This window comes from Nocardia sp. NPDC004860, from assembly GCF_040609015.1.
Classification (GTDB): domain Bacteria; phylum Actinomycetota; class Actinomycetes; order Mycobacteriales; family Mycobacteriaceae; genus Nocardia.
Map to the genome: position 1 here is coordinate 1 of NZ_JBEXJI010000039.1, position 55,269 is coordinate 55,269.

Here is a 55,269-nt window from a genome sequence, read left to right on the forward strand (position 1 = left end):
TCCCCCCCTAAAAAATCTTGGCCACATCGTGACGCCCGCTTAATTCGCCCCCTCCACCCCCCCCCCGGGCGCCCAGGACTGCGCCGCGGCGCAGTCCTGCTCGCAGGCGGGCGGCCCGGGGCACCAGCACACCCGGACACTTCCTCGAGCCGACACTGGTCCGTGATCACGCCGCCGCCGTCGCAACAACCGAACACTGTGGACCGGTATTTCCGGCAGTGCTACGACGACCCGGAAACCGTCTCCACCTGGTCGAAGGACGCTCACACCGCCTCGGCGACTCGGCGTGGAATCGCGATGCCGATTACGCGACCTCGATTGCCGAACGCGTCGACGTCGACACGGTATGGGTGAATCAACATGACACGCCTAGCCTTTCGGCTTCGCCGACCCGCAGCGTCAGCTCGTCGCGGGCACTACCGCCATCGAGAAGTTCCTGCGCTGCAGGGTGATCGGTGTGCACATCGATGACGAACCGAGGTGATCCCCTTGCCGCAACTGCCCACCGCTCGGCCCGAGGCCTCGCACCGAAACCACTGACGCCTGGCGGTGACACGGCCCGAGCGACAGAGACGCGGGGCTGCCAGGACTCCGGCTGCGGACACGATCCGACCCCCGATCGTATTGTGTCGTAGGGCTTTTCGCGTCGCGGCTTGCTCAGGCGGCGCCGGCGGTGGGCTGCCCGATGTCGAGGGCGGGTTCGCGGGCGGCGCGCAGGATGAGGTGGAGCAGGGCCACGACGAGGGTTTGATCGAGGGGGCTCCAGGTCAGGGACATGCGGTTGTGGACGAAGCCGACGGAGATGCCGGAGCGGGGGTCGGTCCAGCCGGTGGAGCCGAAGGCCCCGACGTGGCCGTAGCCGCGGGGTGCCCGCGCGGCGGGAAGGCTGTGATAGCCCAGGTGCCAGAACGGGACCAGCAGGCTGTGGTCGAGGCGGTAGGTGCGGATGCGTTCGAGTTCGCGGACGGTCGGGGTGGACAGGTAGGGGCGGCCGTCGACATATCCGTCGCAGGCCAGGGCGCTGTACATTTTCGCCAATGCCGTTGCGGTGCAGACGGCATTGCCGGCGGGGAGGGCGGTGTCGAGGATGGCGGGGTCGTCGCCGCGGAAGATGGATTCCAGGCCGGGCACGTAGATCGAGGAGAGCGGGGCGCGCAGCAGCCGGGGCAGGCGCGGGACGGCGGCGGCGACGGGGGCCGGGATGCTGCGTTCGGCAAGGGTTTTCAGGGAGCCGACGAGATGGGCGGGCCGGGTGCGGGAACCGGCGGGCGGGCGGCCCAGGTGGATGCCGTCGACGCCGAGGGGGTCGGCGACCTCGCTGCGATAGAGCTGGGTCATGTCGCGGCCGGTGAGGGCGCGGGCCAGCCCGCTCATGAGCCAGCCGATGGTGAGGGCGTGGTAGATCGGCGTGCCCAGCAGGTCATCGGGTTTCGCGGCGGCCAGGCGCGCTTCCATGAGTTCGTGGTCGAGGACCTCGCCGGGGGTGGCGGCGGGCAGCGCCGACAGGCCGGCGCGGTGGCTGAGCAGTTCGGTGACGGTGATGCGGGCCTTGCCGTTGGCGGCGAACTCGGGCCAGTATTCGGCGACGGGCGCGGAGTAGTCGAGCAGACCGCGGTCGGCCAGCCGCGCCAGCACGGTCGCCGAGACACCCTTGGACGCGGAGTAGACCATGGCGCCGGTATCGGCGGTCCAGGGGGTGCCGTGGGCGTCGGCGGCGCCGGCCCAGACATCGACGACCGGTTCGCCGTGCTGGTAGACCGCCAGTGCGCCGCCGTTGCCGCGGCGGCCGGCGAAGACGCGGGCGAAAGTCGTGATGGCGGAGTCGAATCGGGGTTCGGCGGTGCCGTGCACCCCGGTGGGCAGTCCGGCAGCGGCGGCGGAGCTGGAGGTCGTCATCGATCCACGGTAGCGGCGCGGCGGCCACCACGACAAGATGTGTCTGGGACAATTTTCCGGCGTGGTGGAGAGTTCGAATGTCGGTGCCGTCTGCCACAGTGACGGTCATGGATCCGGTGACCTTCCCCGACGCCGCCGCCTTCGACACCTGGCTCGAAGCCAATCACGCACGCCCGGAAGGGGTTTGGATCCGCATGGCCAAGAAGGGCTCGGGCATCGCCACCCTCACCGAGGACGAGGCGGTCGATGTCGGGCTGTGCTGGGGCTGGATCTCCGGGCAGCGCAAGGCCTTCGACGCCGACTACTACCTGCAGAAGTATGTGCCGCGCCGCCCGCGCAGCCACTGGTCGCAGGTCAATGTCGACAAGGTCGCCCAACTCACCGCCGCCGGGCGCATGCGCGCACCCGGACTCGCCGAGGTCGAAGCGGCCCGCGCAGATGGACGGTGGGCCGCGGCCTACCCCTCGCAGGCGAACTTCACGGTGCCGCCGGATCTGGCTGCCGCGCTGGCCGATCGGCCCCGCGCCCGGCATGCCTTCGACGCCCTGGACCGGACCCGCCAGTATGCGATCGTGCTGGAGTTGCTGCGGGCGAGAACCGCGACAACCCGCGCTTCGCGCCTCGACAAGGCGCTCGACAGCCTCGAATCACACTGAAACCGACCGATTCCGGGTGCCCGGATCATAGCGGGCACCCGGAATCGGTTCGTGCCGGATTCAGTTCAGACGATCGGCCAGCAGCGGCGCGAGGGTGCGCAGCACCTCGAGATAGTCCCCCGCCACGACCTGCGGCGCGACATGGTTCGCACCGGCGCGCACGTGTTCGGCCAGCCGGTCGGCGATCTGGGCGGCGCTGCCGTGCGCGACGACCGCGTCCACGAACCTGTCGCTGCCGGGCTGGGTCAGGTCGGTCTCGTCGAAACCGAAGCGGCGCAGGTTGTTCACGTAGTTGACCAGGCCCAGATAGAACCCGGCCTTCTCGCGGCCGGCGACCCGCGCCCGCGCGCTGTCCTCGTCGAGGACCACCTTGTGCTCGCTGACCAGCAGCTTGTCGGGGCCCAGGATGCCGCGCAGCTCGGCGGTGTGCTCGGGCACGGTCAGATACGGCAGGGCGCCGGCGCTGCGCTCGCGCGCGAGTCCCGCCACCCGCGGGCCCAGCGCGGCCAGTGCGCGTCCCTCCTGCGGGACGCCGCGAGCGTCGAGGATGTCGAGGTAGTTCACCAGGGCGTCATAGGGTTTGGTGTAGGCGCCGGTGTGCTCGGGGTGACCGACGCCGATGCCGAGCAGGAACCGGCCCGGGAATTTCTCCGCGAGCCGCAGGTAGGTGTCCGCGGCCGCCTCGGCGGTGGAGCCCCACACGTTGACGATGCTGGTCGCCACGACGATCGATTCCGATCCGGCGAGCAGTTTCTCGTAACCGTCCCAGTCGGCCGGCGGTGATCCGCCCAGCCAGACCGCGCCGTAGCCGAGCTCTTCGAGTTCACGCACCGCTTCGGGGGTGAACTGCGTGTAGAACTGCCATGCACCGAACTTGCCCAGGTAGTCGAATGCCATATCAGCGGCCAACACATCAAGATCACGACGCATTCCCGTCGGCGCTGTCGAATTCGGCGCGCGCGGCGAGCACCTCGTCCATGTGGCCCTCGGCCCACTGCTGCAGCCGGGTCAGGATCACCAGCAGGCTCTGCCCGAGCGGGGTCAGCGAGTAGTCCACGCGCACCGGCACCTGCGCGGTCATGCGCCGCGCCACCAGGCCGTCGCGTTCGAGGGTCCGCAGGGTCTGGGTGAGCATCTTGTTGCTGACCGCGGCCACGGTCGCGCCGATCTCGCCGTAGCGGCGCGGTCCCGGGCCGAGCGCGGCCAGGACCAGGCAGGTCCACTTGTCGCCGATGGTGCCGAGCATCTGGTTGGTGGGGCAGGCGGCGAGGAAGGCGTTGTACTCGACTTTGGCCTGTTCCCGGCGTTGCGCGGCGGTGGTGGTCGGCATCGTCACTCCCCTTGCGGGCCCGCCCGCGAGCCCGGATCGACAACTGGCTGTGCAGGTACAGCCGACGCGGTGGCGTGCGCATTCCCGCCCGCCGGGACCGGTCCGGGTCGCGATCCGCGCTCTCACCGGTGACCTGGGTACTTTTCGGTGCCTACTGGCCGGGCGCCCGGACACCGACCTACGGTGAATCCACGCCCCGCCCCACCCGGCGCGGCGGCGTTCCACCGGTGGACCTTCATTCCTTCACAGTCACAGGAGCATTCCCATGCGTGCTGTTGCTTTCTCCCGTTTCGGCGGTCCGGAGGTCCTCGACCTGATCGACACCCCCGTACCCGTCCCGGGACCAGGTGAGGTGCTGGTGAAGATCGCTGCCGCCCCGGTCAATCCGGTCGATATCGGGGCGCGGGCCGGGGCGTTCGCCGCGCTGCTGCCCGAGCGCGACCATTACGTGCCCGGCGTCGAATTCTCCGGCTGGATCGAGGCGGCCGGTCCGGGTGTGGCCGATGCCGAGCCAGGTCGGCCGGTGGTCGGGCTGATTCCGTGGCTGGCCACCTTCGACGGCGCCTACACCGAGTACGTGACGATCGCGGCCGAGCTGGTCGCCGCCGCCCCGACCGGCGTCGATCTGACCGCCGCGGCGACCCTGCCGCTCAATGCGATCACCGCGGACCTGGCCGTGGCGGCGGCCCCCGGAGCCCGGGTGCTGGTGACCGGCGCGGCCGGCGGTGTCGGCGGATACGCGGTGCAGTTGGCCGCGGCACGGGGCGCGACGGTGATCGCCGTGGCCGGGCCCGGGGACGACGACCTGGTGACGTCACTGGGTGCGAGCGAATTCGCTACGCGTGGTGAGGATCTGGGGCAGCGGGTGGGCGCGGGCGGCGTCGACGCCGTCATCGATGCCGCGCTGCTGGGTGCGTCACTGCTGCCGCTGGTGCGCGACGGCGGCGCGTTCGTGGCGTTGCTGCCGCCGGTGACCCCGCCCGCCGAGCGCGGGATCACGGTGACGACGGTGCAACAGGCCCCCGACGGCCGCCGCCTGGCCGAACTGGTGGATCTGGTCGAGGCGGGCACGCTCACCCTGCGCGTCGCGGAGACCTTCCCACTGGCCGAGGCCGCCGCCGCGCACGCTCGCTTCGAGAAGGGCGGCCTGCGCGGGCGGCTGGTGCTGCTCCCCTAGGCGGCTTCGGGTCGGCCCTGGGCGCGGAATTGTCCGGGCGCCACCCCGAATTCGCGTTTGAATGCTTTGGCGAACGCGTATTCGGAGGTGTAGCCGGACTTTTCCGCGACCACCCGCAGCAAGGCGTCGGACTCGCGCAGCAGCCGCGCCGCGCAGGTCATGCGCCACCAGGTCAGGTAGGTCAGCGGGCCGGTGCCGAGGGTGGCGGTGAAGCGTTGCGCGAACACCGAGCGCGATACCCCGGCGCGGGCCGCGAGGGACTGCACCGTCCACGGCGCGCCCGGCTCGGCGTGAATGGCCTGCAGGGCGGTGTGCACGGCCGGATCCCGCAATGCCGCAACCCATCCGGTGCCGGCGGGGTGGGCGTCGTGCCAGGCGCGCAGCATGAACAGCAACAGCACCTCCAGCAGCGGCGCGATCGCCCCGGACCCGTCCTGGGTGTCGAGCTCGTGACCGAGCAGATCGATGGCGGCACGCAACGGGCTGTGATGGCCGACGCGGGCGGGCAGATGGATCACCTCGGGCAGTTCCGCCAGCGCCGGGTGCGGGCGCGAGTCGTCGAGAGAATAGGCGCCGCACAGCAATACGGTCTCCGCGCCGGACTCGCCCCCGTCACGTCCGGGTTCGGGACTGTCGGCGATGGCGTGGCCGCGGCTGCGCGGCATGAACGCCACGTCACCGACCTGCAGGTGCACCGGTTCCCGGCCGTCGGGCAGCAGCCAGCACGAACCCTGCAGCACCACATGGAATCCCGCGCTGTTGCCCTGCGCCGGGAAGTGCGTGCGCCAGGGCGCGTGCTTGACGGTCCGGTTGGAGTGCGGGGTGCCCAGCCGCATCGCGGCGACCGCGTCGCTGAGAATGTCCACCACCCAACCGTACCGGGCATTCCACCGTCACCGGACGATCGGATATCGGGACCGGACTTTCGAGCATGGATCGTCCGGATCGTGATCCATAGCGTGAACTGCGAGCCGATAGAGCGGCTCGCACCCTTCACTCGATGGAGTTGTCTCCCATGCGTATTGCCGTGCACGGCGCCAGCGGTTTCACCGGTTCCCTCGTCGTGGCCGAGCTCGTCCGCCGCGACCTCACCCCGGTCCTGGTCGGCCGCGACCCGGACCGCCTGCGCCGCATCGCCGATCAGGCCGCGATTCCGGACGCCGAGATCCACGTCGCCCACCTCGAGGACACCGCCGCCCTCACCGCCGCGTTCGCGAGCACCGACGCGGTGATCAATGCCGCCGGACCCTTCACCCGCTGGGGCGAACCGGTCGTGCGCGCCGCCATCGCCGCCCGCCGCCCCTACCTCGACACCACCGGCGAGCCCGCCTACCTGCACAAGATCCTCACCACCTACGACGAACCCGCGAAACAGGCCGGGGTCACGGTCATTCCGGCCGTCACCGACGACGGCGTGCCCGGTGATCTCATCGCCTCGCTCACCGCTGCCCGCCTCGGGGCGCCGATCACCGAGGTGGTCATCGCCGACCTGCGCCGCCCGGGCGCCGCGTCCCGGGGCACCGCACGCTCGATGGCCGCCATCATGGTCGCCGAGCAGATCGAATATCGCGACGGCAGCTGGCAATCGGTGCAGGAACCGGAATCCACCCTGCTCGAACCGGGCGAGGCCGAGCCAGTGCCCATGAGTACTCTCGCGCTGCCGGGCGTCTACACCATCCCCCGTCATCTCGAGACGCCTCGCGTGCGCGGGGTGATCCGCAGCGAGGTCGGCGAGCTGTTCGCGAGCCTGAATTCCGAAGTCGCCGAAACCCTTCCGGAAGTCCCCGACGCGGCCGCACTCGACGCCGCCCGCTGGTTCATGCTCGCCGAGGTCACCGGCGTGGACGGCCGCCGCGCCCGCGGCTGGGTGACCGGGTTCAACGCCTACGCCTCCACCGCGGTCATCGCCGTCGAGGCCGCACGCCGACTGGTCGCCGACGGCGCTCCCGCCGGAACCCTCGCCCCGGCACAGGCATTCGACGCCGCGAGCTTCCTCGACCACCTCGCCACCACCGGGGTGACCTGGCAGGTCGAGGAGCTCGCCGCCGTCTGAACTCCGTGCCGCACCCGGACGCCGGTGCCCGGCACCGCGATCGATCGGTGCCGGACATCGCACTCAGCGTCCCGCGTCGACCTTCGGGAAGGTGTCGCTGACCAGCGTGAGCAGCGCGTCCGCGAGCAGGTGGTGCACCTGCTCGCGGGTCAGGCTGCCGCGCACGATCCACTCGCGCCCGGCCGCTTTCACCAGCCCGCCGTAACAGCGCACCAGCGCTCGCAATTCGGCCGAGTGCAGCGACTCGCTCAGCCCCATCATCTGCACCATGCGGTCGGCCGCGGCATAGTCGGCCTCGTCGAGGATGCGCTGCACCTCGGGGTCGTCGCCGACGCCCTCGTGCCCGGTGACCTTGACCCAGGTGCTGCCGTGCTCACCGATGGTGTCCAGCAGCCACGAGACGCTGGCGTCCACCCGCTCCCGGGTGGTCCCGGCGGGCACGATCATCTTCTCCGGCCGCGGCAGCGTCACCATCCGCCGCACCACCGCGAGATACAGGTCCCGCTTGTTGCCGAAGTAGTGATTGATCAGCCCGCGCGCCACCCCGGCCCGCTGGGCCAGCTCGGCGGTGGACACGGCCGCGTACGGACGTTCGCCGAACATGTCGATGGCGCAGGACAGGATCTGCGCCCGGCGTTCGTCGGGTTCGAGCCGGCGACGGCGCGATGGCGCGTCCCCCGCGTCCTCGGACGCGGGCGGCTCGATGTCGATATCAGAGTGAGCGGGCAATGAGATCCTTCATCACCTCGTTGGCTCCCGCGAGGATTCGCAGGACCCGAGCGCCGGTGTACAGCTGGGAAATCGGGTATTCGGTCATGTATCCATAGCCGCCGAAGAACTGCAGGCAGCGATCCACCACAGTACCGAGTTGGTCGGTCAACCAGTATTTCGACATGGCCGCGGTGGGGATATCCAGCTCACCACGCAGATGCTTGGTGATGCAGTCGTCGAGGAACACCCGCCCGACCTTGGCGATGGTCGCGCACTCCGCCAGCTCGAAACGGGTGTTCTGCATGGCGAACAGCGGCTTGCCGAACGCCTCGCGGCCCTTGGTGTAGTCGACGGTCAGCTCGACCGCCTTCTCCGTCATCGCCACCGCCATGATCGCGGTGACCAGGCGTTCCTGGGCCAGCATCTGCATCATCTGATAGAAGCCCTGACCCTCGGCCGGGCCCAGCAGGTTCGACACCGGCACCCGCAGGCCGTCGAAGAACAGCTCGGCGGTGTCCTGTCCCTTGCCGCCGATCTTGGACAGGATGCGGCCGCGGGTGAAACCCGGAGTGTCGTCGCCCACTTCGGCGAAGATCAGCGAGACACCGGCCGCGCCCAGGGCGGGGTCGGTCTTGCAGGCGATGATGATGCCGTCGCACAGCCACCCGTTGGAGATGAAGATCTTCGACCCGGTGATGACGTACTCGTCGCCCTCACGCACCGCGCGGGTCTTGATGTTCTGCAGGTCCGAGCCGGTCCCCGGTTCGGTCATGCCGATCGAGAGCACCATCTCACCACTGGCCGCCTTCGGCAGCACCCGCTTCTTGAGTTCCTCGGACCCGAACTCGTGAAGGTAGGGCGCGATGATCGAGGAGTGCACCGACATGCCCAGTGAACCGTCACCGCAGTGCGCCTGGGCCTCGATGATCGCCGCCTCGTGGGCGAAAGTGCCACCGCCACCACCGTATTCGGACGGGATGGCCGCGCACAGCAGGCCCAGTTCACCGGCGCGGTTGTAGAGCGCGCGGTCGGGATGCCCCTGGGCGATGAACTTCTCCTCGTGCGGAATCACCTCCTTCTCGAAGAAGGTGCTCGCCAATCCTCGTACCGCCTCGACCTCGTCGTCGCTCCATGCGGGGCGTGCCATCGTCCGTTCCTCGCTTGCCTGAAAAGGGTGCGCCTGAGCGCCTCGCCCCTCAGCGTGCACGGCTATTGGCGGCGTGTCAACAATGCGTCAACAATCGCCCGACCGGGACTGATTCACCTCGGCCAAGGTCGAGAAGATCGGCGTGTCCCCACTCGCCTCGATCCCCCCGCCCAGGACCATAAGGGCCGCACCCGCGTCCTGGCCCTCATCGACGACATGGACTACATCGAGGAATTCCTCACCGCCCTCACCACTGAGACCCCGGACACGGTGTGGCACGCCCTCATTCAGGTCCGCGACGAGATCCCCGCCCGCCTGCAAACCCGGCTCGCCGAACGCGCCCGCGAACTCGGCCGCGACGACGACGCCGACGACCTCGCACCCCTCGGCACCACAGCCAACTGACCGCACCCCACACCACAACGCCCGGCCCCGCAACGGCCGGGCGTTTCCCATATCCGGCCCTTTGAGAGAATGGCTCGTCCACCACCCCGCGCACGAAGGATCACCGCAGCTTCCGATGGCCGAGCACACCACCCCGGTACCACAGTCCGACGCACCGGCCATCGACCCCGGCGACCTGGCCATCTGCCTGCGCGTCCTCGAACAGGCCGGACAGCTCGACAAGGAACACCCGGACTCCGTCACCGTGCAGCGGGCCGTCGCGCACATGTTCAAGAAGTTCAAGCGCAACAAGCGCATCGCCGCCCGCGACGCCATCTCCGAAGCCGACCGCGAAGTCGTGGCCGCCACCGCCACCGGCTCACCCAACCGCATCGACGACGAAACCGCCGGCATCCCGATCAGCTCCACCACCACCGGAGCCAGCGCCGGAACCCTGCTGCGACCGCGCCCTTGCTACATATGCAAACAGCGCTATACCCGCGTGGACGCCTTCTACCACCAGCTCTGCCCCGATTGCGCCACCAAGAGCCACGCCAAACGCGACGCCCGCACCGACCTCACCGGCAAACGCGCCCTCCTCACCGGCGGCCGCGCCAAGATCGGCATGTACATCGCCCTGCGCCTGCTCCGCGACGGCGCCCACACCACCATCACCACCCGCTTCCCCAACGACGCCATCCGCCGCTTCGCCGCCCAGCCCGATAGCGCCGACTGGCTGCACCGGCTCCGCATCGTCGGCATCGATCTCCGCGACCCCGCACAGGTCGTCGCACTCGCCGATGACATTGCCGCACAGGGTCCACTCGACATCCTCATCAACAACGCCGCACAGACCGTGCGCCGCACCACCGGGGCCTACAGCGCCCTGGTCGAAGCCGAGAACGGGCCCCTGCCCGCGGGGGAACTGCCCGACGTGATCAGCTTCGGCAAGACCATGCAGGCGCACCCCACCGCGCTCACCGCCTCCCTCACACCCGACCTCACCGCGGCCGACATCACCGACCTGGCCCTGGTCGCCGGATCGGCCACGCCGGAACGCATTTCGCAGGGCGTCGCCATCGATGCGGGCGGACTCGTCCCCGACCTCGCCCACACCAACAGCTGGGTCCAGACCGTCGGCGAGGTCGACGCCACCGAACTGCTCGAAGTGCAGCTGTGCAACTCGGTCGCACCGTTCATCCTTATCTCCCGGCTGCGCCCGTCCATGGCCGCGGCGTCGGCCCGGCGCAAGTACGTGGTGAATGTGTCCGCCATGGAAGGCGTTTTCGCACGCGGCTACAAGGGCGCCGGCCACCCGCACACGAACATGGCCAAGGCCGCACTCAACATGCTGACCCGCACCAGCGCGCGCGAGATGTTCGAGGGCGACAAGATCCTGATGACCGCCGTCGACACCGGCTGGATCACCGACGAGCGGCCGCACTACACCAAGATCCGCCTGGCCGAGGAAGGCTTCCACGCACCCCTCGACCTGGTCGACGGCGCGGCCCGCGTGTACGACCCGATCGTCCGCGGCGAAGCCGGCGACGACCTCTACGGATGCTTCCTCAAGGACTACGAACCCTCCAACTGGTAACTCACCCCACTCGGCCTGCCCTGGCCCCTCCCCTCTTGGCTGCTTTTGAGGGTGATGGGGCTGGTTCAGGACTTTTCTAACGTGAGGGTGATTCATGTTTAGATGCGCATATGTCCGTATCGATATGTTCTATCCACTATTCAACGACGCCATGCCGGTTCAGGCCCCCTTTCCCGCCGAAGGAGACTCCCTATCCGTGCTCAGGCCTCTCGGACAGCACCCCGCCCTACCCCAACGTCCCAGCGCAGGACCATAATCGACGCACTCCCCCACTACGAGAACGGACGATCTCATGAGTGGAAAATCCTTGACCACCACGCTGCGGGAGCGACTGCCGTTCCTGCGCTGGTCGGTGATTCGATTCGCTTTGGGCGGGCCGACTTTCATGCGGACCGGGCAGGTGGGCGATGGCCGTGAGGCCGCCGCGCGGGACTACGTACTCACCCATTCCACCGCGGGTGATCCGGAGAGCGTGCTCGCGGCCTACGACGGCTTCGCCCGTACACAGAGCATGCTGGTGAACGTCGGGGACGAGAAAGGGCTGATCCTCGACGCCGCCGTGCAGCGGGCTGCGCCGGAACTGGCGCTCGAGCTGGGCGGTTACTGCGGATACAGCGCGGTCCGGATCGGGCGGGCCCTCTCCCCCGGGGCGCGCCTGGTGTCGGTGGAGCTCAATCCCGACAATGCCGGGATCGCCCGGACCCTGCTGGCACATGCCGGGCTCGCCGATCGGGTGAGCGTGGTGGTGGGCACGATCGGCGACGGCGGGAAGACGGTCGAGCGGCTCGCGAGCGAGTACGGATTCGGTTCCGGCGCACTCGATTTCGTCTTCATCGATCATGACAAGAGCGCGTACCTGCCCGATCTGAAAACCATCCTGGCGGCCGGCTGGCTGCATCCGGGCAGCATCGCGGTCGCCGACAATGTGCGTATCCCGGGCGCCCCGGAGTACCGCCGCTACCTGCACGAGGCCGAGGGCGCGAGCTGGCGGACCATCGAGCACGACACCCATGTCGAATACCAGTCGCTGCTCAAAGATCTTGTCCTGGAATCGGAGTACCTGGGCTGATCACTTCTATCCTGGGGTCATGGGCTACCGGCTGCTGGCCGACGCGACCGCGATCGTGCACTTCCTGTTCGTGGCCTATGTGGTGGTGGGCGGTTTCATCGCCTGGCGCTGGCCGCACACCATCTGGCTGCACCTGCTCGCCTTCGGCTGGGGTTTCAGCACGGTGCTGTTCACCATCGAGTGCCCGCTGACGAATCTGGAGAACTGGGCGCGGCATCGGGCCGGCGAGGCGGGCCTGCCGTCCAGCGGGTTCATCGACTACTACATCACCGGCGTGCTCTATCCGCGCAGCGCCCTGGAGGAGGTGCGGGTGCTCGTGGTGATCTGTGTCGTCGTGTCGTGGGTGGGCCTGTATCTGCTGTCGCGGCACCGGGCCGCTACGCAGCGGTCCTGATCGCGCGAATCGGTGTGGTCAGAGCAGCAGTCAGGGCGAGTGCCGTCGCGATCAGCAAGGCCAGCAGCGATTTCGCCGCGTCGGCCGGGGACCAGCTCGCGACCTCGATGGCCGGTTGCAGGGCGGTGGTGGGCAGGTAGGGCTGCACCGATGGCACGGCCGACACCAGCAGGCAGCCCACGTAGACCACGGCGGTCACCCCGGCGGCAATACTCGCCGAGCCGAACCGCGCCGCCAGGGCCGCGGCGAACACCGCGAACGACACCACCGCGAGGGCTTGCACCGCAAGCGAACCCACGGCCGGACCCAGCGGATAGGACCCGAACAGCGCCCAGCACTCGTACAGTGCGACCGCGGCCCCGATCGAGGCAGCCGCGGTGATCACGGCTGCGGCGACCAGGATCCGGGGCAGATAGAGCCGCACCGGCGAGACCTCGCGACTGAAGTAGTAGATCCCGATCGGATCGGTATTGCGCAGGGCGCATGCCTGCGCGGCCAGGATCATGGCCACCGCCGCGACCAGCAGGCCGGTGTTCTTGACGTACTGCTGCAATCCGTCTCGCCAGTCGGGCACGCGCAGCAGCTGGATCTCCGCGGAGTGCCCGATCAGATCCGGCAGGTACTTCGCCCCGAGCAACGAGACGAATCCGAACAGGACGAACGCGGCTACCAGGGCGACCAGCCGGCGCGTGCGCAGCCACCGGTACCACTCGACCCGGAATACGGTGCGGTTCACGACTTCTCCCCGATGGCAGCGAAGAACGCGTCGGTCAAGGTCGGACGGGTGATGCGGATGTCGTCGAGCAGGCCGCTGTGAGCGGACGCATCCGCCAGGGCCGGACCCCACTGCGGCTGCTCGGCTTCGATGATCCGGCCGTCGGTCATGGCGATCCGCAGGGTCGGCGCGGCGGTGTGCTCATCCAGGAATTCCCCTGTCTCCCCGGCGAAGACGGCCCGCCCGCGATGCAGGACCAGCAGCCGGTCGGCGAGATCCTCGACATCGGCGAGCAGGTGGCTGGAGAACACGACCGTCATCCGAGTGCCCAGATCCCGGATCAGCCCCAGCACGGCGGCGCGGCCTTCGGGATCCAGTGCGCTGGTGGGTTCGTCGAGAATGAGCACCTCGGGCTCGCGGACCAGTGCCGCGGCAATTCCCAAGCGCTGCAACATGCCCCGGGAGAACCCCCCGGCGCGCCGGTGGGCGTGCCGTTCCAGGTCGACGGCCGCGAGCGCCGCGTCTACGGACCACGTGCCGGCGCCGCGGGCCGGTCCGATGGCCATGGACTGTTCGAGGACCTCCCGCGCGGACAGCCAGGGTTCGAAACCCGGTGTGTCCGGGCAGTATCCGAGGGCGTCCAGCCCGACCGGCACCCGCACGGCGCCGCCGGTCACCGATTGCAGGCCCAGCACCGTGCGGATCAGGGTGGTCTTGCCCGCGCCGTTGAGTCCGATCAGCCCTACCACCCCGGGACCGTCCACGGTCCAGCTCACGGTGTCGAGGGCGAGGAAGTCGCCGAAGCGCACCGACACATCGGTGACCTCGAGGTGGGGCTCAGCCACGGACCGTGTCACCGTCCCGGCCGACGATCAGGTAGATGATCCCGCCGAGCGGAATGCTGATCAGGCAGATGATCGCCCACGCCCATTTCGGCAGGTACTTCACCCGTGTGCGGGACAGGTCGTACCAGCAGAAACCGACGAAGCCGAGCCCCACCACGATCAGGGGCACCAGTGCGGCTACCGGAATGTTGGACACCGCGATTCCTCTCTTCAGCGCGAGCGCGTGATTGCTACCAGATGTGCGAACATTATCAATGCCGATAGCAGTGGTGCTAGTGTCCAGCCTGTGGAATCCGTCGAACTTCTGCTGCACCCGGTTCGGCTGCGGATCGTGCAGGCATTCCTCGGCGACCGGACCCTGACCACGAGCGAACTCAATGCCGAACTCGGCGATGTGCCGCCCGGCAGCCTCTACCGGCATGTCGCCAAGCTGGTCTCCGCCGGCGTCCTCGACGTCGTCACCGAGCGCCGTGTACGCGGCACCGTCGAGCGCACCTACCGGCTACGCCTGAGCGCCGCCCAGATCACCCCCGACCAGCTCGACGCCATGAGTCCCGAGGACCACCGCCGCGCCTTCATGGGCTTCATCGCCGGGCTCATGGCCGACTTCGACCGGTACCTCGACGGCGGCGATATCGATTACCTGCGAGACGGAGTCGGCTACCGCATGGCCGGTCTGTGGCTCGACGATGCCGAATTCGCCGACTTCGCCCGCGATCTGGGCCGCGTGCTGGCCCCGCGCCTGGCCAATGGCCCCGCGCCGGGCCGGAGGCGTCGTATCCTGCGCACCATCCTGATCCCCGACTCCCCCACCCCCGGAGGCGAAACCGCTTCGGGCCCGGCATAATCGCGCTGGCCGTCACAGCGAACGAAGGGGAATCAATGGGTGGCACATCGATCGGGTCGATCTTGCGCGAGCGCGTGGTGTATCCGATGCGCACGGCCGTCAGCACCGTGCGCGGACTCGGAAACTTCACGCGCACCGGTCAATTCGGCGATGGCCGTGAGGCCGCCGTACGCGACCACGTTTTCGCGAACGCCGAGCAGGGCGATCCGGACAGTGTGCTGGCGGCCATCGACAAGTTCGCCCGCACCCGGAGCAACCTGGTGAACGTCGGGGACGAGAAGGGCCTGCTGCTGGATGCCGCTGTGCGCAAAGCGAATCCGACGCTGCTGCTCGAACTGGGCACCTATGTCGGCTACAGCGCGGTCCGCACCGCCCGCACCATGCCGGAGGGCGCGCGCCTCATCTCCGTGGAGTTCAGCGCGGCCAATGCGGAGGTGGCCCGCGCCATCATCGCCCATGCCGGGCTGGCGGAGCGGGTGACCGTGGTGGTCGGCACCATCGGCGACGGCGGCGAGACCATCCGGCGGCTCACCGACGAGCACGGAATCACCGAGGGCGCACTCGATTTCGTCTTCGTGGACCACGACAAGTCCGCGTATCTGGCCGACCTGAAGCACATTCTCGCGGCGGGCTGGCTACACCCGGGCAGCATTGTCGTCGCCGACAATATGCGCGTCCCGGGCGCTCCGGACTACCTGCGGTACATGCGTGAGGCCGAGGGCAAGACCTGGCGCACCGTCGAGCACGACACCCACATCGAGTATCAGTCGCTGCTCAAGGACCGGGTACTCGAGTCGGAATACCTGGGCTGAGACGGCTGGAAAACCCGGGCCGAGACTGTTTCTCGGCCCGGGCACGGGTTCAGCGACGCCGCAGCGTCACGGGCAGATCGTCCTTCGGCAGCGGCGTCGCACTCATGTCCAGGGGCATGACGTAGTCCTGCGGCACCTCCCACTCGAAGGTGTGCAGCAGCTGGTGCACGATCGTCTTGATCTCGAGGCCCGCAAAATGCTGTCCGAGGCACTTGTGCGCACCCGCCCCGAACGGGGCCCACGCCACCCGGTGCCGCTTGTGCTCGGCGCGTTCGTCGGAGAAACGCTCGGGATCGAATTCCTCAGGATGCGACCACATATCGGGGCGGCGGTGGTTGACGCTGATCGGGACGACGACGAAGGATCCCTTCGGCACGAAATAGCCGCACACCTCGGTGTCCTCCTGCACCGCGCGCGGGAAGATCTGCACCGGGGTGCACAGCCGGGTGGTCTCCTTGATGATCCAGTCGAGTTCGGTCAGCTCGGCGAGCTCGTCGTAACCGAGTTCGAAGGCCATCTCCAGTGAGCGCGCTCGCGCGCGCTTCTGCCATTCCGGGTATTTGGCCATGTTGTAGACGACCCCGGACAGCGTGGTCGTGGTGGTGTCGTGGGCGGCGGCCAGCAGGAAGATCATGTGGTTCACGATGTCCTGGTCGGTGAACCGGTCACCGTCGTCGCCCGCGGCCTGACACAGCATCGAAAGCAGGTCGGTGCCCGGGTTTTCGCGGGCGGCGACAATGCGGTCGGCGAGGAAGGCCGCCATGGTCTTGCGGGCGCGCATGCCCCGCCACCATCGGTTGCCGGGAATGGCGACGCGCACCATCGCGCCGCCGGCCTGCAGGATGTCCATGGTGGCGCCGCAGATGCGCTCGGCTTCGTCGCGCGGCAGGCGCGCGCCCATGAAGACCTCCAGCACGATGTCCAGGGTGAGCCGCTGCAGGTGCTGATGCATGAGCACCGGATTACCCTCGGCCACACTGCCTTCCGGCAGCTTGCTCAGGTGGCGGTGGGCGATCTCGTGCATGTCCTTCAGATACGACGTGAGGGCGCCGCGACCGAAGGCCTGCTGCATGATCGAGCGGTGGCTGCGGTGCTCGTCGAAATCCAGCCGGACCAGACCTCGGTCGAAGAACGGTCCCTGCAGCGGCGCCCACGCCGGACCGTTGGCGAACACCCGGTCCTTGTTCATCAGGATGCGCTGTGCCGCTTCGGGGCCACCGGCGATGATCCACTTGTCGCCGAACATGTTCAGGACATAGAGCGGGCCGTAGGCCGCCTCGTCCTCGAAGGCGGCCCCGGTGGGGTCGCGCCGCTGCCGTTGCAGCTGGGCGATCCAGTGCGTCGCGGGCCCGCTGATCTGCTTCAGATCACTGCCCTCGGGCGGAGCGGCGACGAATTGTGTTCTGGGCATTGAGAACCCCCTCCTGCTACGAAGACGCAACGGAGGAAGCTACCCGCACGAAGACGGGGTGCTCAACTCGAGCGCCCCGGAACCGCCGCGGCCAGCGCGCGGGTGATCAAATCGCCTATCGCGGGCAGGTTTTCCGGCAGATCCAGATAGAAATGGCCACCCGGGAACGTGGCGAGGTCGAATCCGGCGACGGTGTAGTCGCGCCACTCCCCCGCCTGCGCGGCCGAGGTGGTCGGATCGGCGGAGCTGACCAGCGCGGTGATCGGCGCGCGCAGCGGCGCACCGGGCTCGTGCCGGTAGGTCTCCACCGCGCGGTAGTCGCTGCGGACCGCCGGCAGCACCAACTCGGCCAGACCGGGCTCGTCGCGCAGGATCCGCACCGACGCCGGATCGTTCGACAGGCGTTCCAGATCGGCGATGAGGCCCTCGTCGGGTCCGGCGTGCAGGCTTCCGGTCTCGGCGAAAGCCGGTGCGGGACGGCCGGAGACGAACAGGTGGGTCAGCTCGCGCCCGCCCGCCTCGACCCGGCGGGCGGCCTCGTAGGCGACGGTCGCGCCCATGCTGTGCCCGAAGATGGCCAGGTGCACGTCCCGCGGCCAGGCCAGCAGGTCGGCGGCGGCCCGATCGGCCAGTTCGGTGAGTTCGGGCACCGGCGCGTCGCCGAGGCGGTCCTGGCGGCCGGGGTACTGCACGCCGAACACCGCGGTACCCGAGCCGACGCGCTGGGCCAGCGCGCGGTAGGCGGTGACCGAGCCGCCGCCGGGCGGGAAGCAGACCAGCACGGTTGCGGGGCCGGGAGCGGATTTCAGTTCGCGCAGCCAGGCGGTTCCGGTGAGTTGTTGGGCTGTCATCCGATCGAGTATGCCGTGAGATGTGCCACCGTGGTCGGACCCGGTGCCGGCGATACAGTCGGATGGTGGCTACCTACGACGCGCTGGTCGGTGAGTACGAGGCCGGAATAGGCGTCCCCGGCACACCGCTGCCCACAGTCGATCCGGGTGCGAATCTGGCTGCGACACTGCCGGTCTGGGCGCTGGCGGGCGGTGCGGTGGCGGCCTTCGCCGCGGCGGCGGATCGCTGGCGGACCACCTGCGGCGTGACGCCGCTGGGCGGTACGGTCGACCCGGCCCGGGTCGCCGCGGCCTTCTCGAGCGAGCGGCTGTTCCGGCTCCACGGCGAACCGCCGGACATCTTCGCAGAGTTGTCGGGATTCTTCAGGGCTGCGGACGCATGGGTGCGTACGCACGCCAACTATCCGCATCATCGCGCCCGGCTGCTGGCCGCCGTGGAGTTGCCCGGCACGGCCGGTCGCGAGGATTTCGCCCGGCGCGCAGCGACACTGACGGCGGCGGATATCGAGCAGCGGGCCGGCGAGCACGGTGCGATCGCGGTGCGGGTCCGCCCCGAGCGGGAGTGGGCCGACAGCCCGCAGGGCAAGGCCGCCGCCTCCGGCCCGCTCGTCGCCGTGGCCGAGCGCGGCGATCGGGGTGGATTCGAGTGCCCCACTGCCGCAACACAACTGCTCCCGCTGCGCGGGATCCGGGTGCTCGATCTCACCCGGGTCATCGCCGGACCGGTGGCGACGCGGGCATTGGCCCTGCTCGGAGCCGATGTGCTGCGGATCGACCCGCCCGGGTTGCCGGAGATCGGCTGGCAGTACCTGGACACTTGTCAGGGGAAGCGCTCCACTGTAGTCGATTTGCGTACCGGACTTCCTGTTTTTCGCGAATTGATCAGCAATACAGACATAATCATCTCGGGTTACCGACCAGGCAGCTTGGAACGCCTCGGAGTACGACCCGGGGAAATTCGCCCGGGAATTGTGCACGGCCGAGTTTCGGCCTGGGGCGAACTCGGCCCGTGGGGTGATCGACGCGGTTTCGACAGCATTGTGCAGGCTGCATCCGGAATTTCGCTCATCGAAGGCACACAGAATAATTCGCGGAGCGAATCATCCGTGGGCGCCCTGCCGGCCCAGGCGCTCGATCACGCCAGCGGATACCTGCTCGCCGCGGGCGTACTCGACGCGCTGTGCGCGCGCCGCGGCGACGGCCTCGGCCGCGATGTCCGGGTTGCCCTGGCCCGCACGGCATCCTGGCTGATCACCGCGCCGGGCCGGACGCCCGCCCACGCACCCGCCGCGGCGCCGGATGTCCGATACGCACTCACCCACGACGCGGTGACCACCGCCGGACCCGCGCTGACCGAGTATCCGGACCATCCGTGGCCCGCTCCGGCCCACGGTTCGAGTGCTCCCGAGTGGAAAGCCCGACCGGACGGTTCGTAACGCGCGCGAATGTATACAACGCGCTGCACGCACACCCGCAAGTGCATCAGCGAATTAGGCGAATTGGCTTGCAATACAGCGCTTTCAACACGCCGGACTTATCCCACGTACGGCGTTAATATTTGAGACCCTGAAACCGACATCAAAATTGTCGACCCGTATGTCGACATGCGGATGGAGGACGTCATCGTGGACACACCTACTCCCTTGCTCACCGCCGCCGGCGACGCCGGCGCCACCTCGGTGGGGAGACGGGAATGGGCCGGATTGGCGGTGCTGGCGCTGGCCTGCCTGGTGTACTCGATGGACCTCACCGTCCTGCACCTGGCGGTACCCCAGATCAGCGAGATACTCCGCCCCACGAGCTCCCAATTGCTCTGGATCATCGACGTTTACGGATTCCTGGTCGCCGGGTTGCTGCTCACCATGGGCACCATCGGCGATCGCATCGGCCGGCGGCGACTGCTGATGGTCGGGGCGGCCGCCTTCGCCGTGATCTCGGTGATCGCGGCCTTCGCGCCCTCAGCGCCGGTGCTGATCGGCTGCCGGGCCCTGCTCGGCGTCGCCGGGGCCACCCTGGCGCCGTCCACACTCTCGTTGATATTCACCATGTTTCGCGATCCGGGCCAGCGCTCCATCGCGGTCGGGGTGTGGGTGGGGTCCTACTCGGTGGGCGGCTCCATCGGGCCGCTGGCGGGCGGCCTCATGCTCGAGCACTTCTGGTGGGGCTCGGTGTTCCTGCTCGCGGTGCCCGTCATGGTGTTGCTGATCGTTCTCGCGCCCCGTGTGCTCCCCGAGTTCCGCGATCCCGACGCCGGCCGCCTGGACCTGGTCAGTGCCGGATTGTGCACGACGGCAGTGCTCTTGGTGGTCTTCGGCATGAAGAAGGCCGCTCAGGACGGTCCGGGCGCGGCCGCGGTCTCGGCGCTGGCGGCCGGCCTCGCGATCGGCGCGCTCTTCGTCCGGCGACAGCTCAATACCAGCGAACCCATGCTGGATCTGCGGCTGTTCCGGCTGGGCAGCTTCCGCACCGCGCTCACCATCAATATGGTCGCGATCTTCGTGGCCTTCGGGTACGCCCTGTTCGTGGGGCAGTATTTCCAACTGGTGCTGGGCATGTCGCCGCTGCGGGCGGGTCTCGCCACCATCCCGGCGGGCCTCGGCTTCATGATCGGCTCGCAGGTGGGCCCGCGCATCATGAAGGTGATGCGGCCCGCCTACATGATCGGCGGGGGCATGGCCATGGCGGCGTGCGGACTGCTGCTGCTCACCCGGATCACCGCGACCGGCGGCGTGGAGCTCACCATCGCGGCATCGCTGCTGGTGTCCTTCGGGCTGGCACCGGTTTTCGGCATCACCACCGAGCTCATCGTGGGCACCGCGCCTCCGGAGCAGGCGGGCGCGGCCTCCGGGCTCTCGGAGACCGGGGCCGAATTCGGTGGGGCGCTGGGCATCTCCATTCTCGGCAGCATCAGCATCGCCATCTACCGCAACCAGCTCAACACCACCCTGCCCTACGGGGTGCCGGAGCCCGACGCCCGCACCGCCCGCGACACCCTGGGCGCGGCACTCGAAGTCGCCCGGACCATGCCGGGGAAGATGGGCAGCGCCATGGCCGAGGCGGCCAAGCACGCCTTCCTGACCGGCATGCACCTGACCGCCGCCATCGCGGCGGGCGCGGCGCTGCTGCTGGCCGTCATCGCCATGACCCGGCTGCGGCACGTGCCGCCGGGCTGAGTTCACCCGGCCGGCCGGACGGTGAGTTCAGCTGCCCCGGATGGCTTCGATGGCGGTCACCAGCGAATCACCGTCCAGCAGTTCGGCACCCGGCGCGATCATCTTCTGGATGGCGAGGCCCTGGAACAGCAGGAACAGTAGCTGCGCGACCGCCGCGGCCTGCTCGCCGGTCAGATCCGGGTGCGCCGCATGGACGGCCGCGGCGATTTCCCGATGCGCGACCGCGCTGGCCTCGGCCATGTAGACCTGCTGCGCGGGATCGCGCGCGATCTGGATGCCGTTCTCGGTGCTCAGCAACAGGCCGTCGCGATTGCGCTGCACCACATCGACGAAGCCGTTCCAGATCGCGGCCAGCGACTCCCACAGCGTGCGGCCCTCCCCCGCGTCCCGGATGGCGGCCTCCATATCGTCGCCGATCTGGGTGCCGACGCCCATCGTGATCGCCTCGGTGACCAGCTGGTCCTTGGAACCGAAGTGATAGCCGATGGCGGCCAGGCTCACCCCGGCGGCACTGGCGATGTCCCTGGCGGTCACCTTGGCCAGGCCGCGTTCCAGGACGGCCTTGCGGGCGCCTGCCAGGAGGTCTTCTCGATTACCCATGGGACCACCCTACCAGCGTCTTAGACGAACGTTCTAGACGGGTGTTTCACAGGCTGGCGGGACCGGAGCATCCTCCCTGCAGGGCCCCGGCATCGATACGGCTACCCTCGAACGCGTGCGGCAGAAGATCCTCATGGACAACGACACCGGCATCGATGACTCCCTGGGCCTGCTCTACCTCCTCGCCTCCCCCGAGGCCGAGATCGTCGGAATCGCCTCCACCGCGGGCAATGTGCCCGCGCCGCAGGTGGCCGCCAACAATCTCGCGCTGCTCGAGCTGGTGCGGGCCCCGGAGCTCGAGGTCGCTCAGGGTGCGCTGACACCCCTGGCCGTGCCACTGCGCACCACCGAGGACACCCACGGGCCCCAGGGCGTCGGCTACGCCGAGCTGCCGCCGACCACCCGGAGGCTGTCCGACCGATCGGCGGCCCAGCTGTGGGTGGACCTGGTGCGCGAGCATCCGGGCGAGATCGTCGGGCTGTGCACCGGACCGCTCACCAATCTCGCCCTGGCGCTGCGGATGGAACCCCAACTGCCGCAGCTGCTCCGGCGCCTGGTGATCATGGGCGGCGCGTTCAACCATCCCGGCAACACCACCCCGACCAACGAGTGGAACGTGCACGTGGATCCGGAAGCGGCCAAGGAGGTGTTCGACGCCTTCTCCGCCGCGCCCGCCGACCGCCGGCCCATCGTGTGCGCGCTCGACATCACCGAGACCATCGAGATGAAGCCCAAACACCTGGCGCTGCTGGCCGAACGGGCCGGGAGCACACCGGTGGAGCATGTCAGCGAGAACGATCCCCCCGAGGCGCGGTCGGCGGCCAGCAATCCGCTGGTGCGGTACCTGACCGATGCGATCCGCTTCTACTTCGACTTCCACAAGCTCTACGACCAGGGGTATCTGGCGCACATGCACGACCCGTTCGCGGCGGCCGTGGCACTGGACCCGAGCCTGGCCGTCACCAAACCGGCGACCGTGGACGTGGAGCTGACCGGAACCATCACCCGTGCCACCACGGTCGCCGACTGGGCGGGCATGTGGGGGCGGGAACCCAACGCCGACATCGTGATCGGGACCGATCCGGAGCTGTTCTTCGAGCGGCTCGTCGACCGGGTCGGGGATTACGCGCGAACCGTGTTCGCGGAAGGAGATTCGAGCCGGTGACCGACGAGCAGGACCTCGACTACGTCACCGATCTCCATACGCGGCTGGGATTGCCCGGAATCATCGATGTCCACACGCATTTCATGCCCGAACAGGTGCTGCGCAAGGTGTGGGGCTACTTCGATTCGGCGGGGCCACTGCTCGGCCACCGCGAGTGGCCGATCACCTACCGCGCCGAGGAGCAGGTGCGGCTGAAGACCCTGCGCGGCTTCGGCGTTCGCGCCTTCACCTCGATGGTCTACCCGCACAAGCCGGAGATGGCGGCCTGGCTCAACGACTGGTCCGGCGATTTCGCCGCCCGCACCCCGGACTGCCTGCACACGTCGACCTTCTATCCGGAGCCGGGCGCGGCCGAGTATGTGCGTGCCGCGATCGAGTCGGGGACGCGAATCTTCAAGCTGCACATCCAGGTTGGCAACTACCATCCGGCGGATCCATTGCTGGACGAGGTGTGGGGACTGGTCCAGGAGGCGGGCATCCCGGTGGTCACGCACTGTGGATCCGGTCCTGCCGCCGGGCGATTCACCGGTCCCGAGCCGATCGCCCAACTGCTGCGGCGGTTCCCGCGACTACGCTTGATCATCGCGCACATGGGGGCGCCCGAGTACAGCGAGTTCCTCGACATCGCCGCGGACAACCCCGGAGTTCTGTTCGACACCACCATGAACTTCACCGACTTCTTCGAGGCCGCTGACCCCTTCCCCGCCGCCGAGCTGCCGCGCCTACGGGACCTCGGGGATCGCATCCTGTTCGGCAGCGACTTCCCGAACATTCCCTATTCCTACGGCCATGCGCTGTTCGCTCTGGAACGGCTCGGTCTCGGTGACGACTGGCTGCGAGCGGTCTGCTACCGCAATGCGGCGGACCTCTTCGGCATCGGATAGCTCACCGGGGCGCGACACTCCGGGTTTCGACGATGCGCTCAGGGCCTTCCGGCGCACAGGTCTGACACGATGAGACGCGATGTCGGCTGAAACCTCACGGAAGGCGGGTCGGTCATGCGATTGGTCGCGGACATCCTGGTCGGATTGCTCGCCGCGCTGCACGTCTACATCCTGATCATGGAGATGTTCCTGTGGACCACGCCGCGGGTGCGCGCGGGCTTCGGCGTCACGGCCGAGTTCGCCGAGGAGTCCAAGGTGTTCGCCGCGAATCAGGGGCTCTACAACGGTTTTCTGGCGGCGGGGCTGATCTGGGGTCTGATTGCCGCCGATCCGGTGGGGCAGGCCGCGAAGATCTTCTTCGCGGCCTGCGTCGTGGTGGCCGGACTCTATGGCGGGGCGACCGCGAGCCGCCGGATCTTCGTCGGGCAGGCGCTGCCCGGCGCGATCACGCTGATCGCGGTCCTACTGGCCGGGTAGCGCCGCGGCGCTGAGCGCGATCTTGGCATTGCGGCCCGGGCGTTCGCTGGCGGCCGCGGCCTCGGCGGCCTCCGCGAGCGGGTAGGTGGCCTCGATGGCCAGGTCCAGTTCGCCGCGCGCGGCCAGGGTCACCAGCTCGGTGATGAGGCGGCGGCGTTCGTCACCGCCGATCTCCTCGGCGCGCTTGGAACCCCAGAAGCCCTTCACCACGGCCTGTTTGAAGATGATCGGGCCGGGGTTGAGCACCAGCGGCTGACCCGACAGCGCGCCGAAGGTGATGAGCTCACCACGCGGACCGAGCACCGAGAGCAGGTCATCGGCGGCCGGCCCACCGACCTGGTCCACCGCACGGGCGATCGGTTCGCCGCCGGTGACCTCCGCGACCTGCTGCTGCCAATCCCCCGACTCGGTCTCGAGCACCGGTTCGAAGCCCAGCTCCCGCAACGACTTCGCGGCCGCCGCGCTGCGCACCAGGTTCAGGACGTGGACGCCGCGGGCGCGGGCGAGCTGGTTCACCAGTCGTCCCACCGCGCCATTGGCGGCATTGATCGCGATCCACTGGCCGGGTTCGACATCGAGATCCTCGAGCAGCATGAGTGCGCTCAGCGGCATGGCCAGCAGCTGACTCGCGGTCGCGTCGGACACCGCATCCGGCACCGGGACGATCCCGCCCGCCTTGGCCACGAAGTACTCCGCCCACGCGCCCTGCACACCCGAAACCGTCACGCGCTGACCGATTTCCAGGCCGGTGACCCCCGGGCCCAGGGCGTCGACGCGGCCGACGGCCTCGGTGCCCGGGATGGCGGGCAGCTCGGGCCGGTAGCCGTAGACGCCCCGGATGATGGCCAGGTCGTGATTGTGGATCGGGGCCAGCGTGGTCGCGATCCGCACCTCACCCGGCCCGGGCTCGGGCACCGGCCGCTCGGCCGTGGTCAGGACCTGCTCGGGCTCGCCGAACTGTTCGATGATTACCGCACGCATGCTCATCCTCCTCAGTCTTCGACCACGATGACGTCGACCTCGATATTGCCGCGAGTGGCATTGGAATACGGGCACACCTGGTGAGCCTTGTCCGCCAGCGCCCGCGCCTCGTCCAGGGGCAGGTGCGGCAGCGACACCTCGAGGGTAACGGCCAGGCCGAACCCGCCGGCGTCATTGGGGCCGATGCCGACCTTCGCGCCCACGGCCGAGTCGTCCACGTTCGCCTTCAGCGACCGCGCCACGGTGCGCAGCGCCGAGTGGAAGCAGGCCGCGTAACCGGCAGCGAAGAGCTGCTCCGGGTTGGTGCCGAGGCCGTTGCCGCCCATCTCCTTCGGAATCGAGAGGGTGGCGTCGATCTTGCCGTCATCGGTGCGGACCTGGCCGTTGCGGCCGTCTCCGGTGGCGAGGGCTTCGGCGGTGTAGAGCACGTTCATCAGGGGGTCTCCTTGGATCTGGTGTGGGCGGTGAGAGCTTCGGTGAGTCGGTGCAGGGTTTCCCGCAGTTGGATCAGTTCCTCGCCGGGCAGGCCGGCGATCTCGGCCGATCGCGCCGGGATCCGGCAGGCGGCCGAACGCAATTCGCGTCCGCGGTCGGTCAGCGTGATCTCCACGCGGCGTTCGTCGGCGGTCGAGCGGCGGCGTGCCACGAAGCCCGCCGCCTCGAGCCGCTTGAGCAGTGGCGACAGCGTGCCCGAGTCCAGCTCCAGCGCCGAGCACAGATCGCCGACTGTGCGGTCGTCGCGCTGCCAGAGGGCGAGCAGCACCAGGTATTGCGGATAGGTGATGCCCAGGGCGTCCAGCTGGGGCCGGTACATGGCGGTCATGGCCCGCGACGCCGAGTAGAGCGCGAAGCACAGCTGGTTTTCCAGCGCCATCTCATCGGTCATGTCCAATACGGTAGCCATCAATTAGATTGTGCACAATCTAATTGATGGTCTGCTGCGTCACACCCGGCGATAACATCGCCCGGACCCTGCCGCAGGGCCGGGTTCCGATCATCGGGAATTTCGCTCGCCGACAGGCGGATTCCCGGACACCTCCGCTAGAACGCGTTCTAATGGGGGCACACCGAACCAGTGGGAGTTGCGATGACGCACGAGGTAGTGAACCGGGTCGCGGAGCTGTCGGGCCAGTTGGCGGCGACCGCCGAGGAGACCGAGCGGCTGGGCAAGCTCTCCGACGAGAGCGTGAAGCTGATCCGTCAGGCCGGGGTGATGCGGCTGCTGCAGCCCGCCGATTTCGGCGGGTACGCCGCGCATCCTCGGGATTTCGCCGAGGCGGTCATGGCCGTGGCCCGGCACTGCGGGTCCACCGGCTGGGTATGCGGCGTCGGCGGCGTGCACCCGTGGGAGATGGCACTGATGGACCGGCGGCTGCAGAACGAGGTGTGGGGCGAGAACCCGGACACCTGGATCGCCTCGCCGTACGCCGCGCAGGGCGTAGCGACGCCGGTCGACGGCGGATACACCCTGCGCGGTCGCTGGAACTTCTCCTCCGGCACCGATCACTGCGACTGGATCTTCCTGGGAGCGCTGCTCGGTGACGCCGACGGCAATCCGGTCATGCCGCCGACCGTGCTGCACGTGGTGCTGCCGCGCACGGACTACACGATCGTCGACGACTCGTGGGATGTCATCGGGCTGCAGGGCACCGGCAGCAAGGACGTCATCGTGGACGGCGCGTTCATCCCGGCCTATCGGACCATCGAATTCGATGCCGTCGCGGCCGGTGAGATCGCGGCCGAGCGGGCGGGCCGCACCGAGACGGTCTACAAGCTGCCGTTCTGGGCCATGTTCCCGCTGGGCATCACCTCCGCGGTGATCGGCATCGCCGAGGGCGCGCTCGCGGCGCACCTGGACTATCAGCGCGACCGGGTCACAGCCATGGGCACCAAGATCAAGGACGATCCGTACGTCCTGTCGGCCATCTCCGAGGCGGCGGCCGATATCGCGGCCTCGCGCACTCAGCTGCTGGACGGCATCAGCCGCCTCTACGACCAGGCCGAGGCCGGGAAGACCATCACCTTCGAGGACCGTTCCCTGGTGCGGCGCAATCAAGTTCGCTGCGCCTGGCGGGCAGTGTCGGCGGTCGACGAGATCTTCGCCCGATCCGGCGGCAATGCGGTGCGGCGGCAGAACGTCATGCAACGGTTCTGGCGGGACGCGCACGTGGGTCTGCAGCACGCCATCCACACGCCCGGATCGCTGTACCACTCGACGGCATTGACCATCATGGGCATCGAGCCCGAGGGTCCGCTGCGCGCCATGATCTGACCACCGCCGGGTCGGCCCGGCACGGTTTCCGCGCCGGGCGGGCCGCGCTTCCAGGCCGCCCCGATGGGGGATGCTACAAGTTTGCTACCGAACGGTTTCGAGAAGGATGCAATCACGTCACCGCAGGGCATTCGGGAGAACAACACGCACGATTATGTCGGGAAAATAGCCTCAAAAGCGACATACTCGCTGTCATGCATCGGCTGTCGCGCTACCTCGTTGCCCTGATCGCCACGTTTGCTGTCCTTGTGCCCGTCACCGCATCGGCCGACCCCGGCGATAGGGCTTCCATCGTGGACGTGCGCCCGCTGGGCGGCCGCCAGTACGAGGTCACCGTCTACTCGGCGGCCATGAACAGGACCATCCCGGTGTGGGTTTCACACCCGGACGGCCCCGCGCCCGCCCTGTACCTGCTCAATGCGGTGGACGGCGGTGAGACCGGCGGCCCGTGGACCAATCGCACCGATGTCGCCCAGTTCTTCGCCGACAAGCCGGTCAATGTGATCACCCCGATCGGCGGCCGTGCCAGCTTCTACACCGACTGGGTCGCCGATGATCCGACACTGGGCCGGAACCAATGGTCCACTTTCCTCATTCACGAATTGCCGCCGCTGCTGGAATCGCGATTCGGAATGACGGGGCGCAATGCCGTCGCGGGCGCATCGATGTCGGCCACCTCCGCACTCAACCTCGCCATCCAAGCACCCGGTATGTATCAGGCGGTGGGTTCCTTCAGCGGTTGCCCGCGCACGGCGGACGCGGCGGCGCGGGCCTATGTGCGATCCACGCTCGAGCTGTTCGGCGCGAATGCCGCCAATATGTGGGGCGGCGACGACAATCCGGCCTGGAGCGCCCACGACCCGGTTCTCAACGCGGACCGACTGCGCGGTGTGGCGCTGTACATTTCCGCGGGGAATGGCGTTCTGGGAGTTCATGACTCGCTCACCGATCCCAGCATCGGGGGGAATGTCAACGCGCTGACGGATCGGCTGGCCGTGGGTGGGGCCATGGAGACGGTGGTGCGAGGCTGTACGGATTCGCTTGTCGGAGAGTTGGGTTCGCTGGGGATTCCGGCGCAGGTGGTGTATCGGAATGGAACGCATGCGTGGCCGTACTGGCAGGACGACATCCATGACTCTTGGCCGCTTTTCGCGGGGGCTCTGGGAGTCTAGGAAGAGAAAGACAAGGCTACCCGGCTGCGTCGCATCGATCGACTGATCGCGATTCCCGCATCAGCTGCGTGACCAGGTAATTTCCAGTTCCTGAAGATCGAAGCCCTGGGGGAAGTGTGCGGTCCGGGGTTCGCCGGGGTGGCCGCCGTGGCGCTCGTAGAAGGCGATGGCGGGCGTATTGGCCTGGAGGACTTCCAGGTAGACGGGGCGGCCCGGGTATTCGGCAGCGGCCCATTCGAATCCGTGGTGCAGGAGGCGGGAGCCGATGCCGGCTCGTTTGAGGGTCGGGCCGACGTGCAGATTGTCGATGAGAATGCGGCCGTCTGCGCGGGGTGCGAGGTAGATGAATCCGAGTATTTCCGAGCCGGATTCGGCGATGAACAGGTCGCCTTCGGACCGGTCGCCGGTCAGGCGGCTGTGCCAGAGCGCCTTGTGGTCGTCGGTCAGCGCGCCGTTCAGGTAGCTGTCGGGCATGATGCTCGCGTAGGCGGTGCGCCAGCTGGCGGTGTGCAGCGTGGCGACCGCTTCCGCGTCGGATTCGGTACCTGGTCGGATCCGGATGTCCATGGGGCTCAAGACCGTTCGTCGAAGGCCCGGAGGATTTCTTCGGCGGCGAGAGCGGGGGTGAGCGAGCCGTCGCGGACCTGTTTTTCCACCTGGGTGCGCAGGGCCTTGACGTTCGGGTTCTCGGTGAGGCGGCGGAGCAGGCTGTCGTGGACCATGGTCCAGGTCCAGTCGACCTGCTGGCGGCGGCGCTTCTCGGCGAACTCGCCTGCTTCGGTGAGGACGCGGCGGTGGGTGAGGACCGTGTCCCAGAACGAATCCAGTCCGATGCCGTTCAGGCCGGACATGGTGAGAACCGGTGGACGCCACAGGGATTCGCGCGGGTGGATGAGCCGCATGGCGCCTTGAAGCTCCCGGGCAGCGGCCTTGGCCTCCAGCTCGTGGCGGCCGTCGGCCTTGTTCACGGCCACCAGGTCGGCGAGTTCGAGGACGCCCTTCTTGATTCCTTGCAGCTGGTCGCCGGTGCGGGCCAGGGTGAGGAAGCAGAAGACGTCGACCATATTGGCGACGGTGACCTCGGACTGGCCGACACCGACGGTCTCCACCAGGATGACGTCGTAGCCCGCCGCCTCCAGCAGCACGATGGTCTCGCGGGTCGCTTTCGCCACGCCGCCGAGGGTTCCGGCCGTGGGGGACGGCCGGATGAAGGCGTCCCGTTCCACCGACAGTCGCGCCATGCGGGTCTTGTCGCCGAGGATCGAGCCGCCGGTCCGCGTCGAGGACGGGTCCACGGCCAGTACCGCCACGCGGTGGCCCTGGCCGATGAGGTACATGCCCAGCGCGTCGATGAACGTCGACTTGCCGACGCCCGGAACGCCGGTGATGCCAACGCGATTGGACACCACCTTGCCCGCTTCGGGGGTCAGTCGCAGCAGCAGCTGCTGGGCCAGGTCCCGGTGGTCGGTGCGGGTCGATTCGACCAGGGTGATGGCGCGGGCCAGCCCGGCCCGCTCCCCGGCCCGGACCTGCGCGGCCAGTTGGTCGACGTCGATCGCTCGGCGCGCCACCGGAGTGGCGGGCTGGGCGCCGGGGCCGGGCGTTTCCGCGCCGGCGGGGCCGGGCAGGCCGACGCCGGCGGTGGTGCCGAGCCGGGGGTGGATTCCGCCACCCTCGGTCCCGCGTGCGGCGTCGCTCATTCCGTTGCGCCGGTGCCGATCTCGTGGCCCAGCTGTGCGGCCAGCTTCTTGATCAGGTCGATCGCGGCGTCGGCGATGATGGTGCCGGGGCCGAAGATGCCGGCGGCACCCGCGGCGTACAGCTCGTCGTAGTCACCGGGCGGGATGACGCCGCCGACGGTGACCATGATGTCGGGGCGTCCGACATCGGCCAGCGCCTGCCGCAGGGCGGGCACCAGCGTGAGGTGGCCTGCGGCCAGCGACGAGACACCGACGACGTGGACGTCGTTGTCGGCCGCTTGCTGCGCCACCTCCTCGGGGGTCTGGAACAGCGGGCCCACGTCGACGTCCATGCCGAGGTCGGCGAAGGCCGTGGCGATCACCTTCTGGCCGCGGTCGTGGCCGTCCTGCCCCATCTTGGCGACCAGGATGCGGGGGCGGCGGCCCTCCGCCTCGGCGAACGCCTCGACCAGTTCGATGGCCTTGCTGATGTTGGTCACCTTGCCGGCCTCCTCACGGTAAACGCCGGAGAGCGTGCGGATCTCGGCCTGGTGGCGGCCGTACACCTGCTCCAGCGCGTCGGAGATCTCGCCCACGGTGGCCTTGGCGCGCGCGGCGTTGATGGCCAGGGCGAGCAGGTTGTTGTCCATGCCGCCCTCGGACGAGGCTGCCGCACGGGTCAATTCGGCCAGCGCCTTCGCGACCTCGGCCGAATCACGTTCCGCCCGCAGCTTTTCCAGCTTGGCGTTCTGCTCGGCGCGCACGCGCGAGTTCTCGACCTTGAGCACCTCGATCGGGGTGTCTTCCTCGACCAGGTACTTGTTGACGCCGATCACCGGCTGCTGGCCGGTGTCGATGCGCGCCTGGGTGCGGGCCGCGGCCTCTTCGATGCGCAGCTTCGGGATGCCCTCCGAAATCGCCTGTGCCATACCGCCGTGCGCCTCGATCTCGGCGATGTGGGCGCGGGCGCGCTCGGCCAGCTGGTGGGTCAGCCACTCCACGTAGTACGAGCCGCCCCACGGGTCGGCCGGACGGGTGGTGTTGGATTCCTGCTGGATGAGCAGCTGGGTGTTACGGGCGATGCGGGCGGAGAAGTCCGTCGGCAGGGCCAGCGCCTCGTCCAGCGCGTTGGTGTGCAGCGACTGGGTGTGGCCCTGGGTGGCGGCCATGGCCTCGACGCAGGTGCGCGCGACGTTGTTGAACACGTCCTGCGCGGTCAGCGACCAGCCCGAGGTCTGCGAGTGGGTGCGCAGCGCGAGCGACTTGGAGTTCTTGGGCTCGAACTTGGCGACCAGCTCGCTCCAGAGGAGCCGTCCGGCCCGGAGTTTCGCGACCTCCATGAAGAAGTTCATGCCGATGGCCCAGAAGAACGACAGTCGCGGCGCGAACTTGTCGACCTCCATGCCCGCGTCCAGACCGGCCTTGATGTACTCCACGCCGTCGGCGAGGGTGTAGGCCAGCTCCAGGTCGGCCGTGGCTCCGGCCTCCTGGATGTGGTAGCCGGAGATGGAGATCGAGTTGAACTTCGGCATCTTCGCGGAGGTGTAGGCGAAGATGTCGGAGATGATCCGCATCGAGGGCTTGGGCGGGTAGATGTAGGTGTTGCGGACCATGAACTCCTTCAGAATGTCGTTCTGAATGGTTCCGGCCAGCTGCTCGGGCTTGACGCCCTGCTCCTCGGCGGCGACGACGTAGAGCGCCAGGATCGGCAGCACCGCACCGTTCATGGTCATCGACACCGAAACCTGGTCCAGCGGAATGTGATCGAACAGTTCCCGCATGTCCAGGATCGAGTCGATGGCGACACCGGCCATACCGACGTCACCGGTGACGCGCGGGTGGTCGGAGTCGTAGCCACGGTGGGTCGCCAGGTCGAAGGCGACCGACAGGCCCTTCTGGCCCGCCTGCAGGTTGCGGCGGTAGAAGGCGTTCGAGTCGGCGGCGGTGGAGAAGCCCGCGTACTGGCGGATCGTCCACGGCTGGTTCACGTACATGGTCGGGTACGGGCCGCGCACGAACGGCGCCACACCCGGCACGCTGTCGAGCGGGTAGCCCTCGGCCACGATGGCGTCCCGGTCGGCCTTGGTGAACACCGGCGGCACGTCGATGCCTTCGGGGGTCGTCCAGGTGAGCTGTTCGGGCGCATAGTGATTGGCGGTCGCGGCCTCCTCGACGAAGGCGTCGACCTGCTCGCTGCTGACCTCGGCGGGGGCGGTGTCGCCCTCGGTCAGCGGTACTTCGGCGAAGTTGCCGATCCGGTGCTTGATATCGCTCATCTCTACGCTCCCAGCTTCTCCAGCAGGCCGGACAGAGCCGCCACCGCGTCCATGCGCGCGGTCACGAAACCGTCGGGGCGCTGCGCACCGGTCAGATCGGCGACCGCCTTCTCGGGTCCGGCCAGCAGCACGGTGGTCACCCCGGCCGCCCGCAATTCCTCCACGGCCGCGGCGGCGTCGGTGCCGTAACGGGTGTCGGAGCCACACAGCACGGCGATCGACGGGCCGGTCTCGGTGACCGCTTCGATGCCGCCGGAGGCCAGCAGGTTGGTGGTGAAGGTGACACGAACATTGTTCTCCGACACCGGACCCAGCGGAACCAGCCGCACCTGCGGGCGGGCGCCGTGGGCGGCCAGGTAGGCGTCGGAGCGGTTGCGCAGCGCTTCGAAGGCGGCGCCGTAGCGGGCCGTGCCGTTCTTGGCGCGGGCGGCCTCCGACAGCGGCTTCTCACCCAGGTTCGGGAACTCGTTGACGCCGGTGACGGCCGTCTTGCGGTGCGCCACATCGGAATCACGCTTCGCCTTGGTCTCGGCGATGCGCTCGGCGAGCAGGCCCGCCTGCAACGCGGCCAGGTAGCCGCCGGCGGCCTCGATCTCCTGCATGAACTTCCACGCCTTGGCGGCGAGCTCATCGGTCAGCGACTCCACGTACCAGGAGCCCGCGCCCGGGTCCTGCACATGGCCGAGGCGGGATTCCTCGAGCAGCAGCAGCTGGGTGTTGCGAGCCATGCGCTCCGAGAACGCCTTGGACACCTCGAGCTCCCCGGCGGGCAGCGCGTCGTCGAAGGGCAGCACGGTGACGATATCCGCGCCACCGACGCCCGCGCCGAACGCGGCGAGGGTGGTGCGCAGCATGTTCACCCACGGGTCCCGCTGGCTCATCATGGCCGCGGACGTGATCGCCTGCTGCGGCGCGTTACCGAAGGCCGGAGCCCCGCACACATGCGCGACGCGCGCCCAGAGTCGCCGGGCGGCACGGAATTTGGCGATGGTCTCGAACTGGTCGTCGGTGGCCGCGAAGCGGAACTCGAGCTGCTCCAGCGCATCCGCGATATCGGCCCCGGCGTCGGTGAGCGAGCGCAGGTACTCCAGGCCCGCGGCCACCGCCGCACCCAGCTCCTGGGCGTCGGAGGCGCCGGAATTGTGGAAGGCCACGCCGCACACGGTGATCGCGCGGACCGTCTCGGTGCGGGCCACCGCCTGCTGGGCCAGCGCGACCGCACCGTCCAGGTCGATGGCCGAGGAGCCGGCGAACAGGCTCGTCAGCGGGGTGGCGCCCAGCGAGACCCGAATGTCCTTGCGGTTCGGGGCCTCATAGCCGTCGAGCACCGAGAACAGCGCGGCCGCAGCCTCATTGGCGGCCGGCCCGGCGTCGAGGGTGAGCGGCGCCAGCTCGAAGAGGAAGCCCTGCAGTGCGGTGGCCAGCCCGTCGACCGGCACGCCGCGCGCGGCGACGCCCAGCCACACCGCGCTCACGCCGTTGTCGAGCGCGAAGAGGATGTCCGCGTTGACGGCCTTGGCGTCGGCGCCGCCGAAACGCTGGCTGACGAACCAGCCACGGTGCACGTCACGGGTGGCGTCGCCACCGCGCACGTAGGGGAACTGCCCGGGAAGCGGCTGCTCGGGCAGTTCGTCGCGGCGCGTGTAGAGCGGGTTGACGGTCAGGCCGTCATAGGTCGTGACCGCGAGCAGCTTCTCCGGCTCATCCGGCAAGTCGCTCGCATCCACCCTGCGGGCCTTCGCCAGCACCCCGGCGACACCCTTGCGCCAGGCGGCATACTCGGGCACCGGATCGGTGTCCGAGTCGGAAGCAATCGGCATAGCTGCTGTTCCTTCTTCCACTCCCTGACCGGATGGCCGTTGCACCGGCATTCACCCAGCTCAACGGCCACTTTGGTTAACGAGCATTCATCGTCTTTCCCCTGATGCTAGCGGCAGCCTCGAGATAACGGTCTCCGGAGTCTCACTACCAGCGGGTAACCTGGCGCGGTGCCAACAACCGTGCGTGTGCCGCTCGAGCGGGTATCCGGGCTGCTCAGCCGTCTCCGTCAACCGCGAAATCTGGCCTTGCTGATCGGCTGCGGGCTACTTTTCGCGCTGGCCGCCTTCGCACCGCACCCGGCACCCCAGCAGATCCGGCACTGGGCCGACTCGGTTGGGCCGCTATTGCCGCTGGTGTTCTTCGCGGTGCACACGCTGGTCTGTGTCGCGCCCTTCCCGCGCACCATCTTCACCCTCAGCGCGGGCATGCTGTTCGGCTCGGTGGAGGGACTCACGCTGGCCCTCGCCGCCACGACACTCAGTGCGGTGCTGGCACTGTGGCTGGTGCGCGCCGTCGATCACGAGCGGGTACGCGCGCGGCTCACCCATCCGACCGTGCAGGCGGTCGACACCCGGTTGGCGCGGCGGGGCTGGCTGGCGATCGGATCGCTGCGACTGATCGCCTTCGCGCCGTTCTCGATCGTGAACTATTGCGCCGCACTGTCTTCGATCCGGTTCACCCCGTACCTGATCGCCACCTTCATCGGGATCATCCCGGGCACCGTGGGCACGGTGCTGCTGGGCGACGCGCTCACCAATCGCACCTCCCCCGCCCAATTGATCGTCACGGCAGCCTGTTTGGCGGTCGGCGTGATCGGGTTGGTCGTGGACGCGAGAATGGCCATCGCGGAAGCCGAGGCTCAGCCGGAGCCGGTCGCCTGATCGGACGGCGGCAGCGGCCACTGGTCGAAGCCAGGGAGCGAATCCAGGGGCGGTGCGGGTTCGATCAGCTCGTTCAGTTGCGCGAGCAGGTCATCCTGGTGTGCCTCGGCGTAATTCAGCGTGCGGTCGAGATCGTGTGCCCGGACCAGCCAGCCGCTGGCCTGACGGACCACCTCGGCCGGTGTTGCCGCGCCGTCGGAGTCGAGGAGGAATGCGGCGAGCGCCGGCTCGAGCGCGGCGGCCGACCCCAGATGTTGCAGGCACCGGCCGGTGCCGAGATCGTCGGCGAGAGCGCGCCATTCGCTCAGGGCGGTCTGCCATCGCACCAGCGCGTGCCGCGGTTCGCCCACCGACCAGTCGAGAACACCCGCGATCTCGTGCACGTGGGCCAGCCCGCTGGGGTCGCGCCCGCCCGCGGCCATGGATTCGGCCAATTCCAGGCGGTCACGTGCGGCGGTGTGCCGCCCCTGCACGAGGTGCGCGATCGCCATGTTCACCAGGGCGCACACCTCACCTGCGACATCTTCGCGCGGTAGCAGCCACCACGCCTGTTCCAGGAGATTGACCGCCTTGCTCAGATTCGCGTCCGTGGTGTCCATGGCCTCCAGCGCCTGTCGGTGCAGGGCGCGAGCGCGCAGGCTGCGGGACACCGTCCACGGGCTGTAGCGCGCCGGTCGCCGCTCCGGCACCGTCGCGCGGATATCGGCCAGGGCATGCAGCGGGCCGTATCGGGTCGCGGACGTGATCGTCACCATCGCTGCGGCCGGGCCCGGCTCGTGCGGGCCGCCGCCCGTGCCCGGGCTGTCCTCCGCGCGGCCGCTGCGCGCGAACCAGATGTCCAGGGCGTCGGCGATCACGGCCAGATCCGGCACCACCGCGCGTATTCGGTTCAGCAGGGTGTTGTTCGCCTGTCCCGCTTCCGGTTCGGCCCGTCGCGCACAGTTGCGCAGGAGGAGACAGAGCCGGGGCTCCTCGTTCTCGAACCAGCGGCGCGCGACCGCGGCGTGTGCCGGAAGATCGAGCGCCCCCGCCCACAGCGTGACTTCCTCGGCGTGTCTGCGGAGCAGCACCGCGAGCGCGGCCCGCCACTCGGGCGTCTCGGTGATGGCGGGATCCTCGCCGGCGGGCGGCACCCCGGCCAGCCGGTAGCGCCCCGGCGGCATCGGCTCCACCGCGCCCGCTCTGGTCAGGCTCGCCAATAGTCGCGGTGCGGAGGGGGTTTCGGTCTCCGCCGTGGCGGCGGGGAGCCGGGCGGCGGCGCTCGCCCCGAGCACCTCGAGGAGCACCCCGGTCTCATAGGTTCGAATGGGCAGCTCGCGGAGCACCGCCGCGGCCCAATTGCCCGTCAACTCCGGGTTCGTCTCCGGCTGGGGCTCCGGACCCCAGGGCGCTCCGGGATCGGGCAGCTCCACGGGTCGCGGACCCGTGAGCCCGGCCCGATCCTGCACCAATCGATAACCGCGCCGGGCGGATTCGGTCAGGAAGTAGGCGAGAACGACCCACCCGACGGCGGACTCGGTCCACCGCACGGCGGGGTTCGCCTTGAACGCGTCGGTCATCACATTGGCGATCAAGGTGGCGATACCGATGCCCACCAGTGCCGGGGCGCCCAGCAGCCACTGCCACACCGCGGATTTCGGCGTGGCCATGAGGCTGCGGCTCTCGCGGGCCAGCTCGGTGGACTCGGGTCCGCCGGGCACGGATTCCGTTTCGCTCATATCCGCGCTCCCCCGGCCAGGCCCGGTACCAGCCAGCGTCGCCAGCACACCAGCAGCAGCACCAGCGGCACGACCGCCGAGACCAGCGCCCCGGTCGCGAGTTGGGCGGAGCTCTCGTCGAATTGGCGGGAGTAGCCCCACAGCAGCAGCGACCACGGGCTGCCTCCGGTGCCGTTGACCAGCAGTCCGATGAAGAAGTCGTTCCACACCTGGATGAACTCCAGCACCGCCACCGCGACGACGGCCGGCACCACGGCACCCAGCCGGGCGACGATGGTGCGCAGCGAAGCCAGTCCGTACAGGGCGTCGGCGGCCGGGGTGTAGGCCGGTGCGAGGAGGGCTCCGCGCAGGACGAGAATCGAGATCGGCAGTCCGGCGGCGGCATGGGTGAAGATCAAGGGGACCAGGGTGCCGAACCAGCCGGAGGACCCGATCACCCGCTGCAGTGCGCCCAGATACATCTGGGCGGGCAGCACGGTCAGAATCACCAGGCAGGGCACCGCGGTTCGGACGCGCGCGGCGGCCAGCCAGTGGGCGACCGGCAGTGCGAAGGCCACGACCATCACGGTCGCGGGGACCGCCACGGTCAGGGTGGTGCGCAGTGCGTCACGCAGGGCCGGATCGATCGTGACAGCATGTATGTCAACAGCCTTCGGCCCGACGGTCCCGTACAGCGCGACGTAGACCAGCTCTGCGATCGGCGACAGCACCACCAGCACGGCGACTCCCACCAGGAGCCAACGCGGGATGGCCCGCCACAGGGGCAGGCGCTCACGCCACGCGGCGGGGCGCGGGTGCAGCGGACGCGGACCGCTCGGGCGGCGCACATTGATCCGATCCTGCGCGAACAGCGCGGCCAGCACGAGGGCGGCCGTCAAGGGCAGGGCGTACGCGGCCGCTTCGCCGCACGAATTCGCCTCGCACGCGCTGTTGAGACGCCACCATTCCACGGTCGCGGTGCCGACATCGTGTTGCAGCGACCGTGGCACCGCACCGAGTACGGCGTCGAATACCCGGGCCGCGGCGACCGCCACCACCAGGAAGGCCACGGAGGCGACGGGCCGCACCTGCGTCCACAACCGGATCGGCATGAGCCAGCGCGGACCGCCGGCCAATTCCGGGGCGCGCACCGGATCGTCCTCGATCGTGAGGATGGCGGCACGGAACAGGCCGACCAGCAGCCCCAGCCAGGTCCAGACGAAGGCCGCCACCAGAACCGCTTCGAACGCATAGCGTTCCGCTGCGACACCGCTGAAATATCGTCCACGCGTGACGGTTTCGAGAATCAGCCGGAAGGCGATCCCCGAGGTGAAGGCCGAGACGCCGAACGGCACGATGAACGGCCACCACAGCCACGGCAGGCGTCGGCTGGGCCAGGCCAGCACCAGGGCCACACCGACCAGGACGATGGCCAGCGCCACCCAGCCCGCGGTGTGCAGGTACGCGCTGCGGCTCGCGCGGGGCAGCTCCCCCCACACCACCAGGGATCCGGCCGCCAGGCAACCGAGCCCGAGCGCGGCCGCGAACGCCCACGCGGTGAACGCGAACAGGCTTGGCAGGGCGGCCATTCCGGTGCGCAGGCGCCGCCGGTCCACGATGAGCAGCGCGCCGCCACCGAGCAGTTGCAGCCCGCAGCCGAGGGCGAGCCCCGGATGTGTGCGTGCGCCGAGCCCGACGGTGTACAGCGCCGGAGCCACCAGCAGCAGCCCCATCAGCACGACGGCCGGTGCCCGGACCAGGTAGTTGACCACGACCTCGAGGTGCGGATGCCGGCCCGGCACCAGCGGCCCCGACAGCCTGCGGGTGGCGAGTGTCAGTTCGAGGCCGTTGGAATGCACCGAATACACGCGTATCTCACCCCTGCCGAGTGCGTTCCAGCTCGTAGACGGCGTCCACGGCGGTGCGGACGGCCGCGGCGGCGCGCTGCGACGAATCCGCCGGAGTGCCATCGAGATCCATCAGGAATTGCGTGATGATCCCCCACAGCGGATTGTCGCCGCCCCGCGAACCGATGCGGTCGGCCAGGTCGAATTCGGTCCAGGAGCGGACGTGCGGACCGAGGGGTTCGAGCATGGCCGAATAGGCCGGGCGGGTACGCAGGTCGGGTGCGATGAATCCGCCTTCCTTTCCGATCCAGCTGTCCGGGGCATCGGGCAGCGACAGCAGGCGGATCAGTTCGGCCGCCGCGTCCTTGGCCGATCGGGTCAGGACCATGATGTCGCCGCCGCCGATCACCGGGCCGTCGCGGAATCCGGGGAGGATGCTCGGAAACAGCGACACCCCGACGGCCTGTTTCATCGCCACGTCATCGCCGCGGAAACAACTCCTGACTATCGGCTCGGCGAAATCGGGCGCCACCACCATGGCCGCGTCGCCCTCGGCGAACACCTCGCGCACGGCATCGGGGAACTGCTGAGTGAGCGCTCGGCCGATACTGCCGGGAAAGGCATTCGGAAATCCCCAGATTCCGGCGAGGGTCTCGAGTGCCCGGGTGATTTCGGCACGCCGCTGCCCAGGACGCCAGTCGTTCGGGGTCACCACGCTCTCGTAGGCGTCGGGCGACTGGGCGAGCAGCACATTCGCGAAGAAGTCGGCGAGCATCCAGCCGTCGGCCGCGCCCAGCGCCAACGGGTGGGTTCCACTGCGCGCCAGGCGATCCAGCAGGATGGGCCACTGCCACGGGGCCCAGCTGCCCGGTGGCGGCAGGCCGAGCCGTCGAAACTTCGCCAGGTCGAACCACACCAGCGATTTGCAGGAGGCCTTGAACGGCAGTCCGTAGAGCCGATTGCCGGACACCGTCTCGACATGCACCAGTTCCCACCAGCCGTGGGCATAACGCGGCGCTTTCCGTTCATCGCCCCACAGTGATTCGTCGAGCGCGCGCAGCCGTCCGTCCTGCGCCAACCGCGTTATCTGCCCGAGTTGCGGCAACACCACGATGTCCGGCGTGTACCGGCCGGCCGAGAACACCGTCCCCACATCGTCACCCAGGGTGAATACCTGAGTGCTGTGTGAAAACTGGTGGGAATCACGCAGATCGGCGAGCACGTCCTCGAATGCCCGTAACTCCGCGCCGCCCCAGGGCACCGCGAGTTTCACCGTGTCGGAATTCGGGCCGGACACGAAGGGGGTGCACGCCGCAGCCATCGGAAGCAATGCGCCTGCACGCAAAATGGTTCTGCGGGTCGCCATTCCGTCCCCCCAACCGATGCGACTTCGCCCCGGTTCCGGCCTCGGTGCGGAACACGTTACTCCTGTGGATGGTCCGGCACGATCGCTATTCGCGAGGCGGCCGCACCCCCTGCGCGCCCCCACGCCACTGTCGTCAGGACGAAATGGACAGCAGCGCTGGGGCTTTCGAGGCGGGAGTCAGTCGAGGGTACAGCCCGAGATCGGCACGTCGTTGAGGCGATCGACCAGATAGCCGATCGCATTGTCGGTGCCGAAGCCGTCGATCAACTCGGGGCCGAAATGGTTCGGGAGGGTGGCCCCGGGCAGGATCGGCGGCAGCTCGTCGGTCCGGAAGCTGACGCCGGCGCCCCTGCCACACCATTCGGCGGCGAGTTGCCGGGCCTGACCGTAGGGGACGGTGTCGTCGTTGCGACCGCTGGTGATCAGGACCGGGCTTGCCGGAGTGAGGTTTCCGATGTGCTGCTGCCGCAGGATGTCCTCGGCCTCGGGGACCTCCTGGAGGTGATCGATCATCGGCCGATGATCGACGGTGAACTCGGTGCTGCGCAGGAACGGATGCTTCAGGATCACGTCACCGATGCACTCGTTGCCCAGGTCGCTCAGCAGCGCCTTACCCTCCGGCGTGGTGCGTTCGTCCAGAATCGGCCGCAGATCGGGGTAGCGCGCGACGAAACCGTTGAGCGCGAACCCGATCACGCCGCTGATCAGACTGCCGTCGGCCCGCTTCAGCACCTCGGTCAGATCCGCGACCGGCGCGCCCGCCCACGTTCCCTTCAGGTTCAGTTCGGGAGCGTAGTCGGGTTGCATCTCGACCGCCGCGGCCGTGGCGCCGCCACCCTGGGAGTACCCCCACAGCGCCAGCGGTGTGTCATCGCCCGAACCGGCCACGTTGTTGGCCGCGCGCGCGGCGTCGAGGACGGCATGGGCCTCCTCGACGCGGTTGACATAGGTATGGGTCCCCGGTGTTCCCATGCCGATGTAATCCGCCACGAAGACGCGGGCGCCCAGCGAATTCCACGTCAGCGCCGAGATCGCCTCCTGGTTCGCGGAGAAGGTCGGCGGCGTGATGCTCGCGTACATCCCGGTCGAGAAGGCCAGCGACACCGCGCATTGATCGCCCTGACCGGTGGTGCCGGGCGCGATGACGATGGTGGGCCGCGGCCCGGAGCCGTGCCAGGGCTGGGTGGAATCGAGGAAGACACCGGTCGCCGCGACGGGCGTGCCGTCCTGCATCTGTGTCGTGTACATGACCTGTTCGGCCGGCAACGGCCAGACCCCGTTGCCCGCCGGCTGCGCCAGGTAGGCCGAGATATCGGTGGTCTTGATGATCGCTCCGCGCGTCGGATCGAATTGCGCAGGGGGAACATAGAAGTCGTTGACCGGATCGGCGGAGGCCGACCCCGGAACGGCGGCGGCACCGGCGGCGGTCACACACAGCGCCGCCGCGATGGCGAGGGCGTGATCGACGTTCCGGGACGTCTGTCGCTTCCGAGGATTCGGACGGCGTTGTCCAGACATTTTCTGCTTTCTCTGCGGACTCGCGAGTAACACCGTTACTCGAGTAACGCGGTTACTCTAGTCACCGGCGAACACCATTGGGAAGAGGGTTGACTCCGGTCCGACCCACATTCACCGTCGGAACCAGACTGTCGGCGGACCCGATCAACGCCGCGCCGCAGATCGCGCGGGTGCTGGTCAACGATCCGCACATCGTCCTCAGGCACGAACCGTTCGGGGCGCCGGATCAGCTGACCCGGGAGCGGCTGCAGGTGGAGCCGCTGCGACCGAGGCGCGAATCGGGCAAAACCATTGTGTTCGTGACCCATTCGGTGGAGGAGGCGGTATACCTGTCCGCCCGGATCCCGGTCATGAATGCCCGCCCGGGACGGATCATCGTCGACCGGGGGGTCGTATTACCGGGCGATGACGAGGCGGGCGTCCGGGCCATCACCGTCACCGCGACACCCGAATTCCAGGCCCTCGAAATCGAATTGGCGACGGCGATCCAGGCCGTCCACGTTTGATCATGAATACGACGATGGCCCGTGCCGCGACTTTGCGGAACGGGCCATCGGACGTTTCGAACTGACGCGAAACCTGAATTACAGGTAGGCGCCACACACGGGCCAGGCGCCCGCACCCTGACCGGCGAGCACGTTCTCCGCGACGCGGATCTGCTCCTCGCGGCTGGCGTTGGCAGCACTGCCGCCACCACCGTAGGCGTTCCAGGTACTCTGGGTGAACTGCAGACCGCCGTAGAACCCGTTGCCGGTGTTGGCGCCCCAGTTGCCGCTGCTCTCGCACTGCGCGACAGCGTCCCAGTTGTGCCCGGCGGCCGAGGCGGTCGCGGTGGACAGCGCGAACGGGATGGACACGAGCGCACCGATGGCCGCCGCGGCGGCGAATGTGCGGGTGGTGAGCTTCCGGTTGCGATGCATAAGGTATTTCCTCGCCTGCGCCCGCCGGCCCGCGCTCTCGGCTGCGGGTCCCCGTCCCCAGGGGTTTCTCGGTTGCTCTCGAATCGCGGGACGGAGTTGCCGGTGTTCGTCGATTCGAGCGGGGCCCGGTTGAATCCGAGCCATGAACGACGGTAACGGATCAATCACGTTAGATCACGTAACGATCACGGCCAGTTGACAGATGGGTATCCGGGATACTCAATCCGTTCTCGCAGTTCGCATCGCAATTTCGCCGAATGACATTTCTGGAATTCGTAAACAATTTTGTGACGGAGGTCACTAGAAAATAGTGATCCCGATCGCGTAATACAAACCCGAAACAAAACGATCCTGGCCCAAAATCGGCCTCCGACCGGCTCGGATCGTGGTGCGCACAACCATTGCCCCAGTTCAGAGCCGTGACCATAGTGCCTCCATGGCCGATGAACCCCGTTCCGGAGCACGCGCTGTCGACCGCGCGATCCAGGTGCTGAATTGCTTCCACGGCGACGATCCGGAGCTGTCGCTGAGCGAACTCGCCCAACGGGCCCGGCTGCCCGTCAGCACCGCACATCGTCTCGCCCAGGCGCTGGTGCGTGGCGGCCTGCTCGAGCAGGGCCCGGCCGGTGATCGCTACCGCGTCGGGCACGGGCTGGCGACCCTGGCCCGGCCCGCCCTCGCCCGGCTGGGTCTGGAGTCCGCCGCGCCCCATCTGTACGCGCTCGCCGCGGGCATCCGGATCACGGTCAGCGTGAGCGTGATGGACGACAGCGACGCGCTCACCGTCTTCCAGGCCCGCCCGCCGATCCACTTCTGCCACCACCAGGTGCCACGGTCCCGGCAATCCCTGCACGCCAGCGCGGCGGGCCACGCCCTGCTGGCCTACTCCCCCGCCCGCGCCGCCGCCGACGTCGATCTGGACCGGGTCCGCCGCACCGGCTTCGCCTCCGAGCTGATCGAGACCGACGACCCCATCCGCGCCCTGGCGGTGCCCATCGTCGGGCCCGGCCGGCAGGTGCACGGGGCGCTGGCGGTGCAGGCCCGCTCGGCCCGCCTGGACAGCGAGCTGATCCGGGCCGTCGTGCCCGCCATGCGGATCGCCGCGGGCCGGATCGCGCCGCTGTTCCAGACCACCGACGGCGCGGTGCCCGCCGCCGCCGAGTTTCGCTCACGCTGATTTCCACATGGTGAAAAGCCGGTTGCCGCACCGCGGCGCCCATCGCAGCATGTGACCACCGCCGAATCATCGCCAGTTCCCCTGTCCGGCAAAGGAATCCCCATGACGCTCTGTTGTCGCCCAGCCCTCGAATCCCACCGAGCGACAGTCGTATTCACCGAAAGACTCCCCCATGGCATTCCCTCCCCGCCGGACCCGGGTGCGCCGCGTCCTCGCCGCCGCGTTCGCCGTCTCCAGTGCTCTCGTCCTGCTCACCGGCTGCGCGAAAACCGACGCGGGCACGACCGCCGACGGTAAGACCGTCCTCCGCTATCAGGGCTCGACCGGTCAGGTCTCCGCCTTCGAACTGGCCGCCGACCTCGGCTACTTCAGCAAGATCGACCTCCACTGGGAGGGCGACACCACCAGCGGCCCGGCCAATATCCAGGCCGCCGCCACCAAGCAGGTCGAATTCGGCAGCGCCTTCAACGGCGCGGTCATCAAGCTGGTCGCGGGCGGCGCTCCCGTCACCGCTGTCCTCAGCTCCTACGGGGCCGACGAACTCAACTTCACCGGCTACTTCGTCCGCGACAATTCCGGCATCACCTCCGCGCGCGACCTCATCGGCAAGAAGGTCGGCGTCAACACCCTGGGTGCGCACCACGAGTTCATCACCCGGCAGTGGCTGCACGACCAGGGACTCAGCGATCAGGAGATCAAGCAGGTCCAGCTGGTCGTGTTGCCGCCTGCCAGTACCGAGGACGCGCTGCGCAACGGCCAGATCGATGTGGCCGCGCTCGGCGGCGTCTTCCGCGACACCGCCGTCGGGCGCGGCGGAGTGCATCCGCTCTACACCGACAAGGATCTGTTCGGTCAGTTCGATTACGGCACTTACGTTTTCCGCAACGACTACCTGAAGTCGCATGCTGCGGCCGTCGCCGATTTCGTGCAGGGCACCGCACGGGCCACCCGCTGGCTGCAGGTCACGCCGCGTGACGAGGTGGTGGCGCGGTTCGCCGACATCATCCACAAGCGCGGGCGCAACGAGAACACCGGACTGCTGCAGTACTACAAGAGCTCGGGTATCCCCGTCCCCGGCGGCGTGATCGCCGAACGCGAACTGCAGATCTGGATCGACTGGCTGGTCCGCAATGGGGAACTGCCCGCGGGCAAGCTCGCGGCCAAGGACCTCTACACCAACAAGGACAATCCCTACGCCAACGGCACCTACCCGGCCGCCAGCGGTCCCAGCGGTGAGGCGGTGGCGAAATGAGTTCCGCGACCGTCAAACTCGCGCTCACCGGAGTCAGCAAGGAATTCGCCGTGCGCGGGGAGCAGGAGAGTTTCACCGCGCTCGCCGATATCAGCGTCGATGTGCGGGACGGTGAGTTCCTGGTCCTGGTCGGGCCCAGCGGGTCGGGCAAGTCCACCCTGCTGGATCTGCTCGGCGGGCTCGGCAAACCCACCTCGGGACAGATCCTGCTGGACGGGGCGCCGGTCACCGGACCCGGTCTGGACCGCGGGATCGTCTTCCAGCAGTACGCGCTGCTGCCCTGGCGCACCGCCCGGGCCAATATCGAATTCGGCTTGGAGGCCAAGGGCATTCGCCGGCGCGAACGCCGCGAGATCGCCGAGCACTATCTCGAACTGGTCGGCCTGGCCGGATTCGGGAACCGCTATCCGCACGAATTGTCCGGCGGCATGAAACAGCGGGTCGCCATCGCCCGCAGCCTGGCCTTCGACCCGGAGGTGCTGCTGATGGACGAGCCCTTCGCCGCCCTCGACGCCCAGACCCGGGAGTCGTTGCAGGACGAGCTGTTACGGATCTGGCGGGCCACCGGGAAGACGGTGCTGTTCATCACCCACGGCATCGACGAGGCGGTGTACCTGGGCCAGCGCGTGGCGGTGCTGACCTCGCGACCCGGGCGGATCAAGGCGGTCGTGGACATCGACCTCGACCGTGCCGGGGACCCGGATATCCGTTCCAGCGAACGATTCCGCGAACTGCGCCATCACGTCTGGTCCCTGCTGCACGACGAGGTCACGCGGGCACAGAACCTCGAGCAGGCCGCGCTCACCGCCGACAAGAGGAGCTCCCATGTCTAGCGCACTGCAACTCGTCGAAGCATCCATCGATCTCCGTCCGGAGCCGGCCGGCACCGGCGACGTCACCCACACGGGAACCCGGCGTGCTCCGGCCGTGCTGCCCGCCGTCGCCAGAATCGCCTGGCGAATCGGTAAGCCCGCCATCGTGATCGCAGCCTTCCTCGCCCTGTGGGAAGCCGCGCCACGGCTGGGGCTGGTGGACGAGGTGTTCCTGCCGCCGTTCTCGACGGTCGTGCAGGCGGGGCTGGAGCTCATCCGCAACGGCCAACTGTGGGAACACGTCTCGGCCAGCGTGACCCGGTCGCTCATCGGCTTCTCCATCGCCCTGTTCGCGGCCGTTCCGGTCGGTGTGGCCATCGCCTGGTACCGGCCGGTGGCGGAATTCCTGAGCCCGGTGCTGGAACTGTTCCGCAATACCGCCGCCCTGGCGCTGCTGCCGGTGTTCATCCTGATCCTCGGCATCGGCGAGACCTCCAAGATCGCGCTGGTGGTGTACGCCGGGTTCTTCCCGATTCTGCTCAACACCATCAGCGGGGTGCGGACGGTCGATCCGTTGCTCGTGAAATCGGCTGTCTCGCTCGGGTTCTCACCGCTGCGCCTGTTCCAGAAGGTGATCCTGCCCGCCGCCGTGCCGTCGATCTTCACCGGCATCCGCATGGCCGCGTCCGGGTCGATCCTGGTGCTCATCGCCGCCGAGATGTTCGGGGCGCGCTCCGGGCTCGGCTACCTGATCACCGCCGCCCAGCAGAACTTCCAGATTCCGGACATGTACGCCGGGATCGTGGCCATCGCCCTGGTCGGACTCACCTACAACGGCGTGCTCGTGGCCATCGAGCGACGGCTGTCCCGCTGGCGCGCCCACTGAAACCTGTCGAAGGAACCCTCTTCTATGTCCAACGCACGCAACACCTTCCACCTGAACGCCTTCCTCATGGGCGTCGGCCACCACGAGGCCGCCTGGCGGCATCCGCGCACCGAGGAGCATCGGGTCCTGGATGTGAAGCACTTCCAGGAACTGGGCCGCATCGCCGAACGCGGCAAGCTCGACTCGGTGTTCTTCGCCGACGGGCTGGCCGTCGGACCCCGGATCAAGCGCAACGCGCTCGCCGTCTTCGAGCCGATCACCCTGCTCGCCGCCATCGCCGCCGTCACCGAGCACGTCGGATTGATCGCGACCGCCTCCACCACCTACAACGAACCCTTCAACCTGGCACGGAAATTCGCGTCCCTCGACCACATCAGCGGCGGCCGGGCCGGCTGGAACATCGTCACCTCGGGTAGCGAGGACGAGGCGTTCAACTTCGGCTACGACGCCATCCCCGAGCACGCCCGCCGCTACGAGCGCGCCGACGAATTCGTCGATCTGGCGGTACGGCTCTGGGACAGCTGGGAATCCGATGCCATCGTGCTCGACCCGGAGACCGGCATCTTCGCCGACCCCGACAAGGTTCACACTCTCGACTACCGCGGCGAACGCTTCCAGGTCCGGGGCCCGCTGAATTCGCCTCGCAGCCCTCAGGGCCGCCCGCTGCTGGTGCAGGCCGGATCCTCCGAGAGCGGCAAGGAATTCGCCGCCCGCCACGCCGAAGCGGTGTTCACCGCGCAGCGCACCATCGAGGAGGGGCAGAAGTTCTACCGCGACCTGAAGTCCCGGCTGCCCAAATACGGCCGCGCCGCCGACGACCTCAAGGTCCTGCCGGGCCTGGTCCCCTTCATCGCCGACACCGAGGCCGAAGCCCGCGCACTCGAACAGGAATTCACCGACCTCATCTCCCCCGACTACGCCCTGCGGCAACTCTCGACCCTGCTCGGCGTCGACCTCACCGAGCACGCCCTCGACGCACCGCTGCCGCCCTTGCCGCAGGAGAGCGACATCCAAGGCGGCAAGAGCAGGTTCACCCTCGTCAAGGAGCTCGCCGAAAACGAGGACCTGACCGTTCGCCAGCTCATCGGCAAACTCGGCGGCGGCCGCGGTCACCGCACCTTCGCTGGCACGCCCGAACAGATCGCCGACGAACTCCAGTCCTGGTTCGACCAGGGCGCGGCCGACGGCTTCAACATCATGCCGCCCTACCTGCCCGGCGGGCTCGAGGACTTCGTCGACCGCGTGGTCCCGATCCTGCAGGAGCGCGGCCTGTTCCGCACCGACTACACCGCCCCGACCCTGCGCGGCCACTACGGACTCGCGCCCGTGGAAAGCCAGTTCGCACCCGCCCGTACCCAGGCGACCGCCTGAGATCTGAAAGGAACGCACATGACCACCGCAACCGAGAACCAGGTCGGCACCTTCCGCATCGGACCCGTCGCCGGGCATATCGGCGCCGAGATCAGCCACATCGACCTGCGCGACGACTTCACCGACGAGCAGATCGCGGTACTCACCGCCGCGCTGCACGAATACAAGGTGCTGTTCTTCCGGGATCAGCACATCGGGCACGCCGAACAGATCGCCTTCTCCCAGCGATTCGGCGCCGTCACGCCCTCGCACCCGTACGACGATGACGCGCCCACCGAGTACCCGGAGATCCTCGCCGTCGACAGCCGCCTGTACGAAAAGCGGTTCGGGAAGAAGAAATTCAGCTACACCAACCACTGGCACACCGACGTCTCGCCGCTCATCAACCCGCCGGCGGCTTCGCTGCTGCGGGCCGAGATCGCGCCCGAGCGCGGCGGCGACACCCAGTGGACCAACCTCGCCGCCGCCTACGCGGGCCTGCCGGATTCGCTCAAGTCCTTCCTCGACGGACTGCGCGCCGAACACCGATTCGGCGGCAAGCTGCCCGCCTGGGACGCGGAGAGCGACTACGCCAAGCGGGTCGCGGCCGCACCGCTGATCACCGAGCATCCGGTGGTGCGGGTGCATCCGGTGACCGGCGAACGCGTGCTGTTCGTGAACCCGGGCTTCACCACCCGGATCGTGGGCCTCAGCCCGCGGCAGAGCGACGCGCTGCTGGAACTGCTCTACGCCGAACTCTCCGATCCGGCGTACACGGTCCGATTCCGTTGGGAGAAGGGCAGTGTCGCGTTCTGGGACAACCGGGCCACCGCGCACCTCGCGCCCGGCGACCTCACCCACCTGGACGTGACCCGCGTGCTCTACCGCACGACCCTGGAGGGCGACGTGCCGGTCGGCGTCGACGGCGAGCCCTCCCGTTCCATCGCCGGTGAGCACTTCGGTGGCTCGCGGAACTGATCCCGCGGCGCTCGCCACCAATCAGCGGGGCCCTCTCGACAGTGTCGAGAGGGCCCCGCTCAGTTCCTGATTCGATCCCCGTGTTTCGATACCCCGGACCGTCAGCGGCCCAGCGGACGCGGCGGCGGAGGCGGGTTCTGCCAGCGCTGGTCCGGGGGCTCCTGCCTGTACTGCGGCTGTACCGGCTGCTGCTGCGGCTGGGGCGGACGTTGTTCCAGATTCGGCCGGGTCGAGGTCTGCGGCAAACCGACCGGCTCGATCGGTGCCCGCGCATCGGCCTCGGCTGCCCGGACGGCCCGCTGGGTGGCCGGGTCGGTGGCGGTGTCGAACCAGTCGGCCACCTCGTCGGCATCGTTCTCGGGCGCTTCCGCGGCCGCACCGTCCTCGGACGGCTCGTACCGGAACACGCCGTCCTCGCCCTGCTTGCCGAAGCCGCGCGCGAAGCCCTCGAGGGCCTTGCCGAAATCGCTGGGCACCAGCCACACCTTGTTGGCGTCGCCCTTGGCCACCTGCGGCAGGGTCTGCATGTACTGGTAGGCCAGCAGCTCGGGAGTCGGCTTGCCGTTCTTGATGGCGGCGAACACCTTCTCGATGGCCTTGGCCTGGCCCTGCGCCTGCAGGTAGGCGGCGGCCCGCTCACCCTGAGCGCGCAGGATGCGGGACTGCCGCTCGCCCTCGGCGGAGAGGATGGCCGACTGCTTGGAGCCTTCGGCCGCCAGGATCTGCGCCTGCTTCTGGCCCTCGGCCGTCTTGATCGACGCCTCCCGCTGACCTTCCGCGGTGAGGATAATGGCGCGCTTCTCACGGTCGGCCTTCATCTGCTTCTCCATCGATTCCTGAATCGACGGCGGCGGATCGATGGCCTTCAGCTCGACGCGCGACACCCGCAGACCCCAGCGGCCGGTGGCCTCGTCGAGCACCCCGCGCAGCTGGGTGTTGATCTGGTCGCGGGAGGTCAGGGTTTCCTCGAGGGTCATGCCGCCGACCACATTGCGCAGCGTGGTGATCGTCAACTGTTCCACCGCCGCAATGTAATTGGAGATCTCGTAGACCGCGGCCTGCGGACTGGTGACCTGGAAGTAGACCACCGAGTCGATCTGGACGGTCAGGTTGTCCTGGGTGATGACCGGCTGCGGCGGGAACGACACCACCCGCTCGCGCAGATCCACCTTGGCGCGCACCCGATCGGCGAATGGCACCAGGAAGGTCAGCTGCCCGGACACCGTCCGCGAATACCGGCCGAGCCGCTCGATCACGGCGGCCTCGGCCTGCGGCACCAGGGCCACCGATTTGAAGACCACCACCACGACCAGCAGGATGAGTACGACGGCGACTATCAGTACAGCCATCACGGCCCTTTCATGACGACGGCGTGGGCGCCGTCGATCCTCATGATGTACACGGTCGAACCGACGGGATAGGACTCCGCGGCGTCATAGGGACGCGCGCTCCACACCTCGCCACCGAGCTTCACGCGACCGCCGTGCTCGTCGACCGTTTCGAGCACCTTCGCGGTCTTGCCGGGCAACGCGTCCACCCCGGTCTGATGTGGCGGCGGAATCGCGTAGCGCCGCAACAGGAATGGGCGGACCAGCACGAGCAGGGCAATCGACGAGACACTGAACACCACCGCGTCGATGAGTACCGATGAGCCGGTGAGCCCGTTGGCGCCCGCAGTGATGAGCGCGGCAACACCCAGCATGATCAGCACGAGACTGCCCGTGAGCATCTCGGCCGCCGCGAGCAGGATGCCCGCGACCAGCCAAACTATTGCGGCCACGTCACCAACAGTAACCGTAATCGCGGGTTACGGCCGGTATTCGTGATCACTCCGCGCTTTCTACCGGACATATCGGAATGGGCGCGGCGCGAGGGGGATTCCCGCTCACCGCCGGTAACCTCGACGCGGTGAGTGGGCACCAACGGTACGGCGACATCTTCTCCGGGCACGCACGCAAGCAGAAACGGGAGGTGCCCCGCGTGGTCGCCGAACGCGACCTCGTCGCCGAGGACGCGGCCACCGGATTCTGCGGCGCCGTAGTGGGTTTCGATCGCAGCTACGACGGCGAGTTCGTCAAACTCGAGGATCGCAGTGGGCGGGTCCGGCTGTTCGCGCTGCGAGAAGCCGCGTTTCTGATCGACGGGCAGCCGGTGACACTCGTGAAGCCCACCGCCTCCGCACTCGAGCAGCCCACGCGATCCGCCTCGGGATCGACCCGCGTCGAAGGGCTGAAGGCGCGCGTCGCGAAGGCCAGCCGCATCTGGGTGGAGGGTGTGCACGACGCCGCACTGGTCGAGCGGGTGTGGGGACACGACCTGCGGGTCGAGGGCGTGGTGGTCGAACAGCTCGAGGGCCTCGACCATCTCGGCGCCGAACTCGCCCAATTCCAGCCCGGACCGACCCGGCGCGTCGGAGTCCTGGTCGACCATTTGGTCACCGGCTCCAAGGAATCCGGCCTGACCCAGGGCCTGGGCGCGCACGTCCTGGTCACCGGTCACCCCTACATCGACGTGTGGCAGGCCGTCCGCCCGCAGGCCGTCGGCATCCCCGCCTGGCCCGATGTCCCCCGCGGCGAAGACTGGAAAACCGGCATCTGCCAGCGGCTACGCTGGGGCACGCCGCAGGAGGGGTGGCGGCGCGTCTACAACGCGGTCAACTCCTATCGCGATCTGGAGACCCCGCTCATCGGCGCGGTCGAACGACTGATCGATTTCGTCACCGAGCAGGAGTAGCCCGCCAGTTATCCTCGAATGCATGAGTTCCCCGAGTGCATCGCTGACGGTCTGGGCCGGCGCCTGGCTGGCCGGCCGCAGCGCCCCCGACGACGTGCTGGACGCGCTGCGCGCCTGGGCTCCCCAGCAGACGGTGGCCGCCGGGGATCCCGTGACCGGCGGGCGCACCGGATTACCGTGGGCGTCCGACGACGAGCCCGCGGCAGTGGCCGGGGCGGGAATCATGGTGCTGCTCAAGGTCATCCGGGAAGCGATCGACGGGCCCGAGGCGCAGCTGCGGCTGGTGCTGCCGATCCCCGGAGACGTGCGCGGACTCCCCGTCGGCACCGAATTCGCCACCGCCGCAACCGAAGCCGAGGAAGGCATTCTGATCGGGACGGCCGGGTCCAGCGGCACCGGGCTGGTCCCGGTCTGGACCGACGACGACGCACTGCAATGGCGGGTCTACTCGGCGCCGATCCCCTTCGCGCTCGCACCCGAAATGCCCCTGGGCGAAGCCGAATACACCATGCGGGAAGCGGTCCGCGACGCCGCCGACGCACTCCAGCAGCTCCAAACCACCAGGCTCGGGTCCGGCGGAGTCGGGCCTCGCGAACTCGTCGAGGCCGAACTGGCCGGACATACCAAGCATAAATACCCCGATTCGATGCCCCTGCGCGCGCGGCGGATCCTCGATACCGCCGACCAGGTGGCCGCGATCCTCACCGTCGCCGAACGCGAACCAGCCTCGGCCCCCACCTCCGCGACCGCCGTGGCCGCACAGGAGGCCCTGCTCCGGCCACTCTGGAACGCGATCCGGGCCGCACGCCTGGCCGCGGTCCACGCCCGCTGACTGTCCGATTTCTTCAAGACCTCCCGTGACGGGGCCGCATACCGTTCGGGTATGGCTATTCGACCGAATGTGATCGGGATCGTGGTGACGGACATGGGTGCGTCGCTGGAGTTCTATCGGCGTCTGGGCGTGGAGTTCGCCGACGGCTCCGAGCAGCAGCCGCACGTGGACGCCGACCTGGGCGGCGGTATCAAGCTGATGCTCGACACCGAGGAGACCGTCCGCTCATTCCATCCGGACTGGAAGGCAGTTCCCGGGCCCGGGCGAATCGGCCTCGCGTGCGACTGCGGCTCCCCTTCCGGGGTGGACCAGAAGTTCGAAGAGCTGGTCGACGCAGGCTACCGAGCAGAGCTCAAACCCTTCGATGCGTTCTGGGGCCAGCGGTACGCCACAGTCCTCGACCCCGACGGCAATAGCGTCGACCTCTACGCCGCCCTCACGTAAAGCGTCAAGCCCCAAGGGCGAAAAGACAACTGGTCACGGTGGCGACGGCCGTGCCGATCGCGGCGATTGCGGCGATTGCGGCGATTGCGGGAATCACACTATGAGCGTTGCGGGTTCGCGGATCAGCCGCGAGGTAGCGGTGGGTTTGGTGTCTGTAAAAGGTGATGCGTGCAGTCCCTGGGCTGGGATCGGTGGGAGACGCTCCCGACCCGGCGTCAGCCCAAGCCCGGCAGGGCAGGCGAAGTGACCACACTCCCCGGTCCCTGCGCACGCCAGTAGGACATGCGCAGCCGGGATTCATGCGGCCCGTGAACCCCACCTTCGGCAACTGTAATCGATGGCAGCGGCGACCCACTGCCCCACGTGATGCCTGTCGTTCACCCGCGCCGCGCCCGTGGGGTCAAGACGTTTCGGGGCAATCCACCCGGTCCGCCCCCGATACGGAGAATCCTTGCCCATGACAACGGTTTTCCAGCCGTCGGGACTGTCGTTGACCAGTGCGTGGCAGTGATCGCAGGCCAGGGTCAGGTTGGCCAGATCGGTGGGTCCGTCTTTGGCCCAGTCGGTGATGTGGTGGACCGCGCACATGCTCGCGGGTGCGTCGCATCCTGGGCGGGTGCAGCCCTTGTCGCGGGCGATCAACGCCAGGCGCTGGGCCGGAGTGGCCAGGCGCTGGCAGCGACCCAGGTACAGCGGCAACCCGTCGACGTCGAGGACCGCCAACACCGGACGGGTACCCTCGGCCAGCTTCAACGCCTCGTTGATCGAGACATAGCCGCCCGAGGCGGTGGTCGCGACCCCGGCCCCACGCTCTAGATCGGCAACGGACATGGTCAGGATGGCCTGCACCGGCAGGCCACGGTGCGAACCCAGCTTGGCCGGGTCGACACCGGGCTGCAGCAACGCGAACAACGCGTCGTGGGTGCGCTGACCGGCATCGCGACGGTCACGACGCGCGGCCGCCTCGAGGACCTTGGAATCGACGACCCTGACCGTGGCAGCAACGCTGTCGACGTCGTCGATGTTGCACATACCCGGACGCGCGAACTTCGCGAAGACGGCATCCAGCAGCGCGCGCAGTTCGGGGGTGATCCAGCCTTCGATCCAGCTCATGCCGTCCACTCCGGGACGGCCCAGGATCAGGCCGCGGCGGCGACGGCGGTCGGCATCGGAGACGACCTTGCCGTCGGGGTCGACGCGGGCGAGGATGTCGCGGCCGATCTTGGGCAGGTCATCGGGCCAGCCGGTGCGGGAGTGGCCTACCAGGATGTCCTCGGCTTCCGCACGCGTCTCGGCGGGAATGTCGGCGGGCAGGTGGTTCATCACGTCGATGATGTTGCGGACATGATCACGCGAGATCTCGCCCGCCTCAAAGGCTTCGGCAGTCGAAGCCAACGCGGGCGGGCGCAGGTGTCCGGTGGGTTCGAAGAATTCCCCGCACTGGCGGGTGATCTTCACCCGCACCGACGCGTCATACCTCGACAATCCCAACGTCTGACGCAGGAACGGCACCACATCCTTCGCCCCGCTACCTTCGGGCAGCGAACGATTGCAGGCTTCGATGATCAGGCGTGAATCCAGCGCCGACAGTTGACGTTTGCAGGTTTCCAGCCGCTGCATCAAATCCACGACATCACTGTCGGAGAACGGGTTCAGGTTGCCGTGAAGGACGGAATTCGACAGGGATTGCACGGCGGTCGCCAGGTCGGCGATACCGCACGTGTCGAGTGTTTCCCCCTTCGAATCCATGCATCTATTCTACCTCTGACACATGCTAATATGGCGTGAATTACCATGTGATATAAGGAAATTCAGACCGAGGACATTTCCACTAATCCGAGCAATTGCCCGGGCGACATGTCCGAAAACTCTCGAATATCCCGAGTCAAATGCGCTTGATCGGCGTATCCCACTAATGCGGCAACCTCCGCAAGCCCCGTCCCACCCCGCGCCAGCGCCAATGCCCGCTGCATCCTCAATACCCGGCCCAGAGTCTTCGGCCCATACCCGAAGGCCACCAAGGAGAGTCGATGCAGCCGCCGCGGACCCGTCCCCAATTCTTCGGCCGTCGCCGACACCGACATCCCCGAGCCCAACGAGGTCACGATGAACCGCACCATCGGATCCGCGGCATCGGTCCGGCTTGCACGCCAGCGTGCGATGGTCTCGAGACCGACGGTT

Annotated in this window: 55 protein-coding genes and 1 pseudogene (1 of these 56 only partly in view); 28 read left to right on the forward strand and 28 right to left on the reverse strand. The window is 68.5% G+C overall.

All coding sequences use genetic code 11. The features are described 5' to 3' along the window. Window positions 1–134: 134 nt before the first annotated feature. Window positions 135–452: pseudogene (locus ABZV44_RS40830) on the forward strand (hypothetical protein); the annotation flags it as partial. Window positions 453–657: 205 nt separating this feature from the next. Here ABZV44_RS40830 and ABZV44_RS40835 read toward each other — a convergent pair. Further along, window positions 658–1,896, reverse strand: coding sequence for a serine hydrolase domain-containing protein (locus ABZV44_RS40835; protein WP_354849181.1), 1,239 nt, complete (start codon window positions 1,894–1,896; stop codon window positions 658–660). Window positions 1,897–1,973: 77 nt separating this feature from the next. Here ABZV44_RS40835 and ABZV44_RS40840 point away from each other — a divergent pair, with 77 nt between their 5' ends. Further along, complete coding sequence (locus ABZV44_RS40840) at window positions 1,974–2,552, forward strand: YdeI/OmpD-associated family protein (RefSeq protein WP_354849184.1); 579 nt, start codon at window positions 1,974–1,976, stop codon at window positions 2,550–2,552. A 60-nt stretch (window positions 2,553–2,612) separates the two neighbouring features. On the opposite strand, the gene ABZV44_RS40845 is transcribed toward ABZV44_RS40840, so the two are convergent. Beyond that, the gene (locus ABZV44_RS40845) at window positions 2,613–3,449 is read right to left on the reverse strand and encodes an LLM class F420-dependent oxidoreductase (RefSeq protein WP_354849187.1); all 837 of its coding nucleotides are present in this window, start codon (window positions 3,447–3,449) and stop codon (window positions 2,613–2,615) included. Between the two features lie 22 nt (window positions 3,450–3,471). Further along, window positions 3,472–3,882, reverse strand: coding sequence for a helix-turn-helix domain-containing protein (locus tag ABZV44_RS40850; RefSeq protein ID WP_354849190.1), 411 nt, complete (start codon window positions 3,880–3,882; stop codon window positions 3,472–3,474). A 265-nt stretch (window positions 3,883–4,147) separates the two neighbouring features. Between ABZV44_RS40850 and ABZV44_RS40855 the strand changes: the two genes are divergently transcribed. Beyond that, complete coding sequence (locus tag ABZV44_RS40855) at window positions 4,148–5,059, forward strand: NADP-dependent oxidoreductase (RefSeq protein ID WP_354849193.1); 912 nt, start codon at window positions 4,148–4,150, stop codon at window positions 5,057–5,059. On the opposite strand, the gene ABZV44_RS40860 is transcribed toward ABZV44_RS40855, so the two are convergent. Next, the gene (locus ABZV44_RS40860) at window positions 5,056–5,925 is read right to left on the reverse strand and encodes an AraC family transcriptional regulator (RefSeq protein ID WP_354849196.1); all 870 of its coding nucleotides are present in this window, start codon (window positions 5,923–5,925) and stop codon (window positions 5,056–5,058) included. The genes ABZV44_RS40855 and ABZV44_RS40860 overlap by 4 nt on opposite strands. A 134-nt stretch (window positions 5,926–6,059) precedes the next feature. On the opposite strand from ABZV44_RS40860, the gene ABZV44_RS40865 reads away from it, so the two are divergent. Further along, window positions 6,060–7,112, forward strand: coding sequence for a saccharopine dehydrogenase NADP-binding domain-containing protein (locus ABZV44_RS40865; RefSeq protein ID WP_354849198.1), 1,053 nt, complete (start codon window positions 6,060–6,062; stop codon window positions 7,110–7,112). Window positions 7,113–7,175: 63 nt separating this feature from the next. On the opposite strand, the gene ABZV44_RS40870 is transcribed toward ABZV44_RS40865, so the two are convergent. Both ABZV44_RS40870 and ABZV44_RS40875 read right to left on the reverse strand, forming a co-directional pair. Then, window positions 7,176–7,817 (reverse strand): TetR/AcrR family transcriptional regulator, encoded by a 642-nt coding sequence (locus ABZV44_RS40870; protein WP_354849371.1) that lies wholly within the window; start codon window positions 7,815–7,817, stop codon window positions 7,176–7,178. 7 nt (window positions 7,818–7,824) lie between these two features. Continuing rightward, window positions 7,825–8,970 (reverse strand): acyl-CoA dehydrogenase family protein, encoded by a 1,146-nt coding sequence (locus ABZV44_RS40875; RefSeq protein WP_354849201.1) that lies wholly within the window; start codon window positions 8,968–8,970, stop codon window positions 7,825–7,827. A 216-nt stretch (window positions 8,971–9,186) separates the two neighbouring features. On the opposite strand from ABZV44_RS40875, the gene ABZV44_RS40880 reads away from it, so the two are divergent. From ABZV44_RS40880 to ABZV44_RS40895, 4 genes are all read left to right on the forward strand, one after another. Next, complete coding sequence (locus ABZV44_RS40880) at window positions 9,187–9,375, forward strand: hypothetical protein (RefSeq protein ID WP_354849203.1); 189 nt, start codon at window positions 9,187–9,189, stop codon at window positions 9,373–9,375. A 115-nt stretch (window positions 9,376–9,490) separates the two neighbouring features. Next, window positions 9,491–10,951: an SDR family NAD(P)-dependent oxidoreductase gene (locus tag ABZV44_RS40885; protein WP_354849206.1), complete on the forward strand. Its 1,461-nt coding sequence runs from the start codon at window positions 9,491–9,493 to the stop codon at window positions 10,949–10,951. A gap of 292 nt (window positions 10,952–11,243) precedes the next feature. Next, a complete protein-coding gene (locus ABZV44_RS40890; RefSeq protein ID WP_354849208.1) occupies window positions 11,244–12,020 on the forward strand; it encodes an O-methyltransferase in 777 nt (258 codons plus the stop codon). Between the two features lie 19 nt (window positions 12,021–12,039). Then, on the forward strand, window positions 12,040–12,414 hold the full coding sequence (locus ABZV44_RS40895) for a DUF2784 domain-containing protein (RefSeq protein ID WP_354849210.1): 375 nt from the start codon (window positions 12,040–12,042) through the stop codon (window positions 12,412–12,414). Here ABZV44_RS40895 and ABZV44_RS40900 read toward each other — a convergent pair. The 3 genes from ABZV44_RS40900 to ABZV44_RS40910 are packed head-to-tail and all read right to left on the reverse strand — an operon-like array spanning window position 12,398 to window position 14,170. Beyond that, window positions 12,398–13,150 (reverse strand): hypothetical protein, encoded by a 753-nt coding sequence (locus ABZV44_RS40900; RefSeq protein WP_354849212.1) that lies wholly within the window; start codon window positions 13,148–13,150, stop codon window positions 12,398–12,400. The genes ABZV44_RS40895 and ABZV44_RS40900 overlap by 17 nt on opposite strands. Next, complete coding sequence (locus ABZV44_RS40905; RefSeq protein WP_354849215.1) at window positions 13,147–13,974, reverse strand: ABC transporter ATP-binding protein; 828 nt, start codon at window positions 13,972–13,974, stop codon at window positions 13,147–13,149. Before ABZV44_RS40905 ends, ABZV44_RS40900 begins: the two co-directional genes overlap by 4 nt. Continuing rightward, window positions 13,967–14,170, reverse strand: coding sequence for a PLDc N-terminal domain-containing protein (locus ABZV44_RS40910; RefSeq protein WP_354849218.1), 204 nt, complete (start codon window positions 14,168–14,170; stop codon window positions 13,967–13,969). Before ABZV44_RS40910 ends, ABZV44_RS40905 begins: the two co-directional genes overlap by 8 nt. Window positions 14,171–14,260: 90 nt before the next feature. Between ABZV44_RS40910 and ABZV44_RS40915 the strand changes: the two genes are divergently transcribed. Both ABZV44_RS40915 and ABZV44_RS40920 read left to right on the forward strand, forming a co-directional pair. Beyond that, window positions 14,261–14,821, forward strand: coding sequence for a helix-turn-helix domain-containing protein (locus tag ABZV44_RS40915; RefSeq protein WP_354849220.1), 561 nt, complete (start codon window positions 14,261–14,263; stop codon window positions 14,819–14,821). Window positions 14,822–14,907: 86 nt separating this feature from the next. Next, window positions 14,908–15,633, forward strand: coding sequence for a class I SAM-dependent methyltransferase (locus ABZV44_RS40920; protein ID WP_354849374.1), 726 nt, complete (start codon window positions 14,908–14,910; stop codon window positions 15,631–15,633). Window positions 15,634–15,682: 49 nt separating this feature from the next. Here ABZV44_RS40920 and ABZV44_RS40925 read toward each other — a convergent pair whose 3' ends face one another. Both ABZV44_RS40925 and ABZV44_RS40930 read right to left on the reverse strand, forming a co-directional pair. Next, a complete protein-coding gene (locus ABZV44_RS40925; protein ID WP_354849223.1) occupies window positions 15,683–17,044 on the reverse strand; it encodes a cytochrome P450 in 1,362 nt (453 codons plus the stop codon). 62 nt (window positions 17,045–17,106) lie between these two features. Next, window positions 17,107–17,895, reverse strand: a complete 789-nt coding sequence (locus ABZV44_RS40930) for an alpha/beta fold hydrolase (protein WP_354849226.1) — start codon at window positions 17,893–17,895, stop codon at window positions 17,107–17,109. A 65-nt stretch (window positions 17,896–17,960) separates the two neighbouring features. Between ABZV44_RS40930 and ABZV44_RS40935 the strand changes: the two genes are divergently transcribed. Together ABZV44_RS40935 and ABZV44_RS40940 are read left to right on the forward strand one after the other, a co-directional pair. After that, window positions 17,961–19,331: a CoA transferase gene (locus ABZV44_RS40935; protein ID WP_354849229.1), complete on the forward strand. Its 1,371-nt coding sequence runs from the start codon at window positions 17,961–17,963 to the stop codon at window positions 19,329–19,331. 189 nt (window positions 19,332–19,520) lie between these two features. Next, entirely contained in the window at window positions 19,521–21,068 is a 1,548-nt protein-coding gene (locus ABZV44_RS40940) for an MFS transporter (protein ID WP_354849231.1), read from the forward strand. A gap of 27 nt (window positions 21,069–21,095) precedes the next feature. Here the strand turns inward: ABZV44_RS40940 and ABZV44_RS40945 are convergent, their stop codons facing one another. Next, on the reverse strand, window positions 21,096–21,668 hold the full coding sequence (locus ABZV44_RS40945; protein WP_354849233.1) for a TetR/AcrR family transcriptional regulator: 573 nt from the start codon (window positions 21,666–21,668) through the stop codon (window positions 21,096–21,098). A gap of 133 nt (window positions 21,669–21,801) precedes the next feature. Between ABZV44_RS40945 and ABZV44_RS40950 the strand changes: the two genes are divergently transcribed. From ABZV44_RS40950 to ABZV44_RS40960, 3 genes are all read left to right on the forward strand, one after another. Beyond that, a complete protein-coding gene (locus tag ABZV44_RS40950) occupies window positions 21,802–22,833 on the forward strand; it encodes a nucleoside hydrolase (protein ID WP_354849377.1) in 1,032 nt (343 codons plus the stop codon). An 83-nt stretch (window positions 22,834–22,916) separates the two neighbouring features. Further along, window positions 22,917–23,717 carry an amidohydrolase family protein gene (locus ABZV44_RS40955; protein WP_354849380.1) on the forward strand — a complete coding sequence of 267 codons (801 nt, stop codon included), beginning with the start codon at window positions 22,917–22,919 and terminating at the stop codon, window positions 23,715–23,717. Between the two features lie 114 nt (window positions 23,718–23,831). Further along, a complete protein-coding gene (locus ABZV44_RS40960) occupies window positions 23,832–24,194 on the forward strand; it encodes a DUF1304 domain-containing protein (RefSeq protein ID WP_354849236.1) in 363 nt (120 codons plus the stop codon). On the opposite strand, the gene ABZV44_RS40965 is transcribed toward ABZV44_RS40960, so the two are convergent. From ABZV44_RS40965 to ABZV44_RS40975, 3 genes are read right to left on the reverse strand one after another with little or no spacing between them, the layout of a single operon-like run. Next, window positions 24,180–25,175, reverse strand: a complete 996-nt coding sequence (locus tag ABZV44_RS40965) for a zinc-binding dehydrogenase (RefSeq protein ID WP_354849239.1) — start codon at window positions 25,173–25,175, stop codon at window positions 24,180–24,182. The genes ABZV44_RS40960 and ABZV44_RS40965 overlap by 15 nt on opposite strands. 11 nt (window positions 25,176–25,186) lie before the next feature. Continuing rightward, window positions 25,187–25,609: an organic hydroperoxide resistance protein gene (locus ABZV44_RS40970; RefSeq protein ID WP_354849242.1), complete on the reverse strand. Its 423-nt coding sequence runs from the start codon at window positions 25,607–25,609 to the stop codon at window positions 25,187–25,189. Further along, a complete protein-coding gene (locus tag ABZV44_RS40975; protein WP_354849383.1) occupies window positions 25,609–26,061 on the reverse strand; it encodes a MarR family transcriptional regulator in 453 nt (150 codons plus the stop codon). The genes ABZV44_RS40970 and ABZV44_RS40975 overlap by 1 nt, the downstream gene beginning before the upstream one ends. A gap of 201 nt (window positions 26,062–26,262) precedes the next feature. On the opposite strand from ABZV44_RS40975, the gene ABZV44_RS40980 reads away from it, so the two are divergent. Beyond that, window positions 26,263–27,447: an acyl-CoA dehydrogenase family protein gene (locus ABZV44_RS40980; RefSeq protein WP_354849245.1), complete on the forward strand. Its 1,185-nt coding sequence runs from the start codon at window positions 26,263–26,265 to the stop codon at window positions 27,445–27,447. Between the two features lie 194 nt (window positions 27,448–27,641). Continuing rightward, window positions 27,642–28,619 (forward strand): alpha/beta hydrolase family protein, encoded by a 978-nt coding sequence (locus ABZV44_RS40985; protein ID WP_354849247.1) that lies wholly within the window; start codon window positions 27,642–27,644, stop codon window positions 28,617–28,619. 60 nt (window positions 28,620–28,679) lie between these two features. Here the strand turns inward: ABZV44_RS40985 and ABZV44_RS40990 are convergent, their stop codons facing one another. The 4 genes from ABZV44_RS40990 to ABZV44_RS41005 all read right to left on the reverse strand — a co-directional run bounded on the left by ABZV44_RS40990 (window position 28,680) and on the right by ABZV44_RS41005 (window position 34,394). Beyond that, the gene (locus ABZV44_RS40990) at window positions 28,680–29,186 is read right to left on the reverse strand and encodes an N-acetyltransferase (RefSeq protein ID WP_354849250.1); all 507 of its coding nucleotides are present in this window, start codon (window positions 29,184–29,186) and stop codon (window positions 28,680–28,682) included. Between the two features lie 5 nt (window positions 29,187–29,191). Beyond that, window positions 29,192–30,190 carry a methylmalonyl Co-A mutase-associated GTPase MeaB gene (gene meaB / locus ABZV44_RS40995; RefSeq protein WP_354849385.1) on the reverse strand — a complete coding sequence of 333 codons (999 nt, stop codon included), beginning with the start codon at window positions 30,188–30,190 and terminating at the stop codon, window positions 29,192–29,194. 125 nt (window positions 30,191–30,315) lie between these two features. Continuing rightward, on the reverse strand, window positions 30,316–32,574 hold the full coding sequence (gene scpA / locus ABZV44_RS41000; protein WP_354849252.1) for a methylmalonyl-CoA mutase: 2,259 nt from the start codon (window positions 32,572–32,574) through the stop codon (window positions 30,316–30,318). Between the two features lie 2 nt (window positions 32,575–32,576). Next, on the reverse strand, window positions 32,577–34,394 hold the full coding sequence (locus ABZV44_RS41005) for a methylmalonyl-CoA mutase family protein (protein WP_354849255.1): 1,818 nt from the start codon (window positions 34,392–34,394) through the stop codon (window positions 32,577–32,579). A gap of 168 nt (window positions 34,395–34,562) precedes the next feature. Here ABZV44_RS41005 and ABZV44_RS41010 point away from each other — a divergent pair, with 168 nt between their 5' ends. Continuing rightward, window positions 34,563–35,276, forward strand: coding sequence for a TVP38/TMEM64 family protein (locus ABZV44_RS41010; protein ID WP_354849258.1), 714 nt, complete (start codon window positions 34,563–34,565; stop codon window positions 35,274–35,276). Here ABZV44_RS41010 and ABZV44_RS41015 read toward each other — a convergent pair. From ABZV44_RS41015 to ABZV44_RS41030, 4 genes are all read right to left on the reverse strand, one after another. Further along, entirely contained in the window at window positions 35,255–36,994 is a 1,740-nt protein-coding gene (locus ABZV44_RS41015; protein ID WP_354849261.1) for a hypothetical protein, read from the reverse strand. The genes ABZV44_RS41010 and ABZV44_RS41015 overlap by 22 nt on opposite strands. Continuing rightward, entirely contained in the window at window positions 36,991–38,841 is a 1,851-nt protein-coding gene (locus ABZV44_RS41020) for a hypothetical protein (RefSeq protein WP_354849264.1), read from the reverse strand. The genes ABZV44_RS41015 and ABZV44_RS41020 overlap by 4 nt, the downstream gene beginning before the upstream one ends. Window positions 38,842–38,848: 7 nt before the next feature. Beyond that, window positions 38,849–40,141, reverse strand: a complete 1,293-nt coding sequence (locus tag ABZV44_RS41025) for an extracellular solute-binding protein (RefSeq protein WP_354849267.1) — start codon at window positions 40,139–40,141, stop codon at window positions 38,849–38,851. 222 nt (window positions 40,142–40,363) lie between these two features. Further along, complete coding sequence (locus ABZV44_RS41030; protein ID WP_354849270.1) at window positions 40,364–41,704, reverse strand: lipase family protein; 1,341 nt, start codon at window positions 41,702–41,704, stop codon at window positions 40,364–40,366. A gap of 89 nt (window positions 41,705–41,793) precedes the next feature. Here ABZV44_RS41030 and ABZV44_RS41035 point away from each other — a divergent pair, with 89 nt between their 5' ends. Then, the gene (locus ABZV44_RS41035) at window positions 41,794–42,210 is read left to right on the forward strand and encodes a hypothetical protein (protein WP_354849273.1); all 417 of its coding nucleotides are present in this window, start codon (window positions 41,794–41,796) and stop codon (window positions 42,208–42,210) included. 78 nt (window positions 42,211–42,288) lie between these two features. On the opposite strand, the gene ABZV44_RS41040 is transcribed toward ABZV44_RS41035, so the two are convergent. Next, complete coding sequence (locus ABZV44_RS41040) at window positions 42,289–42,624, reverse strand: transglycosylase family protein (protein WP_354849276.1); 336 nt, start codon at window positions 42,622–42,624, stop codon at window positions 42,289–42,291. A 436-nt stretch (window positions 42,625–43,060) separates the two neighbouring features. On the opposite strand from ABZV44_RS41040, the gene ABZV44_RS41045 reads away from it, so the two are divergent. From ABZV44_RS41045 to ABZV44_RS41070, 6 genes are all read left to right on the forward strand, one after another. After that, entirely contained in the window at window positions 43,061–43,801 is a 741-nt protein-coding gene (locus tag ABZV44_RS41045; protein ID WP_354849278.1) for a helix-turn-helix domain-containing protein, read from the forward strand. Between the two features lie 172 nt (window positions 43,802–43,973). Continuing rightward, on the forward strand, window positions 43,974–45,053 hold the full coding sequence (locus ABZV44_RS41050; RefSeq protein WP_354849279.1) for an ABC transporter substrate-binding protein: 1,080 nt from the start codon (window positions 43,974–43,976) through the stop codon (window positions 45,051–45,053). Next, complete coding sequence (locus tag ABZV44_RS41055; RefSeq protein WP_354849281.1) at window positions 45,050–45,886, forward strand: ABC transporter ATP-binding protein; 837 nt, start codon at window positions 45,050–45,052, stop codon at window positions 45,884–45,886. Before ABZV44_RS41050 ends, ABZV44_RS41055 begins: the two co-directional genes overlap by 4 nt. Then, window positions 45,879–46,751 (forward strand): ABC transporter permease, encoded by an 873-nt coding sequence (locus ABZV44_RS41060; RefSeq protein ID WP_354849283.1) that lies wholly within the window; start codon window positions 45,879–45,881, stop codon window positions 46,749–46,751. The genes ABZV44_RS41055 and ABZV44_RS41060 overlap by 8 nt, the downstream gene beginning before the upstream one ends. Window positions 46,752–46,775: 24 nt before the next feature. Next, window positions 46,776–48,122 carry an LLM class flavin-dependent oxidoreductase gene (locus tag ABZV44_RS41065; protein ID WP_354849286.1) on the forward strand — a complete coding sequence of 449 codons (1,347 nt, stop codon included), beginning with the start codon at window positions 46,776–46,778 and terminating at the stop codon, window positions 48,120–48,122. Between the two features lie 18 nt (window positions 48,123–48,140). Further along, window positions 48,141–49,079 (forward strand): TauD/TfdA family dioxygenase, encoded by a 939-nt coding sequence (locus ABZV44_RS41070; RefSeq protein WP_354849288.1) that lies wholly within the window; start codon window positions 48,141–48,143, stop codon window positions 49,077–49,079. Between the two features lie 101 nt (window positions 49,080–49,180). Here the strand turns inward: ABZV44_RS41070 and ABZV44_RS41075 are convergent, their stop codons facing one another. Further along, entirely contained in the window at window positions 49,181–50,428 is a 1,248-nt protein-coding gene (locus ABZV44_RS41075; protein ID WP_354849291.1) for an SPFH domain-containing protein, read from the reverse strand. Continuing rightward, entirely contained in the window at window positions 50,428–50,859 is a 432-nt protein-coding gene (locus ABZV44_RS41080; RefSeq protein ID WP_354849294.1) for an NfeD family protein, read from the reverse strand. The genes ABZV44_RS41075 and ABZV44_RS41080 overlap by 1 nt, the downstream gene beginning before the upstream one ends. 128 nt (window positions 50,860–50,987) lie before the next feature. On the opposite strand from ABZV44_RS41080, the gene ABZV44_RS41085 reads away from it, so the two are divergent. Genes ABZV44_RS41085 through ABZV44_RS41095 form a run of 3 tightly spaced genes read left to right on the forward strand, consistent with a single transcriptional unit; the run spans window position 50,988 to window position 53,088 of the window. Continuing rightward, window positions 50,988–51,812, forward strand: coding sequence for a DUF3097 domain-containing protein (locus ABZV44_RS41085; protein ID WP_354849297.1), 825 nt, complete (start codon window positions 50,988–50,990; stop codon window positions 51,810–51,812). 22 nt (window positions 51,813–51,834) lie between these two features. Then, window positions 51,835–52,644, forward strand: a complete 810-nt coding sequence (locus ABZV44_RS41090) for a hypothetical protein (protein WP_354849299.1) — start codon at window positions 51,835–51,837, stop codon at window positions 52,642–52,644. Between the two features lie 51 nt (window positions 52,645–52,695). Beyond that, window positions 52,696–53,088 (forward strand): VOC family protein, encoded by a 393-nt coding sequence (locus ABZV44_RS41095; protein ID WP_354849302.1) that lies wholly within the window; start codon window positions 52,696–52,698, stop codon window positions 53,086–53,088. A gap of 297 nt (window positions 53,089–53,385) precedes the next feature. Here the strand turns inward: ABZV44_RS41095 and ABZV44_RS41100 are convergent, their stop codons facing one another. Further along, window positions 53,386–54,837: a DUF222 domain-containing protein gene (locus tag ABZV44_RS41100; RefSeq protein ID WP_354849305.1), complete on the reverse strand. Its 1,452-nt coding sequence runs from the start codon at window positions 54,835–54,837 to the stop codon at window positions 53,386–53,388. Window positions 54,838–54,899: 62 nt separating this feature from the next. Next, on the reverse strand, window positions 54,900–55,269 hold the 3' portion of the coding sequence (locus ABZV44_RS41105) for a helix-turn-helix transcriptional regulator (RefSeq protein WP_354849388.1). It continues 356 nt past the right edge of the window; the window shows 370 of its 726 coding nt (coding positions 357–726); its start codon lies off the right edge, out of view — the gene reads right to left on this strand; its stop codon occupies window positions 54,900–54,902.

What these genes read in the sequence shown, in the direction of transcription:
- ABZV44_RS40835 (WP_354849181.1), bottom strand. Translation starts at nt 1,896, where the DNA reads ATGACGACCTCCAGCTCCGCCGCCGCTGCCGGACTGCCCACCGGGGTG.
- ABZV44_RS40840 (WP_354849184.1), top strand. Translation starts at nt 1,974, where the DNA reads ATGTCGGTGCCGTCTGCCACAGTGACGGTCATGGATCCGGTGACCTTC.
- ABZV44_RS40845 (WP_354849187.1), bottom strand. Translation starts at nt 3,449, where the DNA reads ATGGCATTCGACTACCTGGGCAAGTTCGGTGCATGGCAGTTCTACACG.
- ABZV44_RS40850 (WP_354849190.1), bottom strand. Translation starts at nt 3,882, where the DNA reads ATGCCGACCACCACCGCCGCGCAACGCCGGGAACAGGCCAAAGTCGAG.
- ABZV44_RS40855 (WP_354849193.1), top strand. Translation starts at nt 4,148, where the DNA reads ATGCGTGCTGTTGCTTTCTCCCGTTTCGGCGGTCCGGAGGTCCTCGAC.
- ABZV44_RS40865 (WP_354849198.1), top strand. Translation starts at nt 6,060, where the DNA reads ATGGAGTTGTCTCCCATGCGTATTGCCGTGCACGGCGCCAGCGGTTTC.
- ABZV44_RS40875 (WP_354849201.1), bottom strand. Translation starts at nt 8,970, where the DNA reads ATGGCACGCCCCGCATGGAGCGACGACGAGGTCGAGGCGGTACGAGGA.
- ABZV44_RS40880 (WP_354849203.1), top strand. Translation starts at nt 9,187, where the DNA reads ATGGACTACATCGAGGAATTCCTCACCGCCCTCACCACTGAGACCCCG.
- ABZV44_RS40885 (WP_354849206.1), top strand. Translation starts at nt 9,491, where the DNA reads ATGGCCGAGCACACCACCCCGGTACCACAGTCCGACGCACCGGCCATC.
- ABZV44_RS40890 (WP_354849208.1), top strand. Translation starts at nt 11,244, where the DNA reads ATGAGTGGAAAATCCTTGACCACCACGCTGCGGGAGCGACTGCCGTTC.
- ABZV44_RS40895 (WP_354849210.1), top strand. Translation starts at nt 12,040, where the DNA reads ATGGGCTACCGGCTGCTGGCCGACGCGACCGCGATCGTGCACTTCCTG.
- ABZV44_RS40920 (WP_354849374.1), top strand. Translation starts at nt 14,908, where the DNA reads ATGCGCACGGCCGTCAGCACCGTGCGCGGACTCGGAAACTTCACGCGC.
- ABZV44_RS40925 (WP_354849223.1), bottom strand. Translation starts at nt 17,044, where the DNA reads ATGCCCAGAACACAATTCGTCGCCGCTCCGCCCGAGGGCAGTGATCTG.
- ABZV44_RS40930 (WP_354849226.1), bottom strand. Translation starts at nt 17,895, where the DNA reads ATGACAGCCCAACAACTCACCGGAACCGCCTGGCTGCGCGAACTGAAA.
- ABZV44_RS40945 (WP_354849233.1), bottom strand. Translation starts at nt 21,668, where the DNA reads ATGGGTAATCGAGAAGACCTCCTGGCAGGCGCCCGCAAGGCCGTCCTG.
- ABZV44_RS40950 (WP_354849377.1), top strand. Translation starts at nt 21,802, where the DNA reads ATGGACAACGACACCGGCATCGATGACTCCCTGGGCCTGCTCTACCTC.
- ABZV44_RS40955 (WP_354849380.1), top strand. Translation starts at nt 22,917, where the DNA reads ATGCCCGAACAGGTGCTGCGCAAGGTGTGGGGCTACTTCGATTCGGCG.
- ABZV44_RS40960 (WP_354849236.1), top strand. Translation starts at nt 23,832, where the DNA reads ATGCGATTGGTCGCGGACATCCTGGTCGGATTGCTCGCCGCGCTGCAC.
- ABZV44_RS40965 (WP_354849239.1), bottom strand. Translation starts at nt 25,175, where the DNA reads ATGCGTGCGGTAATCATCGAACAGTTCGGCGAGCCCGAGCAGGTCCTG.
- ABZV44_RS40970 (WP_354849242.1), bottom strand. Translation starts at nt 25,609, where the DNA reads ATGAACGTGCTCTACACCGCCGAAGCCCTCGCCACCGGAGACGGCCGC.
- ABZV44_RS40975 (WP_354849383.1), bottom strand. Translation starts at nt 26,061, where the DNA reads ATGACCGATGAGATGGCGCTGGAAAACCAGCTGTGCTTCGCGCTCTAC.
- ABZV44_RS40980 (WP_354849245.1), top strand. Translation starts at nt 26,263, where the DNA reads ATGACGCACGAGGTAGTGAACCGGGTCGCGGAGCTGTCGGGCCAGTTG.
- ABZV44_RS40985 (WP_354849247.1), top strand. Translation starts at nt 27,642, where the DNA reads ATGCATCGGCTGTCGCGCTACCTCGTTGCCCTGATCGCCACGTTTGCT.
- ABZV44_RS40990 (WP_354849250.1), bottom strand. Translation starts at nt 29,186, where the DNA reads ATGGACATCCGGATCCGACCAGGTACCGAATCCGACGCGGAAGCGGTC.
- scpA (WP_354849252.1), bottom strand. Translation starts at nt 32,574, where the DNA reads ATGAGCGATATCAAGCACCGGATCGGCAACTTCGCCGAAGTACCGCTG.
- ABZV44_RS41005 (WP_354849255.1), bottom strand. Translation starts at nt 34,394, where the DNA reads ATGCCGATTGCTTCCGACTCGGACACCGATCCGGTGCCCGAGTATGCC.
- ABZV44_RS41015 (WP_354849261.1), bottom strand. Translation starts at nt 36,994, where the DNA reads ATGAGCGAAACGGAATCCGTGCCCGGCGGACCCGAGTCCACCGAGCTG.
- ABZV44_RS41025 (WP_354849267.1), bottom strand. Translation starts at nt 40,141, where the DNA reads ATGGCTGCGGCGTGCACCCCCTTCGTGTCCGGCCCGAATTCCGACACG.
- ABZV44_RS41030 (WP_354849270.1), bottom strand. Translation starts at nt 41,704, where the DNA reads ATGTCTGGACAACGCCGTCCGAATCCTCGGAAGCGACAGACGTCCCGG.
- ABZV44_RS41040 (WP_354849276.1), bottom strand. Translation starts at nt 42,624, where the DNA reads ATGCATCGCAACCGGAAGCTCACCACCCGCACATTCGCCGCCGCGGCG.
- ABZV44_RS41045 (WP_354849278.1), top strand. Translation starts at nt 43,061, where the DNA reads ATGGCCGATGAACCCCGTTCCGGAGCACGCGCTGTCGACCGCGCGATC.
- ABZV44_RS41050 (WP_354849279.1), top strand. Translation starts at nt 43,974, where the DNA reads ATGGCATTCCCTCCCCGCCGGACCCGGGTGCGCCGCGTCCTCGCCGCC.
- ABZV44_RS41055 (WP_354849281.1), top strand. Translation starts at nt 45,050, where the DNA reads ATGAGTTCCGCGACCGTCAAACTCGCGCTCACCGGAGTCAGCAAGGAA.
- ABZV44_RS41060 (WP_354849283.1), top strand. Translation starts at nt 45,879, where the DNA reads ATGTCTAGCGCACTGCAACTCGTCGAAGCATCCATCGATCTCCGTCCG.
- ABZV44_RS41065 (WP_354849286.1), top strand. Translation starts at nt 46,776, where the DNA reads ATGTCCAACGCACGCAACACCTTCCACCTGAACGCCTTCCTCATGGGC.
- ABZV44_RS41070 (WP_354849288.1), top strand. Translation starts at nt 48,141, where the DNA reads ATGACCACCGCAACCGAGAACCAGGTCGGCACCTTCCGCATCGGACCC.
- ABZV44_RS41075 (WP_354849291.1), bottom strand. Translation starts at nt 50,428, where the DNA reads ATGGCTGTACTGATAGTCGCCGTCGTACTCATCCTGCTGGTCGTGGTG.
- ABZV44_RS41090 (WP_354849299.1), top strand. Translation starts at nt 51,835, where the DNA reads ATGAGTTCCCCGAGTGCATCGCTGACGGTCTGGGCCGGCGCCTGGCTG.
- ABZV44_RS41095 (WP_354849302.1), top strand. Translation starts at nt 52,696, where the DNA reads ATGGCTATTCGACCGAATGTGATCGGGATCGTGGTGACGGACATGGGT.
- ABZV44_RS41100 (WP_354849305.1), bottom strand. Translation starts at nt 54,837, where the DNA reads ATGGATTCGAAGGGGGAAACACTCGACACGTGCGGTATCGCCGACCTG.